The 57,671-nt window shown below is 68.8% G+C and carries 40 protein-coding genes (2 of these 40 cut by a window edge); 17 read left to right on the top strand and 23 right to left on the bottom strand.

Features of this window, described 5'->3' with window-relative positions; genetic code table 11:
* Together ACWDXS_RS10940 and ACWDXS_RS10935 are read left to right on the top strand one after the other, a co-directional pair.
* Window positions 1-288, top strand: the 3' portion of a protein-coding gene (locus ACWDXS_RS10940; protein ID WP_449964437.1) for a Glu/Leu/Phe/Val dehydrogenase dimerization domain-containing protein. Its footprint begins 795 nt before the window's first position; the window shows 288 of its 1,083 coding nt (coding positions 796-1,083); its start codon lies beyond the left edge, outside the window; the stop codon is at window positions 286-288.
* On the top strand, window positions 285-1,778 hold the full coding sequence (locus tag ACWDXS_RS10935) for an APC family permease (RefSeq protein WP_378991568.1): 1,494 nt from the start codon (window positions 285-287) through the stop codon (window positions 1,776-1,778). Before ACWDXS_RS10940 ends, ACWDXS_RS10935 begins: the two co-directional genes overlap by 4 nt.
* Before the next feature lie 58 nt (window positions 1,779-1,836).
* On the opposite strand, the gene ACWDXS_RS10930 is transcribed toward ACWDXS_RS10935, so the two are convergent.
* Complete coding sequence (locus tag ACWDXS_RS10930; RefSeq protein ID WP_449964432.1) at window positions 1,837-2,577, bottom strand: IclR family transcriptional regulator; 741 nt, start codon at window positions 2,575-2,577, stop codon at window positions 1,837-1,839.
* Window positions 2,574-4,067 (bottom strand): APC family permease, encoded by a 1,494-nt coding sequence (locus ACWDXS_RS10925; RefSeq protein WP_449964429.1) that lies wholly within the window; start codon window positions 4,065-4,067, stop codon window positions 2,574-2,576. The genes ACWDXS_RS10930 and ACWDXS_RS10925 overlap by 4 nt, the downstream gene beginning before the upstream one ends.
* 239 nt (window positions 4,068-4,306) lie before the next feature.
* On the opposite strand from ACWDXS_RS10925, the gene ACWDXS_RS10920 reads away from it, so the two are divergent.
* The 3 genes from ACWDXS_RS10920 to ACWDXS_RS10910 all read left to right on the top strand — a co-directional run bounded on the left by ACWDXS_RS10920 (window position 4,307) and on the right by ACWDXS_RS10910 (window position 7,543).
* The gene (locus tag ACWDXS_RS10920; protein ID WP_449964763.1) at window positions 4,307-5,872 is read left to right on the top strand and encodes a flavin monoamine oxidase family protein; all 1,566 of its coding nucleotides are present in this window, start codon (window positions 4,307-4,309) and stop codon (window positions 5,870-5,872) included.
* Between the two features lie 29 nt (window positions 5,873-5,901).
* Window positions 5,902-6,546: a Rid family hydrolase gene (locus ACWDXS_RS10915; RefSeq protein WP_378991564.1), complete on the top strand. Its 645-nt coding sequence runs from the start codon at window positions 5,902-5,904 to the stop codon at window positions 6,544-6,546.
* Between the two features lie 145 nt (window positions 6,547-6,691).
* Window positions 6,692-7,543, top strand: coding sequence for a 3-hydroxybutyryl-CoA dehydrogenase (locus ACWDXS_RS10910; protein ID WP_378991562.1), 852 nt, complete (start codon window positions 6,692-6,694; stop codon window positions 7,541-7,543).
* A gap of 54 nt (window positions 7,544-7,597) precedes the next feature.
* Here the strand turns inward: ACWDXS_RS10910 and ACWDXS_RS10905 are convergent, their stop codons facing one another.
* The 4 genes from ACWDXS_RS10905 to ACWDXS_RS10890 all read right to left on the bottom strand — a co-directional run bounded on the left by ACWDXS_RS10905 (window position 7,598) and on the right by ACWDXS_RS10890 (window position 17,507).
* On the bottom strand, window positions 7,598-13,690 hold the full coding sequence (locus tag ACWDXS_RS10905; RefSeq protein ID WP_449964425.1) for an amino acid adenylation domain-containing protein: 6,093 nt from the start codon (window positions 13,688-13,690) through the stop codon (window positions 7,598-7,600).
* A 438-nt stretch (window positions 13,691-14,128) separates the two neighbouring features.
* On the bottom strand, window positions 14,129-15,040 hold the full coding sequence (locus tag ACWDXS_RS10900) for a lysophospholipid acyltransferase family protein (RefSeq protein WP_449964422.1): 912 nt from the start codon (window positions 15,038-15,040) through the stop codon (window positions 14,129-14,131).
* A gap of 46 nt (window positions 15,041-15,086) precedes the next feature.
* Window positions 15,087-15,905, bottom strand: coding sequence for a GNAT family N-acetyltransferase (locus ACWDXS_RS10895; protein WP_378991558.1), 819 nt, complete (start codon window positions 15,903-15,905; stop codon window positions 15,087-15,089).
* Between the two features lie 249 nt (window positions 15,906-16,154).
* Window positions 16,155-17,507 carry an NAD(P)/FAD-dependent oxidoreductase gene (locus tag ACWDXS_RS10890; protein WP_449964418.1) on the bottom strand — a complete coding sequence of 451 codons (1,353 nt, stop codon included), beginning with the start codon at window positions 17,505-17,507 and terminating at the stop codon, window positions 16,155-16,157.
* Between the two features lie 145 nt (window positions 17,508-17,652).
* Between ACWDXS_RS10890 and ACWDXS_RS10885 the strand changes: the two genes are divergently transcribed.
* Window positions 17,653-18,507 (top strand): LysR family transcriptional regulator, encoded by an 855-nt coding sequence (locus ACWDXS_RS10885; protein ID WP_378633279.1) that lies wholly within the window; start codon window positions 17,653-17,655, stop codon window positions 18,505-18,507.
* A gap of 20 nt (window positions 18,508-18,527) precedes the next feature.
* On the opposite strand, the gene ACWDXS_RS10880 is transcribed toward ACWDXS_RS10885, so the two are convergent.
* From ACWDXS_RS10880 to ACWDXS_RS10865, 4 genes are all read right to left on the bottom strand, one after another.
* On the bottom strand, window positions 18,528-19,508 hold the full coding sequence (locus ACWDXS_RS10880) for an aminoglycoside phosphotransferase family protein (protein ID WP_449964414.1): 981 nt from the start codon (window positions 19,506-19,508) through the stop codon (window positions 18,528-18,530).
* 35 nt (window positions 19,509-19,543) lie between these two features.
* The gene (locus ACWDXS_RS10875) at window positions 19,544-21,124 is read right to left on the bottom strand and encodes a protein kinase domain-containing protein (RefSeq protein ID WP_449964410.1); all 1,581 of its coding nucleotides are present in this window, start codon (window positions 21,122-21,124) and stop codon (window positions 19,544-19,546) included.
* Window positions 21,125-21,331: 207 nt separating this feature from the next.
* Window positions 21,332-22,288, bottom strand: coding sequence for an electron transfer flavoprotein subunit alpha/FixB family protein (locus ACWDXS_RS10870; RefSeq protein ID WP_378633270.1), 957 nt, complete (start codon window positions 22,286-22,288; stop codon window positions 21,332-21,334).
* A 37-nt stretch (window positions 22,289-22,325) separates the two neighbouring features.
* Complete coding sequence (locus tag ACWDXS_RS10865; protein WP_067449214.1) at window positions 22,326-23,111, bottom strand: electron transfer flavoprotein subunit beta/FixA family protein; 786 nt, start codon at window positions 23,109-23,111, stop codon at window positions 22,326-22,328.
* A 187-nt stretch (window positions 23,112-23,298) separates the two neighbouring features.
* Here ACWDXS_RS10865 and ACWDXS_RS10860 point away from each other — a divergent pair, with 187 nt between their 5' ends.
* The 5 genes from ACWDXS_RS10860 to ACWDXS_RS10840 all read left to right on the top strand — a co-directional run bounded on the left by ACWDXS_RS10860 (window position 23,299) and on the right by ACWDXS_RS10840 (window position 29,479).
* The gene (locus tag ACWDXS_RS10860; RefSeq protein ID WP_449964406.1) at window positions 23,299-24,087 is read left to right on the top strand and encodes a class I SAM-dependent methyltransferase; all 789 of its coding nucleotides are present in this window, start codon (window positions 23,299-23,301) and stop codon (window positions 24,085-24,087) included.
* Complete coding sequence (locus tag ACWDXS_RS10855) at window positions 24,084-25,628, top strand: 1,4-alpha-glucan branching protein domain-containing protein (protein ID WP_378991551.1); 1,545 nt, start codon at window positions 24,084-24,086, stop codon at window positions 25,626-25,628. The genes ACWDXS_RS10860 and ACWDXS_RS10855 overlap by 4 nt, the downstream gene beginning before the upstream one ends.
* Complete coding sequence (locus ACWDXS_RS10850) at window positions 25,625-26,878, top strand: glycosyltransferase family 4 protein (RefSeq protein WP_378991550.1); 1,254 nt, start codon at window positions 25,625-25,627, stop codon at window positions 26,876-26,878. The genes ACWDXS_RS10855 and ACWDXS_RS10850 overlap by 4 nt, the downstream gene beginning before the upstream one ends.
* A gap of 178 nt (window positions 26,879-27,056) precedes the next feature.
* The gene (locus ACWDXS_RS10845; protein WP_449964402.1) at window positions 27,057-28,997 is read left to right on the top strand and encodes a TerD family protein; all 1,941 of its coding nucleotides are present in this window, start codon (window positions 27,057-27,059) and stop codon (window positions 28,995-28,997) included.
* Window positions 28,998-29,116: 119 nt separating this feature from the next.
* A complete protein-coding gene (locus ACWDXS_RS10840) occupies window positions 29,117-29,479 on the top strand; it encodes a SpoIIAA family protein (protein WP_387447215.1) in 363 nt (120 codons plus the stop codon).
* Between the two features lie 38 nt (window positions 29,480-29,517).
* On the opposite strand, the gene ACWDXS_RS10835 is transcribed toward ACWDXS_RS10840, so the two are convergent.
* A complete protein-coding gene (locus ACWDXS_RS10835; protein WP_387447214.1) occupies window positions 29,518-30,816 on the bottom strand; it encodes a putative glycoside hydrolase in 1,299 nt (432 codons plus the stop codon).
* Between the two features lie 232 nt (window positions 30,817-31,048).
* On the opposite strand from ACWDXS_RS10835, the gene ACWDXS_RS10830 reads away from it, so the two are divergent.
* Complete coding sequence (locus ACWDXS_RS10830; protein ID WP_449964398.1) at window positions 31,049-31,981, top strand: polysaccharide deacetylase family protein; 933 nt, start codon at window positions 31,049-31,051, stop codon at window positions 31,979-31,981.
* A gap of 51 nt (window positions 31,982-32,032) precedes the next feature.
* Here ACWDXS_RS10830 and ACWDXS_RS10825 read toward each other — a convergent pair whose 3' ends face one another.
* The gene (locus ACWDXS_RS10825; RefSeq protein ID WP_449964395.1) at window positions 32,033-33,325 is read right to left on the bottom strand and encodes an outer membrane protein assembly factor BamB family protein; all 1,293 of its coding nucleotides are present in this window, start codon (window positions 33,323-33,325) and stop codon (window positions 32,033-32,035) included.
* A gap of 60 nt (window positions 33,326-33,385) precedes the next feature.
* Window positions 33,386-34,756 (bottom strand): RNA-guided endonuclease InsQ/TnpB family protein, encoded by a 1,371-nt coding sequence (locus tag ACWDXS_RS10820; RefSeq protein ID WP_449964392.1) that lies wholly within the window; start codon window positions 34,754-34,756, stop codon window positions 33,386-33,388.
* A 16-nt stretch (window positions 34,757-34,772) separates the two neighbouring features.
* Here ACWDXS_RS10820 and ACWDXS_RS10815 point away from each other — a divergent pair, with 16 nt between their 5' ends.
* Both ACWDXS_RS10815 and ACWDXS_RS10810 read left to right on the top strand, forming a co-directional pair.
* Window positions 34,773-35,519 carry an acyltransferase gene (locus ACWDXS_RS10815; protein WP_378633250.1) on the top strand — a complete coding sequence of 249 codons (747 nt, stop codon included), beginning with the start codon at window positions 34,773-34,775 and terminating at the stop codon, window positions 35,517-35,519.
* A gap of 73 nt (window positions 35,520-35,592) precedes the next feature.
* Window positions 35,593-36,132 carry a DUF1697 domain-containing protein gene (locus ACWDXS_RS10810; protein WP_378991542.1) on the top strand — a complete coding sequence of 180 codons (540 nt, stop codon included), beginning with the start codon at window positions 35,593-35,595 and terminating at the stop codon, window positions 36,130-36,132.
* A 35-nt stretch (window positions 36,133-36,167) separates the two neighbouring features.
* Here ACWDXS_RS10810 and ACWDXS_RS10805 read toward each other — a convergent pair whose 3' ends face one another.
* The 10 genes from ACWDXS_RS10805 to ctaD all read right to left on the bottom strand — a co-directional run bounded on the left by ACWDXS_RS10805 (window position 36,168) and on the right by ctaD (window position 46,012).
* A complete protein-coding gene (locus ACWDXS_RS10805; protein ID WP_449964388.1) occupies window positions 36,168-37,409 on the bottom strand; it encodes a THUMP-like domain-containing protein in 1,242 nt (413 codons plus the stop codon).
* Window positions 37,410-38,387 carry a class I SAM-dependent methyltransferase gene (locus ACWDXS_RS10800; protein ID WP_101466273.1) on the bottom strand — a complete coding sequence of 326 codons (978 nt, stop codon included), beginning with the start codon at window positions 38,385-38,387 and terminating at the stop codon, window positions 37,410-37,412. It lies immediately after the preceding gene.
* Window positions 38,388-38,603: 216 nt separating this feature from the next.
* Entirely contained in the window at window positions 38,604-39,380 is a 777-nt protein-coding gene (locus ACWDXS_RS10795) for an enoyl-CoA hydratase-related protein (protein WP_449964385.1), read from the bottom strand.
* Window positions 39,381-39,389: 9 nt separating this feature from the next.
* Window positions 39,390-40,196 carry an NUDIX hydrolase gene (locus tag ACWDXS_RS10790; RefSeq protein WP_378991538.1) on the bottom strand — a complete coding sequence of 269 codons (807 nt, stop codon included), beginning with the start codon at window positions 40,194-40,196 and terminating at the stop codon, window positions 39,390-39,392.
* Window positions 40,197-40,407: 211 nt separating this feature from the next.
* A complete protein-coding gene (locus ACWDXS_RS10785) occupies window positions 40,408-41,244 on the bottom strand; it encodes an ABC transporter ATP-binding protein (RefSeq protein WP_379312003.1) in 837 nt (278 codons plus the stop codon).
* A gap of 18 nt (window positions 41,245-41,262) precedes the next feature.
* Window positions 41,263-41,421: a hypothetical protein gene (locus tag ACWDXS_RS10780; RefSeq protein WP_378991535.1), complete on the bottom strand. Its 159-nt coding sequence runs from the start codon at window positions 41,419-41,421 to the stop codon at window positions 41,263-41,265.
* 140 nt (window positions 41,422-41,561) lie between these two features.
* Window positions 41,562-42,344, bottom strand: coding sequence for a peptidyl-tRNA hydrolase (locus tag ACWDXS_RS10775; RefSeq protein ID WP_449964380.1), 783 nt, complete (start codon window positions 42,342-42,344; stop codon window positions 41,562-41,564).
* 109 nt (window positions 42,345-42,453) lie between these two features.
* The gene (locus ACWDXS_RS10770; RefSeq protein ID WP_387447208.1) at window positions 42,454-42,879 is read right to left on the bottom strand and encodes a hypothetical protein; all 426 of its coding nucleotides are present in this window, start codon (window positions 42,877-42,879) and stop codon (window positions 42,454-42,456) included.
* 79 nt (window positions 42,880-42,958) lie between these two features.
* Window positions 42,959-44,188, bottom strand: coding sequence for a phosphoserine phosphatase SerB (gene serB, locus ACWDXS_RS10765; protein ID WP_378991635.1), 1,230 nt, complete (start codon window positions 44,186-44,188; stop codon window positions 42,959-42,961).
* Window positions 44,189-44,269: 81 nt separating this feature from the next.
* The gene (gene ctaD / locus ACWDXS_RS10760; protein ID WP_378991529.1) at window positions 44,270-46,012 is read right to left on the bottom strand and encodes an aa3-type cytochrome oxidase subunit I; all 1,743 of its coding nucleotides are present in this window, start codon (window positions 46,010-46,012) and stop codon (window positions 44,270-44,272) included.
* A 297-nt stretch (window positions 46,013-46,309) separates the two neighbouring features.
* On the opposite strand from ctaD, the gene ACWDXS_RS10755 reads away from it, so the two are divergent.
* The 3 genes from ACWDXS_RS10755 to ACWDXS_RS10745 form a co-directional block, all read left to right on the top strand.
* Window positions 46,310-47,113, top strand: coding sequence for a VOC family protein (locus ACWDXS_RS10755; protein WP_379312007.1), 804 nt, complete (start codon window positions 46,310-46,312; stop codon window positions 47,111-47,113).
* Between the two features lie 189 nt (window positions 47,114-47,302).
* Window positions 47,303-47,722 carry an AMP-binding protein gene (locus ACWDXS_RS10750; RefSeq protein ID WP_379312008.1) on the top strand — a complete coding sequence of 140 codons (420 nt, stop codon included), beginning with the start codon at window positions 47,303-47,305 and terminating at the stop codon, window positions 47,720-47,722.
* 144 nt (window positions 47,723-47,866) lie between these two features.
* A protein-coding gene (locus tag ACWDXS_RS10745; protein WP_449964375.1) for an amino acid adenylation domain-containing protein crosses the window boundary here: on the top strand, window positions 47,867-57,671 show its 5' portion. Its footprint extends 3,722 nt past the window's final position; only the first 9,805 of its 13,527 coding nucleotides appear in the window; the start codon lies at window positions 47,867-47,869; the stop codon falls past the right edge of the window.

Genomic DNA, 57,671 nt, shown 5'->3' with positions numbered 1-57,671 from the left:
TGCGGTGCGGCGAACAACCAACTCGCGACACCCGAGGTCGAGCAGGCGCTCACCGACCGCGGCATCACCTGGGTGCCCGATTTCGTGGCCAATGCCGGTGGCCTCATCCAGGTGGCCGGTGAACTGCGCGCCGCCACCCCGGCCGAGGTCGAAGCCGAGGTCGCCGACATCTACCCGCGCTGCCGCGAGATCATCGCCGCCGCCATCACCGAGGGGATCGGGACCGGCGCCGCCGCCAACCGATTCGCCGAGCGCCGTCTCGATGCCATTCCGAGGTCGCTGCGATGATGAACAAGAGCAGCCTGTTCCGGACCAAGTCGGTCGAACAGTCGATCCGGGACACCGACGATCCGGATGCCAAGCTCCGCAAGGATCTGACGGCGAAGGACCTGACGATCTTCGGTGTGGCGGTGGTGATCGGCGCGGGCATCTTCACCCTCACCGCGCGCACCGCGGGCACGGTGGCGGGACCGGCGGTGTCGCTGGCCTTCGTCTTCGCCGCGATCGCGTGCGGGCTCACCGCCCTGTGCTACGCGGAGTTCGCCTCGACCGTGCCGGTGGCGGGTAGCGCGTACACCTTCGCCTACGCCACCTTCGGCGAGGTGATCGCCTGGATCATCGGCTGGGATCTGATCCTGGAGTTCGCGCTCGCGGTGTCGGTGGTCGCCAAGGGCTGGTCGCAGTACCTCGGCGAAGTGCTCGGATCATCGGCGCCGGTGCTCCACCTCGGCACGGTGAAGTTCGACTGGGGCGCGGTGGTGATCATCGCGGTGGTCGGCGTGCTGCTGGCCACCGGGACCAAGCTGTCGTCGCGGGTGTCGGCCATCGCCGTCGCGATCAAGCTGGGTGTGATCGCGCTGGTGCTGGTCGTCGGCGCGACGTATTTCAAGCCGTCGAACCTGACCCCCTACATCCCGCCGGCGCAACCGTCGGAGAAGGCCGAGGGGATGCACCAGTCGCTGTTCGCCTTCCTCACCGGTTCCGGTGGCACCAGCTACGGCTGGTACGGGCTGCTCGCCGCGGCCAGCCTGGTGTTCTTCGCCTTCATCGGCTTCGACGTGGTCGCCACCACCGCCGAGGAGACGCGCAACCCACAGCGCGACGTCCCGCGCGGCATTCTGGCGTCGCTGGCGATCGTGACGGTGCTCTACATCGCGGTCTCGCTGGTCCTCACCGGCATGGTGTCCTACACCGAACTGGCCGACGGCAACGCCACATTGGCCACCGCCTTCGCCATCCACGGCGCCACCTGGGTGAAGAACATCATCGCCATCGGCGCGCTGGCCGGGCTGTCGACCGTGGTGATGGTGATGTTCCTCGGCCAGACCCGGGTGCTGTTCGCCATGGCCCGCGACGGTCTGCTGCCTCGCGGTCTCGCGCAGACCGGCAAGAAGGGCACACCCGTGCGGCTGACCGTGCTCGTCGGTGTGGTGTGCGCACTGCTGGCCGGTTTCGTCGAGTTCGGCACGCTGGAGGAAATGGTCAATATCGGCACACTGGTCGCGTTCGTCCTGGTCTCGATCGGGGTGCTGGTGCTGCGTCGCACCCGTCCGGATCTGCCGCGCGGGTTCCGCGTTCCGTTCGTCCCGGTGGTTCCCGTTCTCGGCGCTCTGGCCTGCGTGTGGCTGATGGTCAACCTCTCGATCGAGACCTGGCTGCGCTTCGTGATCTGGATGGCACTCGGTGTCATCGTGTACTTCGCCTACGGGCGCAGGCACTCGGTGCTCGGTCGCAGGCGACCCGATTCCGCGGAACCGGAACTGACACCGGTTCGATAGACCCGCTGCACACCCGGGGCCCGGCGATTCGGTGGATCGCCGGGCCTCGGGTGTGCGGTCACAGTGTCAGCTGATCGGCCGCCGACGTGAGCAAGTCGATGAGGTCGCGATCGTGCACGGGCAGGCGGCCGGTCTTGCCGATCGCGGCCAGGGCACCGGTGACCGTGCCGTCGTCGGTGCGGATCGGGACGGCGACGGCGCTGCGGCCGAGGCGGCATTCGTTCACCTCGACGGCGACCGCGTCCGCGGTGACTCGGCGTAGCTCGGCGGCGAGATCGGCGGCGTCGGTGATGGTGAAGGTGGTGACCTTGCGCGGCGTGGCCTCGGCCGCGAAGTCCGGGTACCGCGCCAACAGGAGCTTGCCGATGGCCGAGGCGTGCGGGCAGGCGAGCAGCACCTTCTCCCCATTCAGCTCATGGTCGGGGTCCTTGTCGACCATCCTGATCCGGCCGCCGGCGAAGGAGGCGAGATGGATGCCGAAACGCAGCTGGGCGCGCAGTTCACCAAGGATCCGGTGATTGCCGGAGACGGGCTCGGGAGCGGCAGCCCCGGCGAGCTCACGGGTACGGCGGCCGAGGGCGAAACCGGACAGGTCCTCGATCCGCACCAGGTAGCCGTCGGCGACGAGGAGATTCAGGAGGCGGTACGCGGTGGCGGGGGCGATGCCGGTCTGCGCGGCGATGTCCTTCGCGGTGGCGCCCGAACCCAGCTGCGCTACCGCCTCGAGCAGAGCGAGGGCCTTCTGGACAGCCCTCGGCTCGTGCCCGGTCGGGCCGTCGCGGCGGGTCGTCGTTGTCACTGTTCGCCGCGGTCCGCCCCTACCAGGGCCATCGCGCCGCGGGCGTTGACGGCGAACACCCCGGCGCCGGGCAGCACGTCAGTGGATTCGGGACTGTCGAAAACACCGATGGCCGTGAGACTTTCGGGACAGCTGTCCCGCAGCCAGCGATACCAGGCAGCACCGGCCAGCAGCACCGCGAGCACCGTCGCGGGCGCGACCACCACACCGTCGCTCGCGTCCGACACCGTCAGACAGACCAGCACCGCGGCGAGCACCCCACTGCCGACCCAGCCGGCGACGAGGTCGACGCGGCTGCGCTCGCGGATACGGCCGAGCAACAGCACCGCACCCACCGCGACCAGGATGTAGGACACCGCGAGCGCCGTGCGCATGACGGTCTTGGCCGCGGCGGGCACACCGTCGAGCGCGACGAAACCCGAACCGGCCGTCGCGACGATGCCGATGATCAGCACCAACGCCACGTGCGGGGTCCGCAACCGCGGACCGACCCGGCTCAGCAGGCGCGGCAGCACACCCTCCACACTCATCGAATACATCAGTCGCGACGCGGCGTTCGACGAAGCCATCGACGACCCGAGCCACGAGCAGGTCAGCCCCGCGTCGAGCAGGATCACCACGAGCAGACTCGACCCACTCGCCGTCCCGTGCAGATACGCGTTCACCACCGTTCCCGCATGCCCGGACCAGGCCGCCCACGACGCGAAGATGAACAGCGCCCCGCACAGCACCGGGGTGAGCAGCACCGTACGGGTCACGGTGACCAGCGGACGCCGCGTCTCCGGTGCGAAGAACGTGGCGCTCTCGAAGCCCGCGAGCGCGAACAGCGCCGACATCGCGATGGCCAGCACCGCGGGAACGTTCGGCGCGGCCGGGGTGATCGCGACAGCAGGCCCCGACACCAGCATGAGGCCGATGATGAAGGCCAGCGAACACGCCTCGACCGCCAGAATCGCGATCGCGGCGAACCGCACACCACGCACCAGCACCGCGCCGATCAGCACCGCGATGCCGAGATAGACGGCGCCGATCTGCCAGCCGCGCAGCGTGATTCCCAGCTGCGCTGCCAAGGCGAGAGCGGTCTGCGACCCGTGATACATCGTCAGCGACGCACTGCCCAGGTACTTCACGAGCATTCCGACGCCACAGGTCAGCGCCGCACGCGGTCCGGCGCCGTGGCTGACGAAGGTGTAGAGCCCACCCGCCGCGGACAGCCGCCGGGTGAACTGTGCGACGCAGTACGCGATCAGCGTGATGACCAGCGTCGCGATCACGATCGTCACCAGGCCGGGCAGCAGTGCGTCGTGGGTGAGCATCGTGACCGGCAACAGCACCATCGACGCGGCGGGCGCGGTGGTCGCGATCGACTGGCCGAGCAACGCCACACCCGGCAGTTGTCTGCGCCCCAGCGCACGCAACGGCGACACCGCGGGGCGCTCGGGTTCCCCGGCCGCGAACGAGCGCGCGACCGCGTCGGCCAGTGCCGTCACCACACACCTCCCAGCGTTGTCGGTGCGGGCGAGGATATCCAGATCTGGTTTCGGCGGTATTGCGGGCGCGAGTCGGGGCGATGGTCACCGAGCGAGAACGCGACCGCGGGGGATCTCACTCGCCGATCGGTGAACGTTTTCCGCGGCGTAGCGGCACCGACCCACCGTCGACGGACGCTGTCGCAGAACGGATATCGCGGCGGACGGAGCTACCCATGGCAGTCACCAGAAGATCATTCATGCAGAGTCTCGGCATCACCGGTGGTGCCGGCCTCGCCTACGGCGCGATGTCGACCCTCGGCCTCGCGCCCGCCACGGCGCAGGTGTCGTTCCGCTCGCCCGCCATGGGCGACCTCATCGGCAAGGGCGACGGGGGCGCGAAGGTGGCGATCCTCGGCGGCGGCCCCGCGGGGTTGTGCGCGGCCTACGAGCTGGGCAAGGCCGGATACGACGTGACCGTGCTCGAGGCCAGGAAGCGAGCGGGCGGACGGGTGTGGTCGGTGCGCAACGGCACCACCGAAACCGATCTCAACGGCGAAACCCAGAGCTGCACCTTCGCCGAAGGGCACTACTTCAATCTGGGCGCCACGCGAATCCCGCAGGGCCACATCACCCTCGACTACTGTCGCGAACTCGGTGTCGAGATCCAGCCGTTCGGCAACCAGAACGCGTCCACCTTGGTCAACTATCAGAGCGGCACCTCGATCTCCGGGCAGTCGGTGCAGTACCGCGCCGCCAAGGCCGACATGTACGGCTACATGTCCGAGCTGCTGCAGAAGGCCGCGACGCGGGGCGCACTCGACGACGTGCTCTCCGGCGCCGACAAGGAAGCGCTGTCGTCGTTCCTGCGCGATTTCGGCGACCTCTCCAGTGACGGCCGCTATCTCGGCTCGACGCGGCGCGGCTACACCTCCGAACCCGGGGCGGGTCTGAACTTCGGCGAACAGCCGAAACCGTTCCCGATGTCCGACACGATCCGCAGCGGTCTCGGCCGCAATTTCAGCTTCGAATTCGGCTACGACCAGGCCATGATGATGATGACCCCGGTCGGTGGCATGGACCGCATCTACGCCGCCTTCCAGCGCGAGATCGGCACGCAGCGCATCCATTTCGGTGCCGAGGTGTCGGCGATGAAGAACACCCCCGAGGGTGTGCGGATCGAGTACACCCAGGACGGCGCGCGCAAGTCCCTCGATGCCGACTACTGCATCTGCACGCTGCCGCCCCATCTCGTCGGTCGCCTGGCCAACAACCTGCCCGCCGACGTGCTCACCGCGCTGAAAGCCGCGATCCCGGTGTCCTCCGGCAAGCTCGGCATCGAATACTCGCGCCGCTGGTGGGAGCTCGACGACCGGATCTACGGCGGCGCGAGCAATACCGACAAGGACATCGCGCAGATCATGTTCCCCTACGACCACTACAACGGCGACCGCGGCGTGGTGGTCGGCTACTACAACACCGGCAAACGTCATCAGGCCTTCGAATCACTCACCCACCGGCAACGTCTGGCGAAGGCCGTCGACGAGGGCGCAGCGATCCACGGCGACAAGTACCGCGCCGACATCGCCTCGTCGTTCTCCGGCAGCTGGCGGCGAACCAAGTATTCCGAGGGCGCGTGGGTCGGGTGGTCGGGCAGCAATTCCCACGGCGGTGAGGCCACCCCCGAGTACACCAAACTCCTTGCCCCCGTCGAGCACATCTACTTCGCCGGCGACCACCTGTCCAACGCGATCGCCTGGCAGCACGGCGCCTTCACCTCCGCCCGCGACGTGGTGACCGCCCTGCACGCCCGCGTTGCCGCCTGAATCTCGCACCCCGACAAGGAGTATCGACCATGAAGACGACGATCACCCTGGCCGCGACGGCCCTCGCGGCGCTGACCCTCACCTCCTGCTCGGCCGACCCGGCCGAGTCGCAGCCGTCCACTGCGCCGAGTACTTCGGTTCTCGAAGCGGGACAGGCGAATCCGATGATCGCCCAAGGCGTGACGATCGCCGCCGACGCTACCGTCTACAAGACCAGCGGCCTCGGCCCCACCGCCACCAACAAGGCCGCCCCCACCGGCAGCCCCGAATCCTTCATCGACACCCAGCAGTTCGCGGACGCGAAGCTGCCCGCCGGTGTCACCGTCACCGAAGCGCAGGGCATGTCGGTGCTGGCCAGAATCCGGGAGAACCTCGAAGCCCAGGGCCTGACCCTGGACGACGTGATCACCATGCGGGTGTTCCTCGACAACGCGCCCGGCACCGACCGTGCCGACTACGCCGGCTGGAACCGCGCCTACCGGCAGTTCTTCGCCAATACGAACCTCACCACCGGCGACACCGAGCTGGTCCCCCTCGGCACCGCTGCCCCGGCCGCACCGCTGGTCCGCAACGCGGCACGACCGAGCCGCTTCGCCCTGGAAGTGGCGAGCCTGCCGGTGGCGGGATGGTTGGTCGAGGTCGAAGTCGACGCCGTGTACCCGGCGGGTAAGTGAGTCGGCTCGCTGACGAATGCCCTGGTCAGCGTCGCGTCCAGCTGGTGCGATAGCTCACGTTCCGGCAGCCTGTGGCACTGAGTGCCAGCCTGGGGTGAAATAATCTCCGGGACAGCCAGGGCAATGCGATGTTGGGAGTTCTCCAGTGGAGTTGATCGGTGTAATCGGTGGCGGCACGATGGGCGCGGGGATCGCGGAGGTGTGCGCCAAGGCGGGCAGCTCGGTGCTCGTGCTCGAGACGAAGCCGGAGTTCGCCGAGGCGGCCAAGAACCGGATCGCCACCTCGATCGCCCGTGGCGTGACCAAGGGCAAGATCACCCAGGACGAGGCCGACGCGGTGCTCGCGCGGGTGCGCGTCACCCTGGACATGGACGAGTTCGCCGATCGTGACCTGGTGATCGAGGCCGCGCCGGAGATCGAGGCGCTCAAGTACGAGATCTTCGGCAAGCTGGACAAGATCGTCAAGCCCGAGGGCATCCTCGCCACCAACACCTCCTCGATCCCCGTGATCAAGGTGGCCGGGGCGACCGAGCGGCCCGAACGGGTCGTGGGCGTGCACTTCTTCAACCCGGTGCCGGTGATGCCGCTGGTCGAGATCATCTCGACCCTGGTGACCGCGCCGGAAGCGGCCGTGGCCGTCACCGACTACGTGAAGAACACCCTCGGCAAGATGGCCGTGCAGGCCGGTGACCGCTCCGGGTTCATCGTCAACGCGCTGCTCATCCCCTACCTGTGTTCGGCGATCCGGATGCTCGAGTCGGGCTACGCCACCGCCGAGGACATCGACGCGGCGATGAAGGGCGGCTGCGGCTACCCGATGGGCCCGCTGACGCTGCTCGACACCGTCGGCCTCGACATCGCCCTCGCGGCGTCGGAGTCGCTCTACGCGGAGTTCGCCGAGCCGCATCTCGCCCCGCCCGCGCTGCTGCGCCGGATGGTGGACGCGGGCCGACTGGGCCGCAAGACCGGTCGCGGGTTCTACGACTACGCGAAGTAGTGCTGATTCCCGCAGGAGCCCGGTGCTCCTGCGGGAACCTCGGCGAGCTCCCGCTCACGCGTGCGTGAGATGGTCCGCTCCGGGCGCCGGGAAGAAGCCGATGTCGATGTAGTGGTCGAAGTAGCGGGCGATGACCGCGGCGTCGACCGCGGGGAACTCGATCGGCAGGCCGCGGAAGGGTTCGGCGGGGGCCGATTCCACGCGGGTGAGCACCGCCGCCGGATTCGCCTTGGCGAGGGCGGCCGCGTAGTTGCCGCTCAGTGCCGAAGCCCGCGCCAGGATGGGGTCCGCGTCCTGGCGTTCCGCCGCGGTGGAGAGCTGGAGGCCGAATTCCATCGGGTCGATGAAGTCGAAACGGTAACCGCGACTGCGGATCTCCTCGTAGACGACTTGCAGCGGCACCTGCGCGCCGGAGGCCCGGAAGATGTTGCCGATGGCCGCCGCCTGGCGAGATCGGCTGACGATCCCCGCCGCGACATGGTCGACCGGGGCCATCTCGATGGCGATCGCCCGCACATCGACAGCCACCCCGAGCACCAGCATGGACCGCAACATCGTCCACCAGGCGTCCTCGGCGGGGGCGACGCCCGTGCGGGAGTCGCCGGTGATCAAGCCGGGGCGGTAGACGGCGATGGGAACGCCACGCTCGATCGCGGCGTGCACGAGCTGCTCGGCGACCCACTTGGTCATCGCGTAGCCGGGCAGACCCGCGGGCACCCCGTTGTCCTGCGGGACCCCCGCCAGCACCGACAGGGTCGACACATAGTGGATCGGCTTGACCCTGGTGGTGGTGGCCAGGCGCAACACCTCGGTGGTGCCGCAGACATTGGCCGCTCGCATCCGTGCGTACGGTTCGAGGTGGTTCACCAGCGCGCCGTTGTGATAGATCGCGTCGGCCCTGGCAGCGAGTTCGGCGAAGCGCAGTGGGTCCATGCCGAGGTTCGGCTGCGCGAGATCGCCGGGGACGCCGACGATTCGGTCGCGATAGGGCCGCAGATCGATGCGGTACTTCGCGGCGGTGGAGACCACGCGATCCACCGCGCCCGCGTCATCGGTGGCGCGGACCAGGCAGTGAACGGTCGCCGACGTCTGTTCGAGGAGTTCGCGCAGCAGGAAGCTGCCGAGGAACCCGGTGGCGCCGGTGAGCAGCAGCGTGGCCGGTGCGCCGGTGCGCTGGGGCGCGCAGCCGGTGAGGTCGATCGACGGGTCGAGGATCGCGTCCACGGCCGGATCAGGACCGGCGGCCGAGGCCGACGACTCGTCGCGCAACGCCAGCGCCAGGTCGCTGACCAGCGGATAGCTGAACAGCAGGCGCAGCGGCACCTCGATGCCCAGTTGCTCGGCGAGGGTGGCGCGCACCCGGATCGCCGCGAGCGAGGTGCCGCCGAGGACGAAGAAGTCGTCGTCACGGCCGACCCGTTCGAGGTCGAGTACTCCGGCGATCGCCGAGGCGACGATCTGCTCGTCGGCGGTGGCCGGCGCCTGGTATTCGCGGATCTCCACAGCGGGCGCGGGCAGCGCCTTGCGGTCGAGCTTGCCGGTGGCACCGAGCGGGAACTCGTCGAGCACCACCAGACGGTGCGGAATCATGTACGGGGGCAACAGGGTTCGAATGGTCGCCAGCACCTCGACGGTGTCGACCGACGCGTCGAGGGGTGTCACGTAGCCGACCAGCTGTTCGTGATGCACCGCGACCGCCGCGCCCGCGACCGCCGGATGCGTGCGCAGCGCCGCCTCGATCTCGCCGGGTTCGATGCGCAGGCCGTGCAGTTTGAGCTGAACGTCGGTGCGGCCCAGGTAGGTCAGGTCACCGGACGGGAGTCTGCGCACCAGATCGCCGGTGCGGTACATGCGCTCGCCGACGGGACCGTACGGGTCGGCGACGAATCGCTCCATCGTCTTGCCGGGGCTGCCGAGGTAGCCGCGAGCCAGTTGCGCACCGGCCAGGTACAGCTCGCCGGGCGTGCCGACCGGCACCGGCCGCAGCCGCGCGTCGAGCACGTAGGCACGAGAATTCCAGTGCGGCAAGCCGATCGGAACGATGCCGTCGCCCACCTCGGTCACATCGGCGCCGGTGATCGACACGGTGGCCTCGGTGGGGCCGTACAGATTGTGCAGACGACCCGCGGTGACGGTGGTGAAGCGTTCGATGGTGGCGTTCGGCAGCGCCTCACCGCCGACCCACACCGCGCGCAGCGAACGCAGGGCGCCGGTGGGCGCGGAATCCAGCAGCATCTGCAGGACCGAGGGCACGATGGTGGTACCGGTAACACGATGGCGGGCAACGAGTTCGGCGAGGTAAGCGGGATCGGTGAGCCCCTGCGTGGCGGCCACGATCATGTGCGCACCGGCGCGCAACGGGGAAGCGAAACCGATCATCGAGGCATCGAAGGTGAACGGAATCGACTGCAGGACAGTGTCGGACTCCCCCACCCCGTACTCGCCGACCATGAACGCGGCCTGGTTGACGATCGCCGCGTGCGGAACGCCGACGCCCTTCGGCTTGCCCGTCGAACCGGACGTGAAGATCACATATGCCAGGTCGAGGGCGTGCAGGGAACGCAGCCGGTCGGCGTCGGTCAGCCAGGCGTCCGAGAAGTGCGACAGCGCGACCCGGTCCACCTCCACGACCGGCAGTCCGTCGGCCGTGATCGCGTCGCCGGTGGTGGTCAGCAGGCAGACCGGCTGTGCGGCGGCGAGGATGTCGGCGCGGCGTTCGGCGGGCGAATCGGGATCGAGCGGCACGTAGGCGCCACCGGCCGCGAACACGGCGTACATGGCGACGACGAGATCGATCGACGGCCGAATCGCCACGCCCACCGTGCTTGCGGGGCCGACGCCGTCGGCGACCAGCAGCCGGGCCAGCCGGTTGACGCGCCCGGCCAGCTCGCCGTAGGTCACCGTGACCTCGTCGAAAGTGACCGCGGGTGCGTCCGGACGATGCTGGGCGCGGGCCTGGAACTCGTCGAGCAACGTCGCGTCGGAGACGAGCCGGAGCTCGCCGGAGGGCTCGGTCAGCTCGGCTTCCGTCAGCACCGGCAGGTCGCCGACCGGCCGGTGCGGCGCGGCGACGGCCGCGGCCAGGAGCCCGGCCAGCCGGGCACCGAGCGTCGCCATGGTCGAGGCGTCGAACAGGTCGGTGGCGTAGCGCCACGAGCAGCGCAGACCCGCGGGTCCGTCACTGTCCTCGAGCGGAACAACGGTGAGCTGGAGATCCACCGGTGCCGCTTCCTCGCCCAGATCCACCGCCGACACCGTCAGCTCGGGCAGTTCGAGGCGGGTGGCGCCGAAGTTCTGGAACGACAGCGCCACCTGGTACAGCGGGTGGTGTGCCTGGGTGCGCGGCGGATCCAGTTCGGCGACAAGGCGTTCGAAGGGCACATCGGCGTGGGCGAAGGCGGCCAGATCGATATCGCGAACCCGATCGAGCAGGGCCGCGAAGGATTCGGCGGCGTCGACGCGGGTGCGCAACACGATGGTGTTGACGAACATGCCGACGAGATCGTCGAGCTCGGGTTCGCCACGGCCCGCGACCGGCGCGCCGACGGTGACATCCTCGGTACCGGCGACCCGCGCCAGCAGCACCGACAGCGCGGCGCGCACGACCATGAACAGCGAGGCATTGTGTTCGCGCGCCAGGGTTTCCAGCGCGGCGTGCACCTCGGCGGGCACCGCGAAGTCCTGTGCGGCACCGCGAGTTCCCGCCACCGGCGGACGCGGCCGGTCGGTGGGCAGCTCGAGCAGGGCCGGGGCACCGGCGAGCGCGGTGCGCCAGAACCCGAGCTGTTCGGCCAGCAGCGAGTTGGCATCGTCTGCCGCGCCGAGCATTTCCTGCTGCCAGAGCGTGTAGTCGGCGTACTGCACGGGCAACGGTGCCCAGCCGGGCGCCGTACCGGCGGCACGAGCGGCATAGGCGGTCATCAGGTCGCGCGTCAGCGGGCCGAGCGAGAAGCCGTCGGTGGCGATGTGGTGCACGACCACCGCCAGCACATGGTCGGTCGCGGAGAGCCGGAACACGGCCGCGCGCACGGGAACTCGACGGCACACGTCGAATCCGCCGAATGTCAGCCTGGCCAGTGCGCCCGGCAGATCGGCTTCCGTGATCGGGTCGACCAGCACGTCGAGGCCGGCCTGCGCCACGGGCAGCACCTGCTGGAAACCCGCGCCCTCGTGCTCGGGGTACACCGTGCGCAGCACCTCGTGGCGTTCGAGCACGTCGTCGAGTGCGGTGGTGAGCGCGACAGTGTCGAGCGGGCCGGACAGCCGCAGCGCGACCGGGATGTTGTAGGCGCTGGAGTCGGGATCCAGCCGCGCCATGAACCACATGCGCTGCTGGGCGAGCGACAGCGGGACGTGCGCACCACGTTCGCGCCGGGTCAGCGGTACCCGCGCCGACGCGGCACCGACCAGCGCGTCGAGGGCACCGGCCAGCTCGGCCACCGTGCCGTGCTCGAACACGGTGCGGGCCGGTACCCGCACACCGACCGCGGCACCGAGCCGACCGGCCAGCTGGGTGGCGAGCAGCGAATTGCCGCCGAGAGCGAAGAAGTCGTCGCCGCGCCCGATCGGGTCGGCGCCGAGCAGTTCGGCGAAGACCGCGGCCACGGTGCGCTCGGTGTCACCGCGCGGCTCCTCGAACTCGCGGGCGGCGAGTTCCGGCGCGGGCAGTGCCCGGTGATCGAGCTTGCCGACCGGCGTCAACGGCACCTCGTCGAGCACCATGATCGCGGCGGGCACCGCGTGCTGGGGCAGGCGCCGCTCGGCCAGCCGGATGAGTGCCGTCGTGTCGATCGTGGCACCCGCGGCCGCGACGAGGTAGGAGACGAGCGCGCTCTCCCCGCTGGGCAGCGTCCGGATCAGCGTGGCGGCGAAGCGCACCGTGTCGTCGGCGGCGAACAGCGCGTCGATCTCGCCGAGTTCGATGCGGAAGCCACGCAGCTTCACCTGCGCGTCGGTGCGCCCGAGGAATTTCAGGCCGACCCCGCCGGGCACGGGAACCCACTGCACCAGATCACCGGTGCGGTAGAGCCTGCCGCGACCGAGCGGGTCGGCGACGAATCTGCTCGCGGTGAGCCCGGCGCGATCGTGGTAACCGCGGGCCAGACCTTCCCCCGTGAGGTAGAGCTCGCCGGGCACCCGATCCGGAACCGGGCGCAGGCGGGCGTCGAGGACCAGTGCCGTCATCCCAGGGATCGTGTCGCCCATGGTGATCACGTCGTCGGCGGTCAGCCGATCGCTCATCGCGCAGACGATGGTGGTCTCGGTCGGGCCGTACACATTGAAGAACGCGCGGCCGGGCGCCCACCGTGCGATCAACTCGGGCGGATAGGCCTCACCGCCGACGGCGAGCGCGGCCAGTTCCGGCAGCGCCGCCGGGTCGAGCCCGGCCAGGGCGGCGGGCGTGATGAAGGCGTGGGTCACCCGTTCGGCGCGCAGCAGTTCGGTCAGTTCGTCGCCACCGTAGACATCGGGCGGCGCGATGACCATTGTCGCGCTCGCGCCGATCGCCAGCAGCATCTCCAGCATGCTGGCGTCGAAGCTGGGCGAGGCGAAGTGCAGGGTGCGGGAGGCGGGGGTGATGCCGAAGCGGCGGACCTGTTCGGCGCACAGCCCGGCCAGACCGGTGTGGGTGACCGCGACCCCCTTGGGGACGCCGGTCGAGCCGGAGGTGTAGATGATGTAGGCGAGGTCGTCCGGGGAAAGCCTGCGGACGCGTTCGCCCGCGCTCACGGGTTCGTCCGACATCGCGGCGCATTCGACGCCGAACTCGTCGGAATCGAGGGCGAGCCACTGGATCCCGGCGTCGAGCCGGGCGGCGTCCGCCGCCGTGGCCAGCCCGAACGCAGCACCGGAGTCGGCGAGCATATGGGCCACCCGTTCGGCCGGGTAGCGGGGATCGACGGGCACGAAGGTGGCGCCGGACTTGGCGGCCGCCCAGACCGCGACCACGGACTCGATCGAGCGGGCCAGCGCGAGGACGAACCGGTCACCGGGGCCGAGGCCGCGGGCGATCAGCACCCTGGCCAGACGCGACGACCACTGGTCCAGTTCGGTGTAGGTGAGGGTCTGCCCGGCAAATCGCAATGCGGGCGCCTCGGGGGCACGCTCGACGGCGGCCAGCAGGAGGCGCGGCAACGTGGACGTCACGGGCGCGCGGCGGATTCGACGCGCGGCGCGACGGCGTACGCCAGAAGCTTGCTCAGTCACCGGAAAGGCTTCCCTTCACCATGGATCACCCTTGCGATCGCACATCTCGACCATCGCCTGGACTCTCGGCTACACGGGGTATCGGAAAAATCCTGCGTGACGGTACCGCAAATATCTCATCAATTTCGGCGCAGTGGCAATTTGATCGTTTCAACGTACACACCAATGGGTATAGCCGACTGGCCAGTTTGTTACACAGCTCATACGCAGGTCATACGCAGGACGAAGCATCTCCGAGCGGACATGAGCTTTTCACATTCCCACTATTTGTCGGCCCGTCGCCGACCTGCACGTCCGTGACGATTCTTCCGACACAGACGACAAAACCGGAGACCGCGAACGCGGTCTCCGGCAGTCGATGATTGCGGCCGAGAATGGTTACCAGGCAGTAGCCCTCGCCGGTCGGCGAACCTCCCCCTGCTCCCCCATCGAGGGGTCCTGCACGCGGGTATTGCCCGCTTCGATCCACTGGGTGTCGGCCACCCCGTGGCGGGAACGGTCGGTGCCCCGCACCGCCGCCTCGCAGCGCCGGGCCAGATCCCGGCGATCCAGTCCGGGGTGTTCGAGCGGCTCGAGCACGATCTCGGCGATCATGCCCTTGCTGCGCAGCACTCGCTTCGCGGAATCGGCGAAGGTGTCGGTCCCGACGAAACCGGGTACGGTGCACGGCATTCCGTCACTGTCCAGGTACCGCAGCCGCACCGGCTGGACCGGGGTGGTGGTGTCGACGGCGGCCTGGAACATGGCGGGCCGCATCGAACCGTAGGCCCGGCCGCACCAGGTGGTGCCCTCGGGGAAGACAACGATCCGGTTACCGGCGGACAGCCGGTCGGCCACCTGCCCGACCACGCCGGGCAGTTCACGCAGTCGCGCCCGCTCGATCGGGATGACGCGAGTGAGCTTGGCGAGTTTGCCCAGCAGCGGCCACTCGACCATGTCGGCACGGGCCACGAAGCTGACCGGCTGCACCGCGGCCAGCGCCACCACATCCGCCCAGCCGATGTGCCCGGCCACGATCATCACCGCGGTGCCGGTGTCGGCGAAACCCTCCGTCGAGGACTGCTCGGGAATCCGATTGTCGATGATGCGTAATCGCATCCCGAGGCAACTCAGTGCCGCCCTGGCGTAACGGCGCTGCAACTGCTCGCGCCGCGACTTCGGGGTGGCCACGGTCAGTACCGGGAAGCTGAGCACCAGCCCGGCCATTCCGGCCAGCCGGGCGAACATCCTGGCGGTGCCGACCTCGTCGATCGGCTCGATGCAGCCGGACCCACAGGGGCTCGACGGCATCCACGAATGAGAGTGCGTTGCGAGCGGCGCGTCGAACACCATGGGTTTACTTCCCGTCGAAATTGGCGGCCGCGCTCTGCAGCCGCTCCAGGTACCGGGTGTTGATGGTTTCCATGCCGAGCAGCGCGACGAAGTCGGCGACGGCGAAATCGGGATCGTGGGCCGGTTCGCCGCAGATCTCGGCGCCGAGGCGCAGGTAACCGCGCAGCAGCGGCGGCATCTTGGGGCGGCTCGGCGGGGTCATCTGATCGAGGGAGAGTCCGTCGACGACGACCGGGTTGTACGGGTGCACCCGGCGCTCGGGGTCGCACGCGTGGCGGCCGAGCAGCTGGTCGCGCACGCCGCGCACGTTCACCCCGGCCGGATCGGTCGGGGAATCGCGCATCGGCACCGACACACAGCCCATCACCCAGTCGTATCCGGTGAGCTGGATGTAGTGCAGGATCCCCGCCCACATGAGGGTGAGCACCGAGCCGTTGCGGTGATCGGGCACCACGCAGGCCCGGCCCATCTCGACGATCCGGTGACCGGTGGGATCGAGCTGGGTCAGATCGAACTCGGTGGCGGTGTAGTAGCCGCCCGCCGCGTCGACCTTGTCCGGCGGCAGCATGCGGTAGCAGCCGACGAACTGTTCGGAGAACTCGTCCCGAACCAGCAGGTGGTCGCAGTGCTCGTCGAACTTGTCGGCGTCGAGGCCGGTGGCGTTCTCGGGCATCTGGAAACCGGGTTCGGAGGCGAACACCTGATAGCGCAGTCGCTGTGCGGCTTCCCGGTGCTCGGCATCAGACGCGACGACCAAGGAGTACCGAGATTTCCCCACCCCGGAGTCCGGCGCCGGGGCGGTCAACACGGACGAAATTGTCATACTGCTGATGAAGCCAGTCCGAGCTGGCATCGGAGCGACGCTCCAGTGTCGTGCCGATGCCCGTTCGGTGAACGAGATGGGCGTCACACCGGGCGTTTACCGACCCGCTGCCCATCGTTCGCCCACCTGCGGGTTTCTAGCCGAACACCACCGATTTCGGCGCTGGACCCGCTTCGCGATCGGGTATTTCGAGCATTGCGAAAACGACAACGGCCCGCCGATTCCTCGGCAGGCCGTCGCAGGGGCGGGTCAGGCGTTCACCCGCTCCTTGGTGGTCGCCGCGACGGTGTCGTCGGCGCGATCGGCGTCCGCCGACTCGGCCTTCGCCGGTTCAGCCTTCGTCGGCTCGACCTTCGCCCGCTCGGCCTCAGCGCGCTCGGCCTCGTCGAAACCGGGGCGAGCCGTCCCGATGAACGCGACCAGCCACCCCGCCACCGCGGCGAACCGGTTGCGGAAACCGACCAGATACATCAGGTGCACGGCCAACCACATCGCCCAGGCGATGGTGCCCTTGAACGTCACGCGCTCGTTGAGCTTCACCACCGCGCTGAAGCGGCTGATCACGGCCATGCTGCCCTTGTCCCAGTAGACGAACGGCGTGCCCGCGGCCTTCTTGCGACGGATGATGTCGGCGGCGTGGCGACCCTCCTGCATGGCGACCGGCGACTGGCCGGGGTAGCCGTTGAGCGAGGTCATGTCGCCGATGGCGTAGATGTCGGCGTGGCCGCCGACGGTCAGGTCGGGGTTGATCAGGATGCGGCCCGCACGGTCGGTCTCGGCGCCCGTCGCCTCGGCGAGCAAGGTCGCGAAGCCGCCGACCTGCACGCCCGCCGACCACACCACCGTCTCGGCGGCGATCCGGCGCTCCATGCCCTCTTTGTCCTTGACCGTCACCTTGCCCTCGTCGATGTCGGTGACGAAGGTGCCCAGCAGCACCTCGACGCCGCTGTCGGTGAGCGAGCGTTTCGCGTATTCCGAGAGCCCGCCGCCGAAGGGCGGCAGCACCTCGCCCGCACCCTCGACCAGGGTCACCGAAACCTGCTGGTGGAAGTGCCGCTTCGCAAGTTCCTTGATCTGGCCGGCCACCTCGACACCGGTCGCGCCCGCACCGACCACCACGAAGCTGAGCAGGCGGTGCCTGGTCACCTCGTCGGCATCCTCGGCCAAGGCGAACACGTGAGCGATCTGGTCGCGCAGGCGCTGGGCGTCGTCGATGGTCTTGAGCGAATAGGTCTTCTCGGCGAAGTCGTCGCGGCCGAAGTAGCTCTGGCTGGCGCCGGTGGCGGCGATCAACGAGGCGTAGGCGATCTGGCGGGGACCGTCGGCGGTCTCGTAGGTGAGGACCGCGTTCTCGGCGTCGATACCGGTGACCTTGCCGAGGCGGACGTCGATCTCGGGGTGGCGGCGCAGTACGTTCTTGATCGGCGGCGCGATCTCCTCGGGCGCGAGCACGCCGGTCGCCACCTGATACAGCAGCGGCTGGAACAGGTGTTCGGGCGTGCTCGAGATCAGCACGACACCGACTCGTGACTTGGCCAGTTGCTTGGCTGCGGCCAGGCCTCCGAAGCCCGAGCCGACGATGACGACATCTGTGTGTTCCATGATCACTCGCTCCAAGATCGCGTTCCAGATCGGTAATAAGTCCTTTCCTATGAGTAAACGCGATGCGGAACGAAGATGTTTCCACTGCCTGGGCGCATAATAGAGATGACTCTTATCTGTATGACTAATCAATGGGAGGTACCTGGTGGAACTTCGACAGTTGGCCTACTTCGTGGCCGTCTGCGAGGAGCTCAGTTTCAGCCGCGCGGCCAACCGCTGCTTCATCTCCCAATCCGCGATCAGCCATCAGATCGCGAGACTGGAACGTGACCTCGGCGCGCAACTGTTCGAGCGCACCACCCGCGCCGTCGTCCCGACCGACGCGACCTCGCGCCTGCTGCCACTGGCCAAGCAGATGCTGAGCCTGGAATCGGCGATCCGTGCCGCCGTGCGCACCACCGGACCGCGCATTCGCCTGGCCGCGAACATGTCTTTCGCCGCGCCGTCGCTGTCGGCGATCGCCACCGCGCGGGCCGCCCACCCCGACGCCGAGATCGAATACGTGATCAAACCCTTCCGTCAGCGGATCACCGCGGTGGCCGACGGCGACTGCGATCTGGCGCTGATCCGCGGCAGCGTCGAACAGCCGGGCCTCGCGGTGGAACAGCTGTGGGTCGAGGACCTGGTGATCGCCATCTCGAGCAATCATCCGCTGGCCGAACGCGGCGCGGTCACCCTCGCCGATCTGAGCCCCTACCCCCTGCTGCTCCCGCCCGAGCAGGAGCAGGTGTTGTTGCACACACTGATCCGCTCCGCCTTCGCCGACCTCCCGACCGGACCCACCTTCGGCCCGCCGATTCCGCCCGATCACACCGCCACGATGGAACTGCTCAACCGCCCCGAGTCCTGGACGATCCTCTACGAGGGCCCCACCAAGGGCCTGCTCACCCTCGACCTCACCGACCACCGCCTGCGCATCCCGGTGTCAGCGGTCCTGCGCGAGGACGCCCGCGAGAACCCGATCGTGCAGACCCTGCTGGATGCGCTGCACCGCCCCTGAGTCGTGGTGGCCCCGGCGGTTCAGGTCGGGTCGCCGGATCGCCATGGGTCGCCTGCGAGCGCCGTCGCGACCGCCACGTGCAGTGGCAGAGTGTCGTCGTCGCCGTCCTCGACCGACCAGACGATCTCCTCGATCGCGCGCACGAAGGCCCAGGCGCCCGCGCGGTCGATCGGAACATCGAGGTGACGCGCGGTCGTGACGACGACGGCGCGCGCGTGTTCGGGGGTCGGCGTCGTCTGGACCTGGATCATGATCAGGAAGCCCGCGTCGAAGGCGGCTTCGCCGAGGCAGGGTTTCGGATCGATCAGCAGCCACGGTTCACGTTCGGCGGCCACGATATTGCCGAGATGGGTGTCGCGGTTGACGATCAGCAGTTCACCGGCCGGCTCGCTCAACTCGGCACACCTGCTCAATGCCCGTTCTCGCAGCAGCGGTGAGAGGTGTTCGGCCAGTGCGGGTTCCGGATCGGCCAGCCGCGCACGGAGACCTGTCACGACGTCGGTGGCCATGGGCAATTCCGGGAAACCGGCGGGAACCGCGGTCCGGGGACGCCGCAGTCGGCGATACAACCCGCAGGCGAACGCCACCTTGTCGGCGTTCTCCGGTCGCCCCTCCAGGCTCGGGAACCCCGGCTGGGTGAGCAATTCCGTGCCCGGACGGGCCCATTCGAGCAGCATCGCACCGCTGGCCGGGTCGAAATCGAGCAGCCGGACCGCACCGTCGCCGGCATAGCTGTGCAGCGCAGTGGCCTCGGCGACGTTCTCCTCGTCGACCATCGGCACCTTCAACACCACCCATGCCCCGCCCACGCGCCGCGCGGCCGCCACATAGGCGTGCGTTCCGCCACCGAACGGCGCGGAGAACTCGGTCAGCCCCCACCGAGCGGCCAACCCCGCCACCACCTCGGGCAACGCGTCGATCCACCGCGCCCCGGCCGCACCGAACACCGCGCGAACCGTCTCCTCGACCGAAGATGGCAGCACCACACGCCCAGACGACATCAGCCCACCCTACTGATGGCCGCCTGCACCGCGGGTCATCGCCAACGACTCGCGCGCACCGCCTTGCGATAGCGGATCCAGCGCCCGGTCGACGATGATGCCGCGAAACCGACCAGCGCCGCCGCGAGGACGAACACCGCGGCACTGGCGGCGGTGGCGGCGTAGACCTCGCCCACCGCGGACCCGATGACCCCGAACAGCGCGAAGAGCCCGACGAGCACCGCGGTGACGATCGACATGACACGACCGGCGGTGCGCGCGCAGAGCAGTAACACCGCGCCGCTGCCGGTGAACGCGACGACGACGGTGAGAATCGCGATCGCGATGAACGACCCGCTCGGATCCTTGCCCCGGTCGATCTCGTCGAGGGTTTCGGTGATGCCGTAGATCAGGAAGGCCGCGATCGACAGACTGAACAGCAGCGTCACGATGCCGACGAAGAACGCCGCGGCCTTCGACGGCTCCGGGCCGCCGACCGGGGCCTGGTACCACTGATTGCCCGCCACCATCGGGTACATCCGCGGATCACCCACCGGCGCACCGTATTCCGCGCGCCCCCAGCCGGGTTGTGGGTGCCCACCGGCGCCCTGCGCCTGCGGGCTGTGCTGCTGCACCTGTTCACTGTGACCATGCGCCGGGAGGACGGGCTGCTGCGGATGTCCGCCGGAGCCGTGCCACTGCCGGGCGGGATCGGTCCACGGTCGCTGCGCGTGTTCACCGGATCCCGGGACCTGGTGCGCGGGGTCGGTCCACGGCCGGCGCACGGTCGGCGCGGCGACATGCCTGCCCTCGAGCGCATCCCGGATCGCCTCGGTGAATTCCGTTGCGCTGCCGAACCGCTCGTCACGCCGCTTGGCCATCGCACGGGCGATGACGTCGTCGACCGCGGGCGGCAGATCCGTTCGCACCGTGGTGAGTCGCGGCACCGGGTGCGACAGGTGTCCCGCTACCACCTGGCCGGGGTTGGTCGCGGTATAGGGCGGATGCCCGGCGTACATCGCGAACAGGGTGCAGGCCAGCGAGTACTGGTCGCTGCGGTGATCGACGATCTCACCGGAGAGCTGCTCGGGCGAGGCGTAGGCGAGGGTGGCGGTGAAGGTACCCGTCGCCGTGAGCTGAGTGTTGGCGGTGGCCACCCGGGCGATCCCGAAATCGGTGAGTACCGCCCGGATTTCACGACCGTGTTCGGCGTCGGCGATCAGGATGTTGCCCGGCTTCACGTCACGGTGCAGCACTCCGTGTTGGTTGGCGTAGTCCAGTGCCGACGCCGTTTCCCCGATCAGGCGCGCGGTGACCCCCGGCTCGTGCGCACGCGAATCCCACGTGGCGGCATCGGTTCCGCGAATGAACTGCATCGCGATCCACAGATACCCGTCATCGCTGCCACGGTCGTACACCCCGACGATACTCGGATGATCCAGCTGCGCGACAACATCGGCCTCCCGCTCGAACCGCCGCTGCAATTCCTGATCGGCCGAGAACTCCCGATTCAGCAATTTCAGCGCGACACTGCGCGGCAAGCGAGGATGCTCGGCCAGATAAACCGTGCCCATCCCCCCTTGCCCGAGCACCCGCTCCAAGCGATATCCAGCGAAGCCCGCCCCCGATTCCAACACGACTCGCACGCTACCCGCCCTCGGCGAGGTCCACCGAAGTACCTGCGCCACACGCCTTCGCGACAGTGGCCGACTCCGCTCGATGTTGCGAGGTCGACCGCTCAGCGCCCCGTGCCCGGTCGGGGAAACGGCAACGGCCCGCGAAACCGGGCTGCGCTGGCGCAGGAACGGGTTTCGCGGGCCGAGGTCGAACCGACCGGGTGGTGATCAGCCCTTGTGGGACTTCACGGCTTCGGTCAGCTGCGGGGAGACGTTGAACAGGTCGCCCACGATGCCGTAGTCGGCGATCTCGAAGATGGGTGCTTCCTCGTCCTTGTTGACAGCGACGATGGTCTTCGAGGTCTGCATGCCGGCGCGGTGCTGGATGGCGCCGGAGATGCCCAGTGCGATGTAGAGCTGCGGGGAGACCGTCTTACCGGTCTGACCCACCTGGAACTGGCCCGGGTAGTAGCCCGAGTCGACGGCGGCACGCGAGGCGCCGACAGCGGCACCCAGCGAGTCGGCCAGCGCCTCGACGACCGAGAAGTTCTCGGCGGAACCGACACCGCGGCCACCGGAGACCACGATGCTCGCCTCGGCGAGATCGGGGCGGTCGCCACCGACGATCGGGTCACGCGAGATGACCTTCACGACGCCGTCTTCCTGCGCCGGAACCTCGACGACGACCTGCTCGCCCGCGCCGGCCTGCGGAGCGGCCTCGATGGCGCCGGGGCGCACCGAGATCACCGGCACGTCGCCGGTGGCCTTGGCCTCGACGGTGAACGCGCCACCGAAGATGGAGTGCACAGCGGAGCCGTCAGCGTTGACGCCGATGACGTCGACGAGCAGACCGGAGCCGATGCGCGCGGCAAGGCGGCCCGACACCTCCTTGCCCTCGGCGGAGGCGGCGACCAGCACGGCGGCGGGCGCGGCGGAATCGACCAGGCCGGCCAGGACGTCGACCTTCGGGGTGACCAGGAAGCCCTCGATGTCGTCGGACTCGGCGACATAGATCTTCTCGGCGCCACCGGCGGCCAGCGCGGCGGCCAGCTTGTCGGCGGTACCGGCGGGACCGGTCACGACGGCGGCGGGCTCGCCCAGCGCACGGGCGGCGGTGAGCAGTTCGGTGCTGACCTTCTTCACGGCACCGTCGGCGTGCTCGATGAGCACAAGTACTTCAGCCATTAGTTCTTTCTCCTTGGAAGTCTCGGACGGCGCCGGATCAGATGATCTTCTGACCGATGAGGTAGGACGCGATCTGGTTGCCGCCCTCGCCCTCGTCCGCGATCTTCTCGCCCGCGGTGCGAGCCGGCTTCGGGGTGGCACCGGTGACCTGGGTGCCCGCGTTGGCGACACCGACGGTCTCCGGGTCGACGCCCAGATCGGCCAGGGTGAAGACCAGAACTTCCTTCTTCTTCGCGGCCATGATGCCCTTGAAGGAGGGGAAGCGAGGCTCGTTGATCTTCTCGGTGACCGAGACGATCGCAGGCAGGGACGCCTCGAGCTTGAAGACACCTTCGTCGGTCTCCCGCTCGCCGGTGATCTTGTCGCCGTCGACGGTGAGCTTGCGCAGGTGCGTCAGCTGCGGGATGCCGATGTACTCCGCGATGATCGCGGGCACGGCACCGGCGCGGCCGTCGGTGGCCTCGTTACCGGCGATGACCAGCTCGACACCCTCGACCTGGCCGAGCGCGGCGGCCAGCACGTAGGCGGTCTGCACGGCGTCGGAGCCGTGGATCGCCGGGTCGTTGATGTGGATGGCCTTGTCGGCGCCCATGGACAGCGCCTTGCGGATGGCCTCGTTGGCGCGGTCGGGACCGGCGGCCAGCACGGTGACCTCACCGCCCTGGGCCTCCTTGATCAGCAGCGCTTCCTCGACGGCGCGCTCGTTGATCTCGTCGAGCACCGCGTCGGCGGCCTCGCGGTCGAGGGTGTAGTCACCATCGGTCAGCTTGCGCTCGGACCAGGTGTCGGGGACCTGCTTGATGAGTACGACGATGTTCGGCATCGGTCTTCGTCGACCTCCTTCTGGGGACACGTGTGTGGTGGGGCCGCACGAGCTGAGCCGTACGTCCGTGTGAGATATCTAGCTCAGATCGGAACACTACCCTACGCTAAGTTACTCGTGGGTAACCTACCTGCGCAAGAGGTCCCTGACTCCTGCGTGAACCGGCGGTACCAGTAACCTCGGACCAATGAGCGAGGCTGTGATCCCTGCCGCACCCGTGGCCGCCACACATGAACCACTGCCGTTGACCGGCGAGCGGACGGTGCCCGGCATCGCCGAGGAGAACTACTGGTTCCGTCGGCACGAGATCGCCTATGCCCGCCTGCTCGATCGGTGCACCGGCAAGATCGTGCTCGAGGCGGGCTCGGGCGAGGGCTACGGCGCCGACATGATCGCGGGCGTCGCCCAGCGCGTCACCGGTCTGGACTACGACGAGAGCGCCGTCGCGCACGTCCGCGCGCGCTACCCGCGCGTGCAGATGATCCAGGGCAACCTCGCCGCGCTGCCTCTCGACGACGAGTCCGTCGACGTCGTGGTGAATTTCCAAGTCATCGAACATCTCTGGGACCAGGGACAGTTCCTGCGCGAGTGCCTGCGCGTGCTGCGCCCCGGCGGCGTGCTGCTGATCAGCACCCCGAATCGGATCACCTTCTCCCCCGGTCGCGACACCCCCCTCAACCCGTTCCACACCCGCGAACTCAACGCCGCCGAGCTGACCGAACTGCTCGTCGAGGCCGGGTTCACCGTCTCCGAGATGCTGGGCGTGCACCACGGCGCGAGCCTGAAAGCGCTGGACGCCAAGCACGGTGGGTCGTTCATCGACGCCCAGATCGAGCGCGCGCTGGCCGGTGAGCCGTGGCCCGCCGACCTCACCGCCGACGTCGCCGCCGTCACCATCGATGATTTCGACCTGTGCGCGGGCGATATCGACGCGAGCCTGGATCTGGTCGCGATCGCCGAAAAGGCACCACGTTGACCGATTCCCGCTCCGCCGTGCCGGGCCAGTTCACGCTGGTCCTGCACTCCCACTTGCCGTGGCTCGCCCATCACGGGCGCTGGCCGGTCGGCGAGGAATGGCTCTACCAGTCCTGGGCCGCGTCCTATCTGCCGCTGGTCAAGGTGCTGAAAAATCTTGCCGCCGAAGGCCGTTCGCATCTACTGAGTCTCGGCATCACACCGGTGCTCGCCGCGCAGCTCGACGATCCACACTGCCTCGCGGGCATGCACCATTGGCTGGGCAACTGGCAGTTGCGCGCCGACGAGGCGTCGATGTCGGGGAATGTGGCGCTGGGCCGTCACGAACATCGGCTCGCCGCGACCGCGCTGGCCGATTTCGAACAGAACTGGCAGCACGGCGGTTCGCCGGTCTGGCGTTCGCTGATCGACGCCGACGCGATCGAACTGCTCGGCGGACCGCTGGCGCACCCGTTCCAGCCGCTGCTCGATCCGCGCCTGCGCCAGTTCCAGCTCACCGAGGGCCTGGCCGACGCGCGCCTGCGCTGGGGCACCACACCGACCGGCATCTGGGCACCCGAATGCGGCTACACGCCCGGCATGGAACGGGGCTACGACGCCGCGGGCATCACCCACTTCATGGTCGACGGCCCTTCGCTGCGCGGCGACACCTCGCTCGGCAGGCCGGTCCGCGATTCCGAGGTCGTCGCCTTCGGGCGCGACCTGGCCGTGAGTTACCGGGTCTGGTCGCCGAAACAGGGCTACCCGGGCCAGAGCGCCTACCGCGATTTCCACCACTACGACCACGCGACCGGGCTCAAACCCTCGCGCGTCACGGGCAAGACCGTCGACGGCCCTGACAAGGCCCCTTACGATCCCGAACTGGCGGCCGAAGCGGTCACCCGCGACGTCGCCGACTTCGTCGAGACCGTCCGTGCCCGGCTGATCGAGGAGTCCGCGCGGATCGGCAGGCCCGCCCTCGTGGTGGCCGCGTTCGACACCGAGCTGTTCGGGCACTGGTGGCACGAAGGGCCGCAGTGGCTCGAACAAGTGCTGCGCGCGCTGCCCGAAGCGGGGGTGAACGTCGGCACCCTCGCCGATGCCCGCGAGAAGGGCTTCGTCGGCGAACCTGTGCAGCTCAACGACTCCTCGTGGGGTTCGGGCAAGGACTGGCGGGTCTGGGCGGGCGACCAGGTCGCCGACCTCGTCGCGCTCAACGCCGACATCGTTCGCCTGGCCTTGGACACCCTCGACAAAGTGCGCCGCGACGGATCCCTGCGCGACCCGGTCGCCGATCAGTTGCTGCGTGAGGCGATTCTCACGGTGTCCAGCGACTGGGCGTTCATGGTCAGCAAGGACTCCGCCGCCGGGTACGCGCGCGATCGGGCGCACGAACACGCGCACGCCGTCCGGGAGCTCGCCGAGGCGATCGGCGCCGGTCAGTTCGCCAAAGCGACCCGTCTCGCGGCAGGATGGGCGATGGCCGACGGATTCTTCCCTGGTCTGGACGCGCGGCGGTTGCCGACCGTCGTCCCGTCGGCCGCCGCTGAAGGATCCGCATGAAGATTTTGATGGTGTCGTGGGAGTACCCGCCGGTCGTGGTCGGCGGGCTCGGCCGGCATGTGCATCACCTGGCCGTCGAGCTGGCCGCGGCCGGTCACGAGGTCGTGGTGCTGGCCCGCCGCCCGACGGGGACCGATTCGGTCACTCACCCCACCCACTCCTACATCGCCGACGGCGTGCTCGTCGTCGCGGTGGCCGAAGACCCGCCGTGCTTCGACTTCGGCGAGGACATGCTCGCCTGGACACTGGCCATGGGGCACGCGATGGTGCGTGCCGGGGTAGCGCTCGGCAAACCCGGCGTCGGCGAGGGCTGGACGCCCGATGTGGTGCACGCGCACGACTGGCTCGTCGCGCACCCGTCCATCGCGCTCGCCGAGTACTACGACGTGCCGCTCGTCTCGACGATCCACGCCACCGAGGCCGGGCGCCACAGCGGCTGGGTGTCGGGCCGGGTCAACAAGCAGGTCCACTCGGTGGAGTGGTGGCTGACCAACGAGTCCGATCAGCTCATCACCTGCTCGACCTCCATGCAGGACGAAGTCGACCGGCTCTACGGGCCCGAGCTCGCGCCGATCACGGTGATCCGCAACGGCATCGACGTCGGCTCGTGGACCTTCCGTTCCCGCGCGCCGCGCTCCGGCCCGCCGCGCCTGCTCTACGTCGGCCGCCTCGAGTACGAGAAGGGTGTGCAGGACGCGATCGCCGCTCTCCCCCGCATCCGCCGCGCCCACCCCGGCACCACGCTCACCGTCGCCGGTGTCGGCACCCAGTTCGAGTGGCTGCGCGAACGCGCCCGCGTGCACCGCGTCGCCCGCGCGGTCCACTTCGTCGGCAGCCTCGGCCACGACGAACTCCTCGGCTGGCTGCACGGCGCCGACGCCATCGTCCTGCCGAGCCGCTACGAACCCTTCGGCATCGTCGCCCTCGAGGCCGCCGCCGCGGGTGTCCCCCTGATCGCCTCCACCGCAGGCGGTTTGGGCGAAGCGGTGATCGACGGCGTCACCGGCGCGTCCTTCGCCCCCGCCGACATCGACGGCCTGGTAGACGCCACCCGCGCCGTCCTCGACGACCCGTCCACCGCCCAGGCCCGCGCCCACACCGCCCGCGAACGCCTCACCGCCGACTTCGCCTGGGACGTGGTAGCCGCCGAAACCGCCCAGGTCTACACCGCCGCCAAACGCCGAGTCCGCACCTCCCTCGGCCGCCCGGACATCGTGGAAAGACCCCTACCGGAACGCGATCCGAAGTAACCCACCCCTTTCCATTCGGGCGATCATTCAAACGTGATCCGTGTAACAGAGTAGGTTTCGCCGCCGACAACCCTCGGCACCGTCATGCCATCGCGGTGTGCGCCAAGGGGGTCAGCGAGCGGGTCGGCTGCATCAGCCTTGCGACTGAACGCCGACCTTCGAAGGGTGAACCGCCACTGTGTCGTCTCCGCTGCTGTCCAAGGGCCAGAACATTCCGCTTCCCGAGGATGTCGACCGCGTCGACATCGTGATCGGCTGGCCGGAACCCGAGACCGAAGTCGACGCCTCCGCGCTGCTACTCGGCGCCGACCGGCACGTCGGGTCCGATGCCGACTTCGTCTTCTACAACCAGACCGAATCACCCGACGGCTCAGTATGTTTCCTCGGAACGAGTGCCACCGAGGAAGGGAAGCAAGCCAGGATCTCGATCGACCTGTCGGCGGTTCCCGTGCACGTCCACACCATCGCCTTGGCGGGCAGTGTCGGTGAGGGGACATTCGGTGCGCTGGGCAAACTCGCGTTCCACGTCATCGATCCGGCCGGGCATTCGCTGGCCGAATATCTCACCGCCGACGCGGACACGGAGTCGGCATTCGTCTTCGGCGAGGTGTATCGGCGCGACGGCAACTGGAAGGTGCGGGCTGTCGGGCAGGGCTGGGAGTCGGGCCTGACCGGGCTGGCAACCGATTTCGGGGTCACTGTCGAGGACCCTGCGCCAGCGCCCGCTGAGCCGGAAGTCGTTGTCCCCGAGACCCCCGCCGTGCAGACACCGTCGCGCGGAGTAGCGACCGCCAAGCGCGTGGTGCGCAAAACCAAGCCGATCGAATTCAGGCAGGCCGAATCGGATACGTGGCAACCCGCTCGGTTGTTCTCGGTCATCGGGGTCGGCGCGGGCGAGGAACAGGAACGGCGCACCACCTCCGCACTCATCGCCACCATGCAGGCCGTACGTCCGTTCGCCCGGGCCATCTGTGCCCGAATGGGCGCGCCCGCAGGGGCTTTCGAGGGCTATCTCGAGGTGCAGTACGAATCGGGCGATACCAAAGTCATCCCGGACGCGGTGTTGAAGGTGAGTCGCGGTGCCAAGCAGTGGACCGGGCTGCTGGAAGTGAAGACGGGCAACGGCAAGCTCCGGCGAGATCAGCTGGAGAGCTACCTCGACGTCGCGCGGCGAAAGAAGTACGACGCCGTCGTCAGCCTGTCCAACGACATCCCCGCCGGACCGGGCGAACTACCCGTCCAAGTCGACCGCCGCAAGCTGACGAAAGTGGCACTGCGCCACCTGTCGTGGGCCGAAGTGGCCCACGAGGCGCGCATGCTCACCACACACGGTGGCATCGACGACGCACTGCAAGCCTGGATTCTCGCCGAATTCCTGCGCTTTCTCGATCATCCCCGTTCGGGTGCGGCCGAGTTCGTCGACATGGGCAGACACTGGGTCACCGTCCGTGACGCCGTGACCCAGGGAACACTGCGGGCGGGTGACGCGAAAGCACTGACGGTCGCCGACACGTGGGTGTCGCTGTGCAGGCATCTCGCGCTGCGACTCACCGCCGAACTCGGTGTCGAGGTCAAGCATGTCCTCGCCCGCAAGTTCCACGCCGATCCGGCGGTGCGGGCCGCCGCCGTCGCCGAACGGCTGGCCACCGACGGTTCGTTCGAGGCCGTCCTGCGCATCCCCGACACCGCCGGCGACCTCACCGTCATCGCCGATGTGCGGACGAACAAGGTCCGCTGCCGCACCACCATCGCCGCACCCGACGAGGGCACCCAGGCCCGCCGGGTGTCGTGGCTGACCAGACAGCTCACCGATGCGCCCGGCCGCGTCCAGGTCGAAGCCGTCTTCGCCGAGCGTGGCAACGAAACCTGCGAATTCCTCGACACCGTTCGCACCACCCCCAAGTCGCTCATCGACGGCCGCACCAGCCCGATCGTCTCGTTCACCCTCGAACAGACCTTCCCGATGGGCAACAAACGCTCGGGCACCGCGGCCAGCTTCATCGCCAGCGTCACCACGGCCACCGACGCCTTCTACGGCGCGGTGATGCAACCGCTGCGTGAGTGGGTCCCCGCGGCCCCGAAACAGGCCGGCCTGGACCCGACGGAAACAGCCGAGTAGTTCGATGGCCGCTCGGAGGAGGTTCTGGGCGGTTCATCCGCGATGGGTGAGGCGGGGGGCGGTGGGGCGGGTCTAGGGTCGCGGAGTCTGGATCTATGTCTTCGAGTCGAGGAGAGCCGATGCCTTTGCAGCCGATTTCTGATCTGCCCGCGGCGACCATCGGGTTCCGGGCCAGTGGGACGGTGACTGCCGACGACTACGCGACGGTGCTCGATCCGGCGATCAGGGAAGCCGTCGAGCGGGAAGAGCCGGTCAATCTGGTGTATGTGCTCGGCGAGGACTTCGACAGGTATTCGCTGGGGGCGATGGCGAAGGATCTGGAGTTGGTGAAGGTGCCGCGGGATGCGTGGGGGCGGATCGCGCTGGTCACCGATCATCGGATGTTGGGCGAGGCTGTGCATCTGTTCGGGTTTCTGATCCCGGCGCAGGTGCGGGTGTTCGCGCTGGCCGACGAGAGCGATGCGCTCGCCTGGGTGCAGTGAGCGGCGCGGCGTCGGCTCGGCAGGCACCCTGCTCCGGCTCAGGCCGGTTGGAGGCCGCCGCCGTGGTAGCGGGTGGCGGCGTTCCAGAGGAAGAAGCTGTCGATGCCCGCGTCTCGGGTGGCGTCGATCTGGGCGCGGAGTTCGGCGTCGCCGTAGGTGACGCCGAGGCTGAAGTCCTGGAGCCACGGGGCCACTTTCGCGCCGGTGCCCGCCGTGGCCGCCGTGAAGTCTTGCAGTGAGCGGAAGATGATGTCGTAGGGCTGGGCGTTGGGGTTCGCGACGCCGTATTCGCCGGGGCCCCAATGCGACGGGTAGATCATGGGCGCCACGAAATCGACGCTGCGGGCGATGAGCGGGATGTCCTGGGCGATCTCGTCCGGGCGGGTGGAGGCGATTCCGTAGACCGCGGCGCTCAGGTGCGCGCCCGCGAGGTGCACGGGGTAGCGGCTCTCGGCGAGGAAGCCCGCGACCGCGGCGGCGGGGGTGTCGGTGAGGCCGGTGAAACGCATGCTGTTCAGGCTGCCGTCGGGGCGGCGGACGTAGTCGTACATGATGCCGTCGAAGCCGAGTCGCGCTGCCTCGACCGCGAGATCGATGTTGTATCCACGCACGTCGGGGTTGGCGAAATTGGTGAAGGCGATCGGGCCGTAGTGGCTGGAATAGGGTTGCCCGGAAGGATTCTGGACAACCCAGTCGGGTCGGCCGTTGTGCCAGGCCCAGCCCGCGAGAGTCGGATCGCGGAATGCGACGATGCGCCCGACCACCCGCAGGCCCATATCGTGCAACTGCCGCAGAGCTGCCGGGGCATCGTAGATCGCCGCGGCGGCACCGGATTCGAGGGCGAGCGGCACCTGGGAGGCGTAGCCGATCACGCCGTCCTCGTCCTTGATATCGAGCTGCACGGTATCGATACGGCCCTCACGGGCAAGATCGAGAACAGCTTCGCGCAGTCCCTCGTGCGACCAGGCGTGCGCGGTGACGTGCACCGCGCGCATCCTCGGTAGCGTGCTCGACGTGACCGCGGTGCTGCTGGTCTGATTGCCGTCGGCGTCGGTCGCGACGACCTCGAAAGCGGGGGCCCATCGCACCGAGAGTTCGAATGTCCCGTCCGCGGCGGGGACCACCGAATCGGGGCCGATGGACACGCGAGCCGCGTCGATGGCGGTGCCGCGCACCACGACCGGCGCGCGATAGGAGCTCACCGGATCGGTCGGTGTCATCCGCAGCGTCGGCGGCACGGTGTCGGCGACGGTCGATTCCGCGGATCTACTCAGCGCGAATCCGGCTACCAGGGAGACCACCAGCGACGCGAGGGCGACACCGATAACGGGAGCCATCCATCGCCGTCGATCGGCCGATCGGAGCTGCCATTCCACCGTCAACACCGCCTTTCAAAACCATTGACACGCCAACTATTTCGCAGTTCCGACGCGGCGTACTCGGTATCGATAGATCGACTGTAATCCGTCGCCGCGGCGTAATATCGCATTGATGATGGGCGGTTCGAACACAATGTTTCGGCTCGTGTCGGCGGCAGCGCTGGCGGCCGCACTCACAGCCTGTACCGCAGTGAACAATGCCGCGGTTCCGGCGCACACGACGGTGCCGGTGACGACGGCGAAACCGGCACCGCCGAATCCCGCCGAGATCGCCGCCAACGAACTGGGATTCGTCCCGGTCCTGATGTATCACCAGATCACCCCGAATCCGGCAGGCGAATACGACCAGACCCCGGCGGAATTCCGGGACGAACTCGAACGGCTGTACCGCGAGAACTACCGTCCGGTCACCGCCGCGCGATACATCTCCGGCGACCTCGACCTGCCCGCCGGTACCCACCCGGTGGTACTCACCTTCGACGATTCCACCGGCAGCCAACTCGGCTTCACCGACACCGGCGCGGTGGCACCGGACAGTGCCGCGGGCATTCTCACCGAGTTCGGGGCCCGCTACCCCGACTTCCGCCCGGTGGCCACCTTCTACGTGAACAACGAGCCGTTCGGGGCAGACCCGCGCGCGCTGCCGTGGCTGGTCGCGAACGGCCACGAAATAGGCGCGCACACAGCCGATCACGCCAACCTCGCGAGCCTGGACGCCGACGGCGTGCAACGCGAACTGGTGCAGAACGTGCGCGCGGTGACCACGGCGGCGCCCGGAGCGGCCGTGCGCACCATGGCGCTACCGCTCGGCATCCATCCCCGCGACCACGCACTGGCCACGGCAGGCCACTGGGACGGCACCTCCTACCGCTTCGACGCCGTGATGCTGGTCGGCTCCAACCCCGCCCCCGCCCCCTACGGCGCGGTCGACCCCGGCGGGGTGCCGCGCATCCGATCGGGCCGGGGTGCGGTCCCGTTCGATTCGGCCTATTGGCTGGACTGGCTCGCCGCGAACCCGGACCAGCGCTATACCGCCGACGGCGATCCGGCGCGCATCTCCTTCACCCGGCAGCGCGCGACGGAACTCGACGCGCGCTGGCTGGACCGAGCCAACCCGTACTGAGGCGATTCGGGTATTCCTCGTCCGTGCGCGGCGGAAGAAGCCCGCGGGTACTCAGGCGTCCGGGGTGAAGGCGAAGATCTCGCCGAGGCGGGTGGCGACGACGACTTCACCTTCCGGACCGATGGAGGTGCCCGTGGTGGTGCCGGTGGCGGCCGGCAGGGGGTCGGAGTCGATGGTGTTGCCGGTGGTGGTGTCGAAGGTGATGAGACTCAGGCCCGCGCCGATGGCGGCGACGGTGTAGCCGATATCGCCCGCGGTGTGTGCCGGGGTGCCACGCAGGGCGAGATCCTTGCGTTCCCAGATGATCTCGGCCTTGTCGTCCTTGTCGCGCAGCGCGGTCAGGTAACCGTCGTCGCCCGCCGGGATGATCAGGTCGCCCGCCACGGAAATGCCGCCCTGCGGCGCCCACGGCAACGGCTGGGTCCAGCGGGTGGCGCCGTCGGTGGTGTTCAGGGCGATCAGGCGCTTGCTGTTGTCGCCGATGTAGACGGTGTCGCCGTCGGCGGAGAGGGAGGGGCTGGTCGCGCTGCCGCCGGTGAGTACCTCGGCGCTCCACTCCTGGGTCACGGCGCCGTCGGCGTAGCGCATCGCGCGCAGAGCGGCGGCCTGCTTGCCCGGCTCCCAGACGGTGACGAAGAAGCGGCCGGTCGACGGGTCGACGGCGGTGGTGTTGGCGACGGCGCAGCGGGGACCACCCGTCTGGCAGTCGTCGAGCCCGTCGCCGGACGCGGGACGGGTGAGACCGGGGTACTTCAGGAAGTCGGGTTCACCGAGCAGCTGCAGGGTCGGTACCACCCGACCGCCGGTCTGCCGGCTCAGCACGTCGACCTGACCGGACTGCGTCACCGTCAGCACGTTGCCGTCGCCGGTGAACTGGATCGCCACCGGCACGCCCGCCACCGGGGTGCGCCACCGCGGCTGCCCGAGGTAGTTGAACGAATTCACCGCGCCGTCGTCACCGACGTACACATTGCTGACTCCGTCGAGCACGGTCGGCGCTTCGATCGTCGACGGGCCGAGCGGGTTGCAGAAGCGTTTGCGGCCGGTGAGCATCTGAAAGGAGAAGATCGCACAGTTGCCGGTGCTCGTGGTGACGAACATCTGGCCCTCGGCGCCGATCGTCAACGGCTGGGCGATCGGGCCGCCCACCGGACGTGACCAGCTCAGCGACATCGAGTCCGCACCCCGCACCGGGCTGCCGCTCGCGTTGCTGCCATCGTGATGCGTTGCGGGCCAGCCTTTTCCGGCGCCGACCGTGATGTCGTCCACATCCGTGCCGCACCCGGCCAGCGCCACCACACCGGCGGCAGCGAGCGAGGCAACGACGCGAGTCCGAGTTCGCACTGCTGATCTCCCTGTGTATTGACGTCCTCCCGCGGATGGCACCGGGGATTCCAACCGCTTTCAAGCGGCAGTTGGAGCGGTAGTCCCTCGCGGGATGTCCGCCTTGGATTCCTGCTTCATAGACCGACTAGCGCTGAAGTCTCCACAAGCTGTGACCGCACGCCCTGCGGCCAGAATATTTCGTGCGGCATTCACATCCGCGTTCAGGGTGTGACCGCAATGGGCACATCGGAACAGCGCTTGGCTCTTGCGCGATTCCGGATCCACTACTCCACATGCCGAACACATTTGCGACGTGAAAGCTGCGGGTACCACCACGATCCGTGTGCCCGTGTATCGAGCTTGGCCGGCCAGCGCAAGCTGCAACCGACGCCACCCTTTCGCAAGGATCGCCCTGTTCAGACCAGCCTTCTGCCGCACATTCACACCCGGAACCACCGCCGTGCCTCGCGCACTGCGGGTCATGTTCGTGATTTTCAAGTCCTCCACTGCCACCATCGAATTCGCTGTCGTGAGTCGATGCGCAGTCTGTTCACAGAAGTCGGTACGGCGATCCCGCTCCCGCGCACGGATACTACGCATCCGTGACAGGGTCTTGCTCCGGTTGGCGGAACCCTTCTTTTGCCGCGCCAACTGCTGCTGTAACCGCCGGTAGCGTTTCGTTTCCCCAGCTGTGGCGAATACCCGGTCGACCATGACGCCGTCGGAACACGCCACGGCGACCTTCACGCCACGATCCACGCCCACTGCGGAATCAGGTGCAGAGTGCTGCTGTGGGGTCACCAGTCCATCCTCAACGATGAACGACACCATCCATCTGCCACCATCCCGCGACACCGTCGCGTTACGGACCTTTCCACCTACTGCCCGTGACATCCGGAACCGCACCCACCCGAGTTTGGGCAGCTTCACCCGACCCCACCGCTTGTTCAGCCGTTCGACGACCATCTTGCCGCCCTCCGGGAACCGGAACGATGGAACCCACCGTCGCGCCGAACGAAACCGCACTTTCCATGTCCCGTGCTCGCGACACGCCTTATCCAGATCCATCAGGGTCTGCTGCAAGCAATGCCCCGGCGCGGCTTTCAACCACGTGTGGTCGGCCTTCGCCGACGCGAGCTCGCCCGCTTGCCGGTGGTAGTCGATCCAACCATCGCGGCGCCGGTAATCGCGCCGCTGCTCCAAACCGGTATTCCACACAGCCCGGCACACCGCAGCGAACCGCTCAGCGCAAACTTGCTGCTCAGCAGTGAGTTCGAGGCGGTACCGTCGACCGGTCAACATGCCGTCGATACACCGTTGCTGCAGCTCGACATCCGAACGCCCTATCTGCTCGCGCCGTTGATCGGGGTATGGCACGGTAAGTGTGCCCTGCGAAAGTACTCTGTGTACCCGACGACCGAATCCCCGGGGCAGGCCCGGTGCGATCATGACGGGAGAGTAGTTCGTGACGAGCATGTGGGGCGCGCCGCTGAGCGCGCGCTGGCGTGGATCACGCCGCCGCGATCCGCAGCAGGCCCGATTTCTGACCAGGGATTCGCTGCGCTGGGTGCTCGCCAACCGCGCCTACACCCCGTGGTACCTGGTGCGTTACTACCGGCTGGCCAAGTTCCGCCTGGCCAACCCGCATATCGTGCTGCGCGGAATGGTGTTCCTCGGCCGCAATGTGGAAATCCACGCGACCCCGGAACTCGCGCGCATGGAGATCGGCCGCTGGGTGCACATCGGCGACGGCAACGCCCTGCGCTGCCACGAGGGCTCGCTGCGGATCGGCGACAAGGTGGTGTTCGGCAAGGACAACGTCGTCAACACCTACCTCGACATCGAGATCGGTGAGTCGACCCTGGTCGCCGACTGGTGCTACATCTGCGACTTCGACCACCGCATGGACGACATCAACATGCCCATCAAGGATCAGGGCATCGTGAAGAGTCCCGTGCGGATCGGCCCCGATACCTGGATCGCGGCGAAGGTGACCGTCCTGCGTGACACCCGGGTCGGCCGCGGTTGCGTGCTGGGCGCGCACGCGGTGGTGCGTGGCGATGTCCCCGACTACAGCATCGCGGTCGGCGCTCCCGCCAAGGTCGTGAAGAACCGCAAGGTCGCCTGGGATGCCAGTGCCGAGGAGCGCGAGGCCTACATGGCGGCGCTGGCCGACATCGAACGCAAGAAGAACGCCGCCGCTCAGTCCTGACTCCCGGGTGCTTCGCTGACACGGCCGCCGGATGCGATGGTTTCTGTCGGTGAGGGTCGGTACGGTCAGCGACGTGGAGAGCTATGCGGCGCTGCTGCGGGGGATCATGCCGACCAACCCGAACATGCGCAACGAGAAGTTGCGCGGTGTGTTCGAGGGGCTGGGCTTCGAGAAGGTCGCGTCGGTACTCACGAGCGGCAATGTCGTCTTCCGCACCGCGGACGACCCCGCCGACCTGGAAGATCGCATCCAGCAGGCACTCAACGCCGAACTCGGCATCCCGGGCGGCACCATCATCCGCAGCCGTCCCGAACTGCGCGCGCTCCTCGACCGCGACCCCTTCGAAGGTCTCCCCCACGAACGCGGCTCCTATCTCACCGTCACCTTCTTCAAGACGACGATGCGCGAAGCCGACACCAAGACCTTCGACGACGACCCCCTCACCCGCGTCATCGGCTACGACCGCAAGGCCCGCGCCTTCCTCACCGTCATCGACAACAGCACCGGCGCGACCCCTGACTTCATGGCCCGCCTGGAGAAGATCTACGGCAAGGACATCACCACCCGCACCTGGCTCACGGTGCAGCGCGTGGTGAAGAAGATGGAAGCCTGACCTGTGACCAGGTGCGGCCGGCCATAGGTGCGTTGTCAGCGGGTGGGAGCGACCGCTCGGCAGAGGAAGACGACGCCAGCGCGGCCGATGCGGGTGATCACCAGGGTGTACGGCGTCGAGCCGCGCTGCTTGAGCTTCTTGCGAAGTCCATCGGGGTCGACGTCGACGCCGCGGATGAGGATTTCCAGGGAGCCGCAGTCACGGCGGTTCAATTCCTGGCGGAGGGTCTTCTCGCGGAGTTCGAAACGGTCCTCGATGCGGAAGCCCCGCATACCCGCGGGGACCGTGTCGCCGGTGAGATAGGCGATCTGTGGGTCCAGTTGCCAGAGGCCGTGTTTCGCGGCGTAGTGACGGACCAGGCCCGCGCGGACGACGGCGCCGTCGGGGTCGATGATCCAGTCGCCGGGGGCGCGGTCGGGGATGTCGTCGGAGGCGGCGTCGGTGAGCGTGGTCGCACCGCCGTGGGAATTCAGGACGGTGGCGCGGCGGGTGACGCCGGGTTCGGTGAGGCCGGGCGACCAGAGGCAGGCTTCGCGGACGGCGCCGTCGAGGGAGACGATCTCCACCTCGCCGTCCCAGCCTAGGCGGTCGAAATCCAGGCCGGGTGCGGACTTCACGGCGATATCGCGGCCCGCGTAGGCGGTGAGCAGATCCGGAAGTGGGGGTTGGAGTTTCGCGGGATCGTAGGTGCGACGGCCGTCGGCCCGGCGAGCCGGATCGGCGATGATCACGGTATCGCGCGTGGTCGGCACGAGAGCATCGGCCTTGGCCAACACGATGTTTCGGCTACCAGTCGCTGCCGGGGCGGCATCCGCACTGATCGCCGGGCCGCGATCCACCGCCGATACCGGCCCCACCCCGAGATTGTGGGCGGCCATGGCCAGGCGGACATCGTCGAGATCGCTACCGACCACCGCCGGACAAGCCGCGGCCAGCTCGGACAGTTCCGCGCCGATCGAGCAGGTCACGTCGTGCACCGCGCGGCCGGCCAGGCGGGTCGCCCGATGCCGGGCGACGAGCGCGGGCGTCGCCTGTTGCAGCGCGTCGTCGGTGAACAGCCACTCCCCTGCCGTGGGCAGTTTCACCACGGCCTTACGGCGCAACCGCACCGTCTCGATCAAGGCGGGCGCGAGTGCACCGTGCGAACGACGCACCTGCTCGATATCGCGCAGGTGCGTCGCGGTCGTCAGCTCCAGCCGGTCGACCTCGGCGAGCGCGGCACGGCCTGCCGCGCTGCCGAGATAGGCGACATCGTCGCGGCCGAAGCGATAGCCCACCTACTTCTGCGCCGCGCCCGGCTTCACGCCGGTGATCATCGCGTTGTAGAAGAACTCGCGCGGCACGACCTTGCGCAGCACGTTCTCGTCCAGCCAGCTCAGACCCAGCCACGCGCGGTACTGCGCCAGGCGGTAGGGCATGGTCAGCTTCTCGTCGGGGACTGCGGCCTCGAAGGTGCGCACCGGCCAGCCCCACAGGGCGGCGGCGAGTTCCTCGGTGGTGGCCTTCACATCGACGGCACCGGCCGACTTCGCCATCTTCTCGAGATCGCTCGGGTCGAAGGTGTGCAGGTCGACGACGGCCTCGAGCGCGGCGGCGCGAGACGACTCGTCCAGTTCGGTCTGCGGACGACGCCAGCCCGACAGGAACGGCAGCTTGGTGATCTCGGTGGTCACCTTCCAGGTGGCCTGGCCGAGGCGACGGGCGTAGATGTTGCCGATGGTGGTGGGTTCACCGGCGAACACGAAGCGCCCGCCCGGCTTGAGCACGCGCAGGCACTCCTTGAGCGCCAGTTCCACGTCGGGGATGTGGTGCAGCACGGCGTGGCCACACACCAGGTCGAAGGTGTCGTCGTCGTACGGGATGGTCTCGGCGTCGGCGACGCGCCCGTCGACATCGAGGCCGAGGTGCTCGGCGTTGCGCAGCGCGACCTTCACCATGCCGGGCGAGAGGTCGGTGACCGAACCCGACTTGGCGACGCCACCCTGCATCAGGTTGAGCAGGAAGAATCCGGTGCCACAGCCCAGCTCGAGCGCACGCTCGTACGGCAGCGGAGCGGGGCCTACGGCGAGGTCGAACCGGCCGCGCGCATACGCGATACAGCGTTCGTCATAGGAGATCGACCACTTGTCGTCGTAGGTCTCCGCTTCCCAGTCGTGGTACAGGACCTGGGCGAGTTTGGTGTCTTTGCGCGCTGCTTCGACCTGGGCCGCGGTGGCGTGGGGGTTCGGCGCCGGGTCGTCGGGATGGACCGTCATGCAGGCCAGCCTAATATGTGCGCCCGGGCACGCCGCTGCTGGGACAAGAGACTGCTCTTTCCTGCACCCACGACCGGCCGCCGGGCTCCCGCGAGCGCGAGCCGCCATCGGACCGGACAGCCGGTTCGCACCGCCCCAGCGCGGGATGGCTGGGAGGTTACCCGGGTTCTCGCAACACCGGCCCGCACGAAGTTAACCCAGGTTCCGGCGGTGTTGCTAGCGACCAGTGAAGGTCGCGGCGTTCGGTCCTTCCGCGGCGAAGGTACGGGTGCCGGTGCGGGCGTCGTCGGTGTCGAACAGGGCCGACCATTCGGTGACAGCGGTGGCGTGACCGTGCGGCCCGGACTCGAAAACCGCCTTGGCTGCGGCGAGGGCGCGGGGTGCGGCGGTGACGAACTGAGCGGCCCACGCGCGCGCCGCGGTGAGGACATCGTCGGGCGCGACGACCTCATCGACCAAGCCGAGCTTCTCGGCTTCTTCGGCGCCGACGAAACGACCGGTGTAGACGAGATCCTTGGCCCGGCTCGCGCCGATGAGCAGCGAGAGCCTTCGGATGCCGGACAGGGGAATCAGGCCCGCTTTGATCTGCGGCAGACCGAGTTTCACGTTGTCGCCGACGATCCGGTGGTCGGCGCCCAGCGCGAGTTCGAGGCCGGCGCCGAGGCAGTAGCCGGTGATCGCGGCGACCGTCGGCTGCGGAACCCGCGAGAGGCAGCCGAGTGCGGCCTGGAGATCGGCGGCCATGGCGGCGGCCTGCCCGGCGTCGAGCTCGGCCAGCTCCGCCATCTCGTCGCCCGCGCTGAACACCCGCTCGTCGCCGTAGACGATCAGGGCCGAGACCCCGGGATGCTCGGCCACCACGGCCGCCGCGACCGCCACCTCACGGGCCAGCTGGGCGTCGACAAGGTTCAGCGGCGGACGATCGATGCGCAACAGCGCGACGCCACGGGTGGTCGGCTCGGCGGGCAGCTCGAGGGTCACGAATTCGGCCATGGGAGCAACCTACCGGCCGCCGAGTGCACCCAATTGCGGCAGCTCGTCGAAATACCGTTCGTTGTCGGGGAAGTCCGACAGCGGACGCCCGCCCGCCCCCGGCGAGTACTTCGGCATGATCGGCTCGACGACGCGGTCGGCGGCCAGCGCGGCCGCGGTGTCGGCGAACCCGCACAGGGCGTCGAGCTGCGACCACGTCGGTGGCATCAGCACGTGTTCGCCTGCCCGCCAGCTCGCCAGGGCGTCCTGCGGTGTCCGCCAGGCCACCTGAGCGGCCTCGGAGGTGGCACCGTCGGCGATCTGGCCCTGCGGGAGCACCGCGACGAAGAAGCGGGTGTCATAGCGGCGGGGTTCGGCCTCCGGCGTGATCCAGTTCGACCACGGGCGGAGCAGGTCGGCGCGTAACACCAGGCCCTCGGCCGCGAGGAAATCGGCGAGCGACAATTCGCGGCGCTCGAGCTTGCCGCGGGCCGCGCGATAGCGCGCCGAGTCGTCGACTACCGAATCCGCGGTCGGTCCGGCCAGCAGCACGCCACATTCCTCGAACGTTTCCCGCACGGCCGCGGCGACGAGCGCCTGCGCGGTCTGTTCGTCGGTGGCGAAACGCTCGGCCCACCAGGCGGGTTCGGGGCCGGTCCAGGCGATGTCGGCCGTGCCGTCGGCGGCGTCGACGCCACCGCCGGGGAACACTGTCACCCCGGCCGCGAACGCCATCGCCTTGACCCGACGCTGCAGGAACACCTCGATACCCGCCTCGCCGTCGCGCACCAGCATCACGGTCGACGCGTCCCGCACGGAGACCCCGGACTCACTCATATCGTTCCTCTCCACCACCGAGCCACACGCCCGGCGACCACCGATCTACCGACCGGACCGGCTGTCTCCTTCGAGCGCAGCCCTCTCAGCACCCTAACGCCCGCTTGGTCGACCGTGAGCCGGGATTCCCGGCGACCGGACGCCCAGCCAGGTCAGCCCGGGCGCCGGTGCGCGTAATCGGCGCCCGCGAGTCAGCGCGGCGAGCCGGCGCTCAGTTGCGGCGCCGGTGCCCGCCCGAACGACGAGCCCGCCGCGCGAACCACCGCCCGTCGACCCGGTCGAGCGCGATCGACTGGCTGAAAGCGTTGCTCAGATTCTCGGCGGTGAGGACATCGCCCAGGAGACCTTGGCCGACCACCTCCCCCTCCTTGAGCAGCAGCGCGTGAGTGAAGCCGGGCGGGATCTCCTCGACGTGATGGGTCACCAGCACCATCGCGGGCGCGTCGGGGTCGGCGGCGAGATCGCCGAGACGTTCGACGAGTTCCTCCCGCCCGCCCAGGTCGAGGCCCGCGGCCGGTTCGTCGAGCAGCAGCAGTTCCGGATCGGTCATCAGGGCGCGCGCGATGAGCACCCGCTTGCGTTCGCCTTCGGACAGGGTGCCGTAGGTGCGGTCGGAAAGGTGCTCGGCGCCGAGTGTTTCCAGCATGTCGACCGCGCGTTCGGTGTCGATGTCCTCGTAGCGCTCGCGCCAGCGGCCGAGCACCGCGTAGCCGGCCGAGACCACCAGGTCACTGACCTTCTCGTCCACCGGGATGCGGCTGGCCACCGCCGCCGAGGACAGTCCGATACGTGGCCGCAATTCGCTGACGTCGACGCGACCGAGCGTCTCCCCCAACAGATTCGCGTGACCGGAGGTCGGATGGAGTTCGGCGGCGGCCATTCTCAGCAGCGAGGTCTTGCCCGCGCCGTTCGGGCCGAGCACCACCCAGCGTTCGTCGAGCTCTACTTGCCAGGAGACCGGGCCGACGAGGGTTCGGCCCGAGCGACGGATGGTCACATCGGAGAAGTCGATGAGCAGATCGGGATCGGGTTGCGACACGCGCTCCATCTTGGCCCACGCGGGCTCTCAGCGCAGCGACCGGCCCGTGCGAGATTCGTCGATCCTGGTCGTCGACGGGTCACCCGTGCTGCGAACCTCGCTGCGCAACATCCGCGCGGCGACGAAGGAGACCGGCACCGACAGCACAACCCAGACGATCAGGATCACCACAATCGTCGTCATCATCGCGGAACCTCCCTGTACCTCGACGTGCACGGCTGTCGGTTACGTATACCCGCGAGGCGCTGCCGCCACACCGCGTTATCGCGGCGAGTCGCGAAAACCGCAACCCAACCGCCGGATTCGCGTCGCGCGTGTCGCGGCGATCACTCCCGTGGCGGCACCGCGATCACCGTCATCGAACCGGGCGCCACCTCGGTGAAACCGGCATCGCGCACAGCCACCGCACGACCCGCCGTCACCTCGTCCACCAACCCCGCCCACTGCTGTTCGCCGGCGTCGCGCACCGCGCAGCGGAATCCGCGGGCCGCCCACGCGGCCGCCGCGTCCACGGGCAACGCACCCGCCAGCAGCATGCTCGCGTGCCCGACCTGCGCCGCTGCCTTGCCCACCGACATCTCCAGCGCCGCGTTCACCCACAGCACCGGCGATGCCGGATCCGCCGGGCCCGGCTCGTCGTGGTCGAGATCGGTACCGCCGATCTGGAGTTTGCGGATGCGCTGATCGATCTCCCCGACCGGGCCGGGAACGAACGCACGAGCCTGCGCGCCGTCGACCTCGACCGTCACCCCGTCGACGTCTCCCGCGGCCACCCACTGCGCACCCCGCGCCCGCCGGGCGACCTTCCTGATCCGCGACCGCTTCCACGCGAGGTACCGCGGCTCCCACTCCCCGCCGGGTCCCGAACGCGGGTCGAGGCACACCGCGACCGCCGCGGCGGCGGCCGCTTCCAGCAGTGCGCTGCGGGCGGGCGGGTCAGCCTTGGGGATGTGCAGCACCATCTGCATCGCCTGCACCATCGCCGGGTCGTCGGGGTCGTCGCCGCCGCCGTAGCCCTGCGCCAATTCCGCGTGCCGAGCGGCGAATTCGGCCGCCTCGTCGCGGACCGGGGCCTCGGCCTGCTCCTCGGTTTCCAACCCACTACCCATGCCACAACACCCGTTCGATCGACACCAGTCCGCCCGCCAGCCTAATAGCGCGGGCGCGTGGCCTTCCGGGCCTTTCCCGGAGGCGAGCGTGGCCGCGCGCCGACCCGGCTCAGCTCACCCGGACATCCACCATGAAGGTCGGCTCGGGGCCGATCGATGGTTCGCTGGCCGGCCCGTACGTGAACTGCAGCGAGGTCACCCCCCGCTCGATCGCCCGGAACGGCCACACCGTGGCGTTGCCCTCGCTGGTCGGCCCACCGTCGGCGATCAGGATGCCCTTCTCGGCGTTGACCATCCCCCACTCGCCGGTCGACGCGGGATCCCGCGGCAGACGTACCAGCAGGCGCTGGCCCACCGTGGCCACCACCGTGCTGCCGTTGGCGAACAGCTCGATCGTCAGCGGATCGGCCGCGGACTGCGCAACGGCGGTCGGCTGGAGGGTGACGTCATACGGTTCGGTCTTGTCGCCACCGCATCCGGCGGTCGATCCGCCGAGCCCCGCCAGGGCGACCAGGACGAGAAATGACCTGCGCACAACAACCTCCCGGTGACGAGCGGTGACGACGTGCCTGTGCGGTCACTCTACGTCGGTGAGGTCGCGATTCCGCGTGACGCTACCGGCCGAGCAGCGGAACCCGTCGTACGCCACCGTCACGCGCGTCGGCCGCTTCCACCTCGTCGCGGGTGACGCCGAGGATGAACAGCACCGCGTCCAGGTAGGGGTGCGACAGCGCCGTGTCGGCCACCTCGCGCAGCGCGGGCTTGGCGTTGAAGGCCACGCCGAGCCCGGCCGCGTTGAGCATGTCGATGTCGTTGGCGCCGTCACCGACCGCGACGGTCTGCTCCATCGGCACCCCCGCCTCGGCCGCGAACTTGCGCAGCGCGGTCGCCTTGAACGCCCGGTCGACGATCTCGCCGACGACCCGCCCGGTGAGCTTGCCGTCGATGATCTCCAGGGTGTTGGCCTGCACGAAATCGAGCTCCAGCTCGTGTGCGAGCGGCTCGATCACCTGCCGGAACCCACCGGAGACCACACCGCAGCGGAAGCCGAGCCTGCGCAGGGTGCGAATCGTGGTGCGCGCGCCCGGGGTGAGCTCGATCCGGTCGGCGACCTCCTCGATCACCGACTCGTCGAGGCCCTCGAGGGTGGCCACGCGCTGCCGCAGCGATTCGGCGAAGTCGAGCTCGCCGCGCATCGCGGCCTCGGTGACCTCGCGGACCTGGTCTTCGACGCCGGCGTGCGCGGCCAGCATCTCGATCACTTCGCCCGTGATCAGAGTGGAGTCGACGTCGAACACGATCAGGCGCTTGGCCCGGCGGGCCAGCCCGGCCCGTTCCACCGCGATGTCGACCTGTTCGGCGACGGCCACCTCGGCCAGTGCGGTGCGCAGCCGCGCGTCGCCTTCGTCGCTGGTGTCGGTCGCGGTGACCATCAGTTCCATCCCGGTCACCGGGTAGTCGGCGATGCCACGGATGGAGTCGATATTGGCGCCACCGGTGGCGAGTTCACGCGAGATGGCGCTGAACGCCTTCGCGGTGACCGGGGCGCCGAGCACCACGACCGCGTGCGTGGACATCGGCGGCTTGCCGATCTGCGCGTCGACCGACACGTCGACCTGCATGCCGACGGTGTTCATCGCCTCTTCGAGCTCGTCCTGCAACGCCTCGGGGTCGTTGGGGCACGACACCAGCACCCCGAGGGTGAGTCGACCCCTGATGACCACCTGCTCCACGTCCAGCAAGCTCACCTGATGCCGGGACAACGTCGCCAGCAGCACCGAGGTGACGCCTGGTCGGTCGGGGCCGGTGACGGTCACGAGAACTGTGGTGTCGGCCAAGTCGATCTGCTCCGTTCGATTACCCACAAAAAGAGTGTGCACCCGCTGGTCACCCAGCAGGTGCACACCCTGTCGTTCGGTGGTGTCCTACTTCTTCGCGAGCGCGCCTTCGGACACGTGCGTGCTGTGCTTACCCGAGCCCCAGCCGACGTGCGCCTCGGCCTTCATGCGCTCGACCATGTGCGGGTAGTGCAGCTCGAACGCCGGGCGCTCGGACCGGATCCGCGGCAGCTCGTAGAAGTTGTGGCGCGGCGGCGGGCAGGTGGTGGCCCACTCGAGGGAGTTGCCGTAGCCCCACGGGTCGTCGACCGTGACGACCTCGCCGTAGCGGTAGCTCTTGAAGACGTTCCAGATGAACGGCAGCATCGACGAGCCCAGGATGAACGCACCGATCGTGGAGATCGTGTTCAGCGTGGTGAAACCGTCGGACGGCAGGTAGTCGGCGTAGCGACGCGGCATGCCCTCGGCGCCCAGCCAGTGCTGAACGAGGAAGGTGGTGTGGAAGCCGACGAAGGTGGTCCAGAAGTGCCACTTGCCCAGACGCTCGTCCATCATGCGGCCGGTGATCTTCGGGAACCAGAAGTAGATACCCGCGAAGGTCGCGAACACGATGGTGCCGAAGAGCACGTAGTGGAAGTGCGCGACGACGAAGTACGAGTCGGTGACGTGGAAGTCCAGCGGCGGCGAGGCCAGGATGACGCCCGACAGACCACCGAAGAGGAAGGTCACCAGGAAGCCGATCGACCACAGCATCGGTGTCTCGAACGTCAGCTGACCGCGCCACATGGTGCCGATCCAGTTGAAGAACTTCACACCGGTCGGGACCGCGATGAGGAAGGTCATGAAGGAGAAGTACGGCAGCAGCACGGCGCCGGTGGCGTACATGTGGTGCGCCCACACCGCGATCGACAGCGCCGCGATACCCAGCGTCGCGTAGACCAGCGTGGTGTAACCGAAGATCGGTTTACGGCTGAACACCGGGAAGATCTCCGACACGATGCCGAAGAACGGCAGCGCGATGATGTAGACCTCGGGGTGACCGAAGAACCAGAACAGGTGCTGGTAGAGCAGGATGCCGCCGGTGGCCGGGTCGTAGATGTGGCCGCCCAGGTGGCGGTCGTAGGCCAGACCGAACAGCGCCGCGGTGAGCAGCGGGAAGGCCAGCAGCACCAGGACCGAGGTCACCGCGATGTTCCAGGTGAAGATCGGCATGCGGAACATGGTCATACCGGGTGCGCGCAGGCAGACCACGGTGGTGAGCATGTTGACGCCACCGAGGATGGTGCCCAGACCCGACACGGCCAGACCCAGGATCCACAGGTCGGTGCCGACACCGGGCGAGTGCAGGATGTCGGTGAGCGGCACGTACGCCGTCCAGCCGAAGTCCGCCGCGCCGCCGGGGGTCACGAAACCCGCGGTCGCCATCGAGCCACCGAACAGGTACAGCCAGTAGCTGAACGCGTTCAGTCGCGGGAAGGCGACGTCGGGGGCGCCGATCTGCAGCGGCAGGATGATGTTGGCGAAGCCGAACACGATCGCCGTCGCGTAGAACAGCAGCATGATCGTGCCGTGCATGGTGAACAGCTGGTTGAACTGTTCGGGCGAAAGGAACTGCAGACCCGGACGGGCCAACTCGGCGCGCATCAGCAGCGCCATGAGTCCACCGACCAGGAAGAAGCTGATCGCCGTCACCAAGTACATGGTGCCGAGCACCTTGGGGTCGGTGGTGGTGACCGCCTTGTAGAGGAACGAGCCCTTCGGACCGGTCCGGGCCGGATACGGTCGAGTCGCTTCCAACTGAGGGACTGGCCTGGGCTCTACCGCAGTCACTGATCCTCCTGAAGATGCCTGTACGTCACTCGCAGAGCCGGCCGCGCCTCCATGACGGACAGCAGCAGACATGCGTTGGAGTGAATCGTAAACCGTGCTGCCGCAGCATTCCGCGCGGGTCCTACTCTGTGTCGTATTCGGCGCGCCGTAGTTCGCGATCCCGATCTTCCTCCGCAGGTCGCGTGGGTGCAACGGTTGTCGGCGATGACTTTTCGGCGGTCGGCGCGTCATGATCGATGCCGACGCGCGAACATGCCAGCGTCTCTGACGCGCTACCCCTTCAGCCGAGGAGAAGTCATGTCGTTCAGCCCGAAACCCGGCGATCCCACCTGGGTCGACCTCTACACGACCGATCTCGACCGCGCGATCGCCTTCTACGGCGAGTTGTTCGGCTGGACCGCCGAACGCGGCGGCGAGGAATTCGGCGGCTACACCACCTTGCGCAAGGACGGGCGGGCGGTGGCGGGTGCGATGGGCCGCCACGACGATCCCGGCGACCCGTATCCGGACCGCTGGACCGTCTATCTGAACTCCCCCGATGCCCTGGCCACGACAGCCGCGGCGAGCGCGGCGGGCGGCAATGTGATCGTCGAGCCGATGGCGATCGCCGATCTCGGTGCGATGGCGGTACTGGCCGATGTCGGCGGAATCGGTGTCGGCGTCTGGCAGGCCGATACCTTCGCCGGCTTCGACGCGGTCGGCATCGTCGCGGACGGGACCTGGACCGACCACGTCGGCGTCCCGTCCTGGTTCGAGCTGATGACCCGCGCCTACGACGAGTCGCTGGTCTTCTACCGCGACGTCTTCGGCTGGCGCGACACCCTGACGATCGCGGACACCGCGGACTTCCGCTACACCACCATCCACACCGTTCCTCCCATGGGCGGCGGCGTCCTCGACGCCAACGGTCACCTCGCCGAGGGCGTGCCCGGCTCGTGGACGGTCTATTTCGGCGCCGACGACGTCGACAAGTCCGCCGAACACGCGGTGGCCCTCGGCGGCACCATCGCCTTCGAACCGATGAACACCCCCTACGGCCGCCTCGCCGGCCTGATCGACCCCACCGGCGCGCATTTCAGCATCGGCGGAAACGCCCGCTGAGGCGAGTCCCACGGCGGTCGGCGGTGCGTGCACGAGGCCGCCGCCGCCGGGGTTCGCCCACCCAGGGGTGGTAATCGATCCCCCTGGGAGTCTGCGCATCAACGCTGGGGTTGCTGTCGGATCCCCCTCCCGAAGACGAGATTAGAGGTGTACCCACAGACACCCGTCAAGCCTTCGAAGGGGAACACGATGAGCACCCTGGTCACCGCACCCGCCGGCAACGTCATCCCGATGCGCAGCCGCTCCGGCGCGCCGGTCGCCGGTCAGCTCGCCGACGCCGATCTGGACCGTTGGGCGAACCGCCTGGCCCGGCTGCTGCTCACCCGTGGCGCCGACGCCGGCGACCGGATCGCCCTCGCTGTCGACCCCCGGATCGAGTCGGTGGTCGCCGAGGCCGCGGTGCGCAAGATCGGTGCGATCCCGGTGTCGCAGGCCGAGGGCGCGTCCACCGCCCCCGGCGCCGGATTCGGGATCACCACCAAGGCCCGCCGGGGCGAACTCGGCGGCGGCGCCGACTGGCTGGTGCTCGACGACCGCTCGACCCTGCAGCGCTATCTGGTCACCTCCGACGCGCCGCTGGCGGCCACGGAACTGCGCGCAGTCTGCTGAACCCATTCCGATGCGCTCGATACAGGTTCAGAATGAACATAGAGCGCAGTACGCAACGGCGGGTACTACCTACCAGGTAGCTACCCGACGGTCGGGAACCAGAGGTGAACGCCCAGCTCCAGACATGAGAACGCAGGTTCGCTCATGATCCAGTCCTCTTCGCATGCGTCGGATGCCGTCGCACCCGAAGGCCCTTTTCCCTTGTCGGCCGCCCAGCGCGGCATCTGGTTCGCCCAGCACATCGCGGGCGATACCCCCATCTCCATCGCCCAGTACGTGGAGCTGTCCGGCGCGGTCGACCTCGCGCTGCTGATCGACGCGGTCCAGCGGACCGGTCGTGAGTTCGGTACCGGCTATCTGCGGCTGGTCGATATCGACGGCCACCCCCATCAGGTCGTCGATCTGACCCTCGACGACGACGTGGCCGAACTGGATCTGCGTGACCGCCCCGACCCGGAAGCGGCCGCGCACGCGTGGATGCGCGCCGAGTACACCGCACCACTGGATGTGATGCACGACCGATTAGTCCGCATCGCCCTGCTGCGTGTCGCCGAGGATCGCTGGTTCTGGTACGCGCGCATGCACCACATCGTGCTGGACGGGATGGGCGCGCTGGCGCTGGTTCAGCGCGTCGGCGAGCTCTACAACGCCGCCTTCGACGGCCGTGAGCCGCCGGCCACCAAGGCCGAGCCGTTGCAGAAGATCGTCGATGCCGATCTCGCCTACCGCACCTCCGGCCGTTTCACCACCGACCGCGACTACTGGCGCGAGCACCTGGCCGCGCTGGCCGATCCGGTGACGCTCGCCGGCCGCGACGCCGAGGTCGACGCCCACCCCAACCGGGTATCGGGCGCGCTACCCGCGGAGACCGGAACCCTGCTGGATTCGGTTGCGGCATCGGTGAATTCGGGTGTCGCCCCGACCGTGGTCGCGGCCTTCGGCGCCTATCTCGCCGCGATGACCGGCGCGCCGGAAGTGGTGCTGAGCCTGCCGGTCTCCGCGCGGACCTCGGCGACCCTGCGTCGTTCGGGCGGCATGCTCGCCAATGTCGTGCCGCTGCGCGTGCGCCTCGATCCCACCACCACCGTCGGGGCGGCGATTCTCGCCGTGCAGAGCGAGCTGACCGGTGCGTTGCGACGCCAGCGCTACCGCCAGGAGGACATCGTCCGCGATCTCGGCTGGGCGATGGACGAGGCGGCCTCGTTCGGCCCCGCCGTGAATCTGATGATGGTGGACACCAAGATCGCGCTGGGCCCGGTCGTCGGGCGGCTCCACGTGCTCACCTCCGGCCTGATCGACGACCTGTTCGTCAACCTGTACCCGGGCGTCGGCGGCGAGAGCACCCACATCGACCTGCAAGGCAACGCGAACCTGTACAGCGACGCCGACCTGGCGGGCCATCACGAGCGATTCCTGCTGTTCCTGCATCGGTTCCTCGTCGCCGGGCCGGAAGCCCCGCTGTCGACGGTGCCCGTTCTCTCGGATGCCGAGCAGGCGGCCTCGGTGCCCGCGCGCGGCCCGGCCGGCGTCGCGACGCGCACCCTGCCCGAGATCCTCGCGGCGGGCGCCGCGCTCGACCCGGACGCGGTGGCGCTGCGCTGGGGTACCGACGACACACTGAGCTATCGCGAGGTCGACGACTACACCAATCGCCTGGCCCGCCTGCTGATCGCCGCCGGCGCGGGGCCTGAACACGCGGTAGCGCTGTCGATTCCGCGGTCCGCGGAGTCCGTGCTCGCCACCGTCGCGGTGGCCAAGACCGGTGCTCCGTTCGTGCCCATCGATCCGACCTACCCCGACGATCGCATCGAGCACATGATCGACGACAGCGGGGTGGTCACCGGCTTGACGGTCGACGAGGCGCGAAAGTCGCTGCCCGACAAGGTCGATTGGCTCTCGCTGGACGACCCGTTGATCACCGCCGAACTCGCCACCCATGACCCCGCGCCGATCACCGATGCCGACCGCACGGCCGCGATCGCGGCGGATCAGGTCGCCTACGTCATCTATACCTCCGGGTCGACCGGTCTGCCCAAGGGCGTGCTGGTCTCGCATCGCGGCCTGGCGAACCTCGCGGCGAGTTCGGGGGCCGGGTTCGGGGTCGAGCCGGACTCCGTGGTCGCCCACGCGGTCTCGCCGAGCTTCGACATCTCGGTCGAGGAGATCGTGGTGACGCTGGCCGCCGGTGCCACCCTCGCGGTGGTCCCGCCGTCGGCCTACGCGGGTGAGGACATGGCGCACGTGCTGCGCACCCACCGCGTCACCCATCTCAATGTCACCCCGGCGGTTGTCGGTTCACTCGACCCGGTGACGCTGCCCGACCTGCGCACGATCGTGGTCGGCGGTGACGCGTGCCCGCCGGAACTGGTGGCGAAATGGGCCGGACGCTCGCTGATCAACGGGTACGGGCCCACCGAAACGACCATCACCACCACCCTGAGCGAACCGCTGGTGCCCGGCGCCCCGGTGACGATCGGCAGCCTGGTCGGTGGCGTCTGCGGCCTGGTCCTCGACCCGTGGCTGCGCCCGGTACCGGCGGGCACCGTGGGTGAGCTGCACCTCGCGGGCCCCGGTGTCGCGCGCGGCTACCACCGGCGCAGCGGCTTGACCGCGAGCCGGTTCGTGGCGAATCCGCACGCACCCGGCGACCGGATGTATCGCACCGGCGATCTGGTGCGCTGGACCGACGCCGAGGGCCGCGTCACCCTGGAATACCAGGGGCGCAGCGACTTCCAGGTGAAAGTGCGCGGCTACCGGATCGAACTCGGCGAGATCGACGCCGCGTTGCAGCGGCTACCCGAGATCGACTTCGCGATCACACTCGGTGCCGAGTCGCCGACCGGCGCCACCGCGCTCGTCGCCTATGTCACAGCCGAGCCGGGTACCGAGGTCCATCCAGAAGCGGTGAAAGCCGCTGTCGGCGAAACGCTTCCGGCCTATATGGTGCCCGCCGTGGTGATGGTGCTCGACCGGGTGCCGCTGACCCCGCTCGGCAAGGTGGACCGAAAGGCATTGCCCGCACCGGACTTCGGTGCGCGCACCGTCGCGAGCCGGGCTCCGTCCACGCCGCGCGAGGAAGCGTTGGCAGCCCTCTTCGCCGAGGTGCTCGGACTCGGCACCGTCGGTGTCGACGACAGTTTCTTCGCGCTCGGTGGCGACAGCATCGTGTCGATCCAGCTGGTCTCGCGGGCGAAGGCCGCCGGTATCTCGTTCAGCGCCCGCGATGTCTTCGAACGCAAGACGGTCGCCGCGCTGGCCGCTGTCGCCGACGACACCCAGGTACCGGTGGTGGACGAGCTGCCCGGCGGCGGGGTCGGCGCGGTGGAGCTCACCCCGATCGTGCACGCGATGGTCGAGCACCCGGACACCTGGGGACGCTACGGGCAGGCCGTCCTGATCGGGCTGCCCGACGGTTTCGACCGTCCGCGGCTCGCGGCGGCGCTCCAGGTGCTGCTCGACCAGCACGATCTCCTCCGCTCGTCGCTGCGACCGACGGCCGACGGCTGGGAATGGGTGGTGGCCGAGCCCGGTGCGGTCGACGCCGAGGATCTGATCGAGGTGACCCGGGCCGACACCGAGGACGCGGTCGAGCGCGCCTTGCAGAACGCCGCGGACCTACTCGATCCCCCCGCGGGTGTCGTCGCCCGGTTCGTGTTGGTCGAACGCGCCGACGCCGCCCCACTGTGCTGGCTGGTCCTGCATCACCTGGTCACCGACGGTATCTCCTGGCGAATCCTGTTGCCGGACTTGGCGACCGCGTCCTTCGGCGGCACGCTCGACCCGGTCGGCACCTCCTTCCGCCGCTGGGCGCACAGCCAGCCCGAGAACGCCGCGACACGTCTCGACGAACTGCCGATCTGGCAGCGAATCCTGGCCACACCCGACCCGCCGTTCGCCCGCACCGACCGTCGCAGTGCCGACCGCGCGACGACCACCTCGACTCCTTCCGATCGGTCCGGCGACACGGCCCAGACCGCCGCGCCGGCTAACGCCTCCGAGCTGTCCGACCCGGTAGCGGAGACCGCCTGCGCCTTCGACCCCGCCCTCGACGTGGTCGCCACGATGGCGCAGTGGCAGTCGACGGTGCCTTCGGACGTCGCAGAGACCGTCTTGCACGGCGTGCCCGAGCAGTTCCATTGCGGCGCCGACGATGTGCTGCTGGCCGCGCTCGCCATGGCCGTGTGCCGATGGCGCGACCGCACCGGCGCGCTGCTGACGCTGGAGGGCCACGGCCGCGACGAATCCCTGCTGCCCGGCGCCGATGTCGCGCGCACGGTCGGCTGGTTCACCAGCGTGTACCCGGTCGCGCTCGACCTGACCGGGATCGATCTCGGCGACGCGTTCGCCGGCGGCCGTGCGGCGGGTTCGGCGATCAAGGCCGCCAAGGAGCAGTTGCGGTCGGTCCCCGATCGCGGCGTGGGCTTCGGCTTGCTCCGCTATCTGAACAACGAGTCCGCCGCGGCACTGGCCGGCGCGCCGACACCCCAGCTGAGCTTCAACTATCTCGGCAGGGCGGTGACCGGCGACGATCCCTGGGTTCCGCGACGTTTCGCCGCGACCAACGACGACCGAGCCCCACTGGCCGCCGTCGTCGATATCAACGCGGTGCTGACCGATGCCGGGCTGGAAGTCACCTGGGCCTACGCGAGCAGACTGCTCGACGAGGCCGACGTGCGCGCGTTGGCCGAGCTGTGGTCGCAGGCCCTGCGCGCACTCGTCACCCATGCCGCGACCGGCGACGCGGGTGGCCGCACCCCCTCGGATTTCGCGCTCGTCACGGTCGATCAGCCGCAGATCGAGCGCTGGGAGCACACCTACCCGGCGCTCACCGACGTCTGGCCGCTCTCGCCGCTGCAATACGGCCTGCTCTTCCACGCGCTCTACGACTCCGACACCGCCGACGGTTACACGGTCCAATCACTGCTCACCCTCGCGGGCACGGTCGACGCCACCCGGCTGCGCGGTGCCGCACAGGCACTCGTCGATCGGCACGAGAACCTGCGTGTGGCCTTCGTCGAGACCGACGACGGCCCGCGTCAGCTCGTCCTGTCCGCCGCCGAGATCCGCTGGGAAGAAGTAGATCTCACCGAGATCGCCGACGAAGACCAGCGAGCTCGCGAGCTCGACCGAGTGATCGAACTCGACGCGCTGACCCGCTTCGACCTGACCCGGCCCCCGTTGCTCCGCTTCACCCTGGTCAGGACCGGCGCGGAAACGTTGCGGCTCGTCATGACCAATCACCATCTGGTGCTGGACGGTTGGTCGACGCCGCTGCTGGTGCGGGAGCTGCTCACCCTGTACGTCACCGCGGGCGACACGTCGATGTTGCCGCCCGCCCCGTCCTACCGCGACTTCCTGTCCTGGCTCGGAGACCAGGATGCGGAGGCGTCGCTGTCGGCGTGGAAACAGGCCATGGCCGGGATCGACACGCCGACCCGCGCCGTCCCCACCCTCGTCGGCATCGAGTCGACCGAGACCGCGATGCTCTCGCACGATCTGTCCTCCGCCACGGTCGCGGTACTCGAATCCGCGGCCAGAGAAGCGGGTGCGACCGTGAACACGCTGGTCCAGGCCGGTTGGTCGCTGCTGCTGGCCATGCTCACCGGTCGCACCGATGTGGTGTTCGGCGCCACGGTGTCCGGTCGGCCGCCGGAGCTGCCCGGTGTCGAGGAGATGGTCGGGCTGTTCATCAACACCGTTCCGGTGCGGGTGACGCTGGATCCGTCGGAAAAGGTCCGCGACCTGCTTGCTCGCGTGCAGGCAGAGCAGGCGCGGCTCATGGACCACCAGCACGTCGGCCTCGCCGCCATCCACCGCGTGGTCGGGCTGGCCGAATTGTTCGACACGCTCACCGTTTTCGAGTCCTACCCCATCGATCGGGAGGCGCTGTCGCAGGCCTTGGACATCGCGGGCATGCGGGTGCTCGATGTCGAGGGCACCGACGCGACGCCGTACCCGTTGAACCTCATGGTGATTCCGCTGCGCGGCGAGGCCGGTGCGGGCGACGCCCTGCGCATCACGGTGAAGTTCATGGCCGATCAGCTGGAACCCACTGCGGCACAGATACTCCTGGACCGGTTCGTCCGGGTGCTCACCCAACTCGCCGAGAATCCGCACACCCTGGTTTCGCAACTGCGAAATTGCAGCGACGCCGAACTGGCCACGCTGGCACCGGTGCACGGGCCACCGCCCTTGCCGATGCGCACGCTGCCCGACATCCTCACCGCAGGCGCGCGCATCGATCCCGACGCGATCGCGGTCAGCTCGGGCGAGCTGCGAATGAGTTACGGCGACCTCGACGCCTGGTCCAACCGGTTCGCCCGGGTCCTGCTCCGCCGCGGGATCGGGCCCGAGATCTTCGTCGTGCTCGCGCTCACCCGGTCGCTGGAATCGGTGGTCGCCGTGTGGGCACTGGCCAAGACGGGGGCGGCCTTCGTCCCGCTGGATCCGAGCTATCCGGTGGAGCGGATCGAGCACATGCTCACCGATTCGAAGGCCCCGATCGGCGTCACCGTGACGGCTACCGGCGAAGACCTGCCCGGGTCCATCGACTGGCTGCTGCTCGACGACCTGAACACCATGCGCCGCGCCATGCTGGTCTCCGACGCGCCGATCACCGACGCCGAACGCGGCGGCCCGCTCGATATCGACCACACGGCCTACCTGATCTACACCTCCGGTTCCACCGGCAAGCCCAAGGCGGTTCTCCTCAGCCATCGCGGCATCGCGAATCTCGTTGCCGCCCAGCGCGAAACCCTGGCGCTCGACCCGACCGCCAGCGCACTCCAGGTCGCCTCCCCCAGCTTCGACGCCTCGGTCTTCGAGATGCTGACCGCGCACGCGGCGGGTGGACGCCTGGTGGTCTCACCGCCGGAGGTCTACGGCGGCGGCGAACTCGAGACGCTGCTGCGCACCGAGCGGGTCACCCACGCGGTGATCACCCCGTCGGCGCTGGCGACGATGGAGCCCACCGATCTCACCGAGCTGCGGGTGCTGTCGGTGGCCGGTGAGGCGGCCACCCCCGAGCTCATCGAGAAGTGGGCCGCGGGCAGGCGGATGGTGAATCTGTACGGCCCCACCGAGTTCAGCATCTGGGCAACCGGTCCCGCCGAACTGCTCCCCGGCGAACCGGTCACGATCGGCGGACCGATTCGCGGTGCGGCACTGGTGGTGCTGGACAGCTGGTTGCGTCCGGTGCCGGTCGGCATCGCCGGTGAGCTGTATCTGGCCGGGCCCGCGCTGGCGCGCGGCTACTTCAACCGGTTCGAGATGACCGCGAGCCGGTTCGTCGCCAACCCGTTCGGCGTCGCCGGGGAACGGATGTACCGGACCGGCGACATGGTGCGCTGGGTCACGGGCGAGAACGCCGCGCTCACCCTGGAATATCTGGGCCGCAGCGACTTCCAGGTGAAGATTCGCGGCCTGCGGATCGAACTCGGCGAGATCGACGCGGTGCTCTCGCGCGACGCCGAGGTCGACTACGCGGTGACGATCGGACGCGAAGGACCGGCGGGCGCCACCGTGCTCGTGTCCTACGTGCTCGCCGTGCCCGATGTCGCACTCGACACCGAACGGTTGCGCGCTCAGGTCGCGGCGGAACTGCCGGGATACATGGTGCCCGCCTATATCGTCGTCCTGGACGATATCCCGCTCACTCCGGTCGGCAAACTGGACCGCAAAGCCCTGCCGATACCGGACTTCTCGGCCACCCAGCAGTCCTACCTCGCACCGCGCACTCCGATCGAAGAGGCCGTCGCCGCGGTGTTCGCCGATGTCCTCGGCAGCGAACGGGTGAGCGTCGACCAGTCCTTCTTCGAACTCGGCGGCAACTCGCTGAGCGCGACGAAGGTTGTCGCCCGGGTCAATTCGGCGCTCGGCTCCACCATCGCGCTGCGTGATCTCTTCGACGCGCCGAGCGTCGCCCAACTGTCGGCGCGGGTCGTCCCCGCCGCCGAGGGCAGTCCTGGCCTGCCCGCGCTGGCTCCCCGCCTGCGCCCGGACCGCATCCCCCTGTCCCCCGCCCAGCAGCGTATGTGGGTGCTCAATCAACTCGACCCCGACTCGTCGGCCTACAACATCGCGATCGCCCTGCGCCTCACCGGAACCCTCGATGTGGAAGCCATGCGCCGCGCTCTCGCCGACGTGGTCGAACGACAGGAGAGCCTGCGCACCCGCTATCCCGCCGACGCCGAGGGCCCGCGTCAGGTCGTCGTCGGCATCGACACCGCGGTTCCGTCGATGCCGCTGATCGACACCGAAGACGGCGCGCCACTGCGTGAGCAGATCAACGAACTGGCAGGCACCGGCTTCGACCTCACCCGTCAGGCACCACTGCGTGTCGGCCTGTTCCGCCTCAACAGTCACCCAGCCCAGACCGGACCCCGCAATGCCTATCGATCCGAAGACCCTGTATCAGTGCATGTCATCGTCCTCGTCGTACACCACATCAGCGCCGACGGCGCATCGATGGCCCCCCTGGCGGCGGACCTGGTCGCCGCCTACTCGGCGCGGGTGTCGGGTACAGCACCCACGCAGCCGCCGCTCACGGTGCAGTACGCGGACTTCGCGCTGTGGCATCGCGAGCTTCTCGGCAGCGCGACGGATTCGGAGTCCGTGGCCGCCCAGCAGATCCGGTATTGGCGCGAAACACTCGCGGGCGCACCGGATGCGCTGGAACTGCCCACCGATCGCCCCCGTCCGGCGGTGCAGACCATGAGCAGCGACGATATCGACTTCACCGTCGACGAACAGACCCACCGTGCACTGATCGACTTCGCCGCCGCGAACAATGTCAGCGTCTTCATGGTCGTCCACGCCGCCCTCGCGGTGCTGCTGGCCCGGCTCGCCGGGACCGGCGATGTCGTCATCGGCACGCCGATCGCGGGTCGCGGTGCGGCCGCGCTGGACGATCTCGTCGGCATGTTCGTCAACACCCTCGCCCTGCGCACGCCGGTCGACCCCGGCACCGGCTTCCGGCAGCTGCTCGCCACCGTCCGCGACACCGACCTCGATGCCTTCGGCCACGCCGACGTACCGTTCGAGCAGCTCGTCGCGACACTCGACCCCACCCGGTCGACCGCCCATCACCCGCTGTTCCAAGTGTCGCTGTCGCTGCAGAACTTCATCGAACCGGTGCTCGAACTGCCCGGGCTGCGTTTCGAGGTCGAGGACTTCGACCGCCGCTCCTCGGCCTTCGACCTCACCCTGGACCTGCGCGAACGGTTCGACGAGACCGGCCCGGCGGGCATCGACGGCGTCCTCACCTACGCGACAGATCTGTTCGACGCCGCCACCGTCACCTCGTTCGCGACCCGATGGCGGCAGGTGCTCGCCACCGTCCTCACCGACATCGACATCCGCCTCGCCGATATCGACCTCCTCGCCGAATCCGAACGCGCGGAACTCGTCCCGGTCCACGGCCCCGCTACCGCGGGCACGACGACCTTGGCCGACCTGCTCACCGCCACCGCCGCGACCTTCCCCGACCGACCAGCCCTGGTTACCGGCACTGCGACGGCCACCGCGACCCGGGCCACCGGCACCATCTCCCCGACCGAGCCCACCTCCGCCGACGCCGCGGCACAACCCACACAGGTATCCGACACGATCACCTACGGTGCGCTGCACGCCCGGTCGAATCAGTTGGCCAGGTTGCTCATCGAGGCGGGAGCGCACACGGAATCTGTGGTAGCCCTCGGTCTCCCACGGTGTGTCGAGCTCCACGTCGGCATCTGGGCCGCGGCGAAGGTGGGCGCGGCGTTCCTGCCGGTCGACCCCAAACATCCGGCGGACCGCATCGACCACATGCTCTCCGATTCCGGCGCGCGAGTCGGGATCACCCTCGCCGCATACCGGCCGCAGCTGTCCGACACCACCCACTGGCTGATCCTCGACGACCCCGGCTTCGCCACCCGCGTGGGCGCCACCGACGACGCGGACCTCGCCCCCG

Source organism: Nocardia sp. NPDC003183, assembly GCF_053590715.1.
The sequence above is the reverse complement of the archived record's forward strand: the minus strand, read 5'-3'. Positions and strand labels throughout refer to the sequence as shown.

Excerpts from the sequence above, each read along its gene's own strand:
- ACWDXS_RS10790 (WP_378991538.1), bottom strand. The coding sequence starts at position 40,196 with ATGAGTGAGTCCGGGGTCTCCGTGCGGGACGCGTCGACCGTGATGCTG.
- ACWDXS_RS10870 (WP_378633270.1), bottom strand. The coding sequence starts at position 22,288 with ATGGCTGAAGTACTTGTGCTCATCGAGCACGCCGACGGTGCCGTGAAG.
- ACWDXS_RS10850 (WP_378991550.1), top strand. The coding sequence starts at position 25,625 with ATGAAGATTTTGATGGTGTCGTGGGAGTACCCGCCGGTCGTGGTCGGC.
- ACWDXS_RS10750 (WP_379312008.1), top strand. The coding sequence starts at position 47,303 with ATGAGCACCCTGGTCACCGCACCCGCCGGCAACGTCATCCCGATGCGC.
- ACWDXS_RS10835 (WP_387447214.1), bottom strand. The coding sequence starts at position 30,816 with ATGGCTCCCGTTATCGGTGTCGCCCTCGCGTCGCTGGTGGTCTCCCTG.
- ACWDXS_RS10895 (WP_378991558.1), bottom strand. The coding sequence starts at position 15,905 with ATGACAATTTCGTCCGTGTTGACCGCCCCGGCGCCGGACTCCGGGGTG.
- ACWDXS_RS10785 (WP_379312003.1), bottom strand. The coding sequence starts at position 41,244 with ATGGAGCGCGTGTCGCAACCCGATCCCGATCTGCTCATCGACTTCTCC.
- ACWDXS_RS10820 (WP_449964392.1), bottom strand. The coding sequence starts at position 34,756 with ATGATCGCACCGGGCCTGCCCCGGGGATTCGGTCGTCGGGTACACAGA.
- ACWDXS_RS10775 (WP_449964380.1), bottom strand. The coding sequence starts at position 42,344 with ATGGGTAGTGGGTTGGAAACCGAGGAGCAGGCCGAGGCCCCGGTCCGC.
- ACWDXS_RS10920 (WP_449964763.1), top strand. The coding sequence starts at position 4,307 with ATGCAGAGTCTCGGCATCACCGGTGGTGCCGGCCTCGCCTACGGCGCG.
- ACWDXS_RS10840 (WP_387447215.1), top strand. The coding sequence starts at position 29,117 with ATGCCTTTGCAGCCGATTTCTGATCTGCCCGCGGCGACCATCGGGTTC.
- ACWDXS_RS10890 (WP_449964418.1), bottom strand. The coding sequence starts at position 17,507 with ATGGAACACACAGATGTCGTCATCGTCGGCTCGGGCTTCGGAGGCCTG.
- ACWDXS_RS10865 (WP_067449214.1), bottom strand. The coding sequence starts at position 23,111 with ATGCCGAACATCGTCGTACTCATCAAGCAGGTCCCCGACACCTGGTCC.
- ACWDXS_RS10900 (WP_449964422.1), bottom strand. The coding sequence starts at position 15,040 with ATGCCGTCGAGCCCCTGTGGGTCCGGCTGCATCGAGCCGATCGACGAG.
- ACWDXS_RS10860 (WP_449964406.1), top strand. The coding sequence starts at position 23,299 with ATGAGCGAGGCTGTGATCCCTGCCGCACCCGTGGCCGCCACACATGAA.
- ACWDXS_RS10880 (WP_449964414.1), bottom strand. The coding sequence starts at position 19,508 with ATGTCGTCTGGGCGTGTGGTGCTGCCATCTTCGGTCGAGGAGACGGTT.
- ACWDXS_RS10915 (WP_378991564.1), top strand. The coding sequence starts at position 5,902 with ATGAAGACGACGATCACCCTGGCCGCGACGGCCCTCGCGGCGCTGACC.
- ACWDXS_RS10780 (WP_378991535.1), bottom strand. The coding sequence starts at position 41,421 with ATGATGACGACGATTGTGGTGATCCTGATCGTCTGGGTTGTGCTGTCG.
- ACWDXS_RS10755 (WP_379312007.1), top strand. The coding sequence starts at position 46,310 with ATGTCGTTCAGCCCGAAACCCGGCGATCCCACCTGGGTCGACCTCTAC.
- ACWDXS_RS10935 (WP_378991568.1), top strand. The coding sequence starts at position 285 with ATGATGAACAAGAGCAGCCTGTTCCGGACCAAGTCGGTCGAACAGTCG.
- ACWDXS_RS10800 (WP_101466273.1), bottom strand. The coding sequence starts at position 38,387 with ATGACGGTCCATCCCGACGACCCGGCGCCGAACCCCCACGCCACCGCG.
- ACWDXS_RS10795 (WP_449964385.1), bottom strand. The coding sequence starts at position 39,380 with ATGGCCGAATTCGTGACCCTCGAGCTGCCCGCCGAGCCGACCACCCGT.